Consider the following 57671-nt stretch of genomic DNA (forward strand, 5'->3'; position numbering starts at 1 on the left):
GATAGCTCGTTGACATACTCCAAAAATCATATCATCTCGAACGCCAAAAGGAAGTGATATGGAGTGTATCAGCGAGTTGAAAGAGAGTTTAATCGTGGAACATAATAATCTCCACTGGCTCTTTGGTATCGGTTTATTTTGATGAATGGTTGCCTGCCTGTGCGGGCAAGACCGTTTTTTTTGTCATGTACAGAGAACAAAGCCATGAAAAATGGTTTAATTCGTACAGAACAGTGTATAATTCCAGCACTTTATTTTCAGGTTGTATTATGAATAAGCACGATTTTTATTTTGATTTGCCAGAAGAGCTGATCGCTCAATATCCCTTACCCCAAAGGAGTGATTCAAGGTTATTAACTTACAGTCGTGAGACAGGTGAGTATGGGCATTATCAATTTAGAGATATCGCAGATTTTTTAAATCCAGGCGATTTATTGGTTATGAATAACAGTAAAGTTATCCCTGCGCGACTTTACGGTCATAAATTAACTGGGGGGAAAGTGGAGTTACTCGTTGAGCGAATCACTGGCCCTAATACCTTTCTGGCTCATATTAAAACCAGCAAAGCATTGAAGGCTGGAGGCATCATTCAGCTTGAGCAGGGAAATCAATTGGAAATATTGGACAGAAATGATGATTTATTTATCTGTAAATCCAATTGCGAGACATTGGAACTTTTAAATACGCAGGGACATATTCCGTTACCACCTTACATTTCTCGTAATGATGAATCATTGGACGAAGAACGGTATCAGACCATTTATGCTAAATATGAAGGCTCTGTTGCTGCACCAACTGCAGGGCTGCATTTCGATGATGCAGTCATTTCCAGCTTGCAATCACGAGGAGTGAATATTGCCTATGTCACGTTGCATGTTGGCGCAGGAACATTCAGACCCGTTCGTTGTGATAATATAAAAGAACATAAAATGCATAGTGAGCAATATACTCTAACGCCGGAATTATGTGATGCAGTTAAGGCGACAAAAGCAGCCGGGAACAGAGTGATCGCTGTAGGCACAACCACGCTTCGCAGTTTGGAAAGTGCGGCCAGAGAGGGGGAGTTAACTCCTTGCACCAGAGATACGGATATATTTATATATCCTGGATATGAATTTAAGATCTGTGATGGATTAATGACGAATTTTCACTTACCAGAATCTACATTACTCATGTTGGTGTCTGCATTTATAGGCCATCAACAGGCGATGGATCTTTATCAGGAAGCAATCAATAAAAGGTATCGATTTTTCAGTTACGGCGATACAAGTCTATTAGTCTAGTTGGAGGATAGGGGATGTCAGGCAAAGTGAATCATTATGTACCTGTGGTTACAACAGAAGCGGGTTCCTGCCTGACCTCGGCCAATTGGCAACAGGCAAAGGCAACAGCAGTTGCATGCTATCTGGATGATTTATTATTAAAGCCAGGGGTTAATCTATTAAAAAAAATTGATGGCCTGGCTGGATATCTGGGCTGGCCTAGTACCGTAATTTTAAATGCATCCCGTCTTTCGGCTAATAAGGAGGGTGTATTTGTATTGGTTTCTCCTTTTGATGGAGCCAGAATAAAAATAAATTATGCCGAACTGTTTGAACTCGTGAACGCATTAAAGCCCGATGTATTCCTAATGCCTGAACATGCCTTAAACGATGCTCCTGATTTGTGGGAAACATTGAATGATTCTATTCTTCCGTTCATTCCAGTTACTGATTTGATCAATCAGGGTTGCCAAAAAAGACATGGAGTCTACTTTAAGTATGAACAAGAGGATCACCAATCCCTTACCCAATCGATGTCCAAATGGTCGCATCTGCCACGGTACCTATGCGGTACCCTGGATTTGAATTTAATACACAATCTTTGTGACGCCGGGATTGATTACATAGAGTCTGATGAACCGGCACATGCTGCCTATCAGGGCAGAGTATATTCTGGTGCTGAAACGGTAGACTTAACCAATTCGTCCACTGAGTTGCAGTTTGATGTTATTGATCCTGATTGCCAATGCCCGACATGTTCCCAACGACTAACCAAGGCATATTTGCACCATCTTTATCTTCATACCCCTTTGTTGTGTCAGCGATTCTTAATTCAACATAATGTATTCCAGGCACAATGTTCAACTTGAAAATAAACGGAAATTGATTCCTTTCATTTACCTTAGGTGCAATTCGCTATATGATGTCACGCTGTTGAACAATAGACTTTAATCCAACAGTCAGTAGATATTTTATCGGAGTTTCAACAACTTTGGCGAATAAAGTTTAGGGTCTGTTGACAAGCGCTCTATAATCACTACGAACCTTGGATAATCCAGGGTATGCAGCTGTTTATGGGTAATTGAACAATCGAATGGTCAATAAATCTTATTGCAATAAATTAATGGTAGATTTGAGGAGATTTTATGAGTTTTTTTATTAGTGATGCATTAGCCGCAGCCACAACTACTGCACCCGCTGCACAAAATGATGGAACATTTTCGCTAATTATGATCGCTGCAATCTTTGTATTGTTTTATTTTATGTTAATCAGACCACAAAATAAAAAAGCGAAAGAACACCGTGAATTAATCAGTCGCTTGAAAAAAGGCGATGAGATCATTACTACGGGAGGTATGTTAGCCAAAGTGGTTAGTTTGGATGAGCAGTACATCAAAATCAGCCCTGCTGAAGGTATTGAGATTAACATGCAAAAAGGCGCAGTAAGTACCGTATTGCCAAAAGGCACTTTAAAATCTCTTTAAGTTTGTCATAGGGACACGCAAATGCAAAATAAATACCCTCTATGGAAAAATCTGATGCTGATTCTTATTGTGGTCATCGGATTTATTTATGCCATACCTAATTTATACACTGAGCATCCTGTCGTTCAGATTTCAGCTGAGGACGCTGATGATAAAGAAGCTTTAAAAGCCAAGGTAGAAGAAGCATTGAAGGCAGCCAAGGTTGATTACACTTCTCTTATTATTGAAAATCAGGGCGTTGAAGTGGGGTTTTCTTCAACTGATGCACAATTATTGGCTCAGGATGTCATCAAAAATGCACTGGGAAGTAAGTACACAGTGGCATTAAACCTGGCATCAACGACCCCACAGTGGATGGCAACAATACATGCTGATCCAATGAAACAAGGTCTTGATCTTCGAGGCGGGGTTCATTTTCTTCTTGAAGTCGATGTGGAAAGTGTGATCAGTCGCCGCTATGAAGGTATTATGAAGAATATTGGCCAGGAACTGAGAGAAATTGGTGTTCGGTATTCGGGTATTCGTTATGTCCCTGACAAAGGAATTGATTTGCGCTTCCGTGATTCAGAATCCATGGAAAATGCATTGGCTGAACTCAAACAAAAAATACCGGAAGTGGTCTTCATCAAGAGCAAGGTTAAAAATGGAGTCCTGGCTTCAATTTCTCCTGCCGAGTTAAACAGCATTAGACAGAATACTATAGAACAAACAATGAGTATTCTGCGAAACAGGGTTAATGAGTTAGGTGTGGGTGAAGCGGTTGTTCAACAACAAGGTGCGACCCGCGTTGCTGTTGATTTACCCGGTATTCAGGATGCGGCCAGAGCCAAACAGATTCTGGGCGGCACCGCGACCTTACAATTTTATCTGGTTGATCAAGATAATGATCCTCAGATTGCCAAACAAACAGGAGTAGTGCCTGTTAGTGATAAATTGTATTCGATGGATGGACATCCCATACTCTTGAAACGTCAGGTTGTATTGAGCGGTGACTCGATTACCTCCGCGGTATCCAGTTTCGATCAGCAAACAGCAACTCCTGCGGTTCAAATTCAATTAGGCGGGGGTGGTGAAAGTCTATTTACTAAAGTGACTCGTGAGAATATTGGAAAACGTATGGCAATCGTGTACGTTGAAACCAAAAATACCATACAAAATGTTAATGGTGTTGAAACACGAGTGACACATCGAGAAGAGCGGGTCATCAGTGCTCCTGTGATTCAGAATGCTTTAGGAAGTAATTTCCAGATTACAGGACTTACTGACAGTAAAGAAGCCAGCAATTTGGCTCTGTTACTGAGGGCCGGGGCATTACCTGCTGCTATTTACCCTATTGAAGAGCGTACAGTTGGACCGACTTTAGGTAAAGAAAATATTCGTCGCGGAATCATTTCTTTGGAAGTTGGGATGGGGTTAATTTTAGTGTTGATGCTGGTCTACTACCGCTTCTTCGGATTGATCGCTAACTTCGCTTTATTACTTAACCTGGTACTTCTTAGCGCGTTATTGTCAATCATTGACGCAACGTTGACTCTACCGGGAATTGCAGGGATAGTTTTGACAGTGGGTATGGCCGTAGATGCGAACGTATTGATTTACGAGCGTATTCGCGAGGAGTTGCGTTTAGGATTATCTCCTCAAGCTGCAATTCATGCAGGATATGAGCGTGCTTTTTCTACCATTCTTGATGCGAATGTGACTACCCTGATAGTCGCCATCATTTTGTTTGCGGTAGGTACTGGTCCAGTTCGTGGGTTTGCTGTGACTTTGTCCTTAGGTCTATTAACTTCAATGTTGACAGCCATTACGTATACCCGGGCAATAGTCAATTGGTATTATGGCGGTCGTACCGTTAAAAAATTATCTATAGGCATATAAGGCGAGGCTCAGATGGAATTTTTTAATCCAAATTCAAAAGTGGACTTTATGGGAGCACGCCGCTGGACGGCGCTGTTCTCTATCTTAATTTTCGTTGTTTCTATTGGAGCCCTGTTAGTGAATGGGTTGAAATGGGGACTTGATTTTACCGGTGGAACACAAATAGAAGTCACCTATACCACTGCCGCAGATTTGCCCTTAATCAGGGAGAATCTGGCTAAAATTGGCTTTAAAGAAGCCCAGGTTGTAAGTTATGGTACCTCTAAAGACGTACTAATCAGCATTGCCCCACGTGCCGATAAAGAACCAGCTCGTCTTGTCGATGAGGTCATGTCTGCTTTACCCGGTGCTACCAAGCAGCGAGTTGATTTTGTAGGGCCGCAAGTAGGCCAGGAGCTTGCAACAAAAGGAGCCTTGGCTATTATTGTTTCCTTATTAGCTACCATGATCTACATTGCCATGCGTTTTGAATACCGACTCGCTGTAAGTTCTGCAGTCGCTCTGGTACATGATCCGGTATTAATCCTTGGTATCTTTGCATTGTTTGGTATTGAGTTTGATCTTAAAGCATTGGCTGGATTGCTCGCTGTAATTGGCTACTCTTTGAATGATACCATCGTTGTTTTTGACAGGGTTCGCGAGAATTTTGTTAAAATTCGTCGTACCAGTCCTGTTGATATCATGAACATCTCGATAAATCAGACTTTATCCAGAACCATTATGACGTCCATGTTAACTTTATTTGTTGTCGTGGCGTTGTTTGTTTATGGTGGTGAGACTATTCATGGTTTCTCTTTAGCCCTAATCATTGGAATTGTTATTGGTACTTATTCATCAATTTATGTAGCTGGAGCTCTGGCTGTCGCTATGGGATTGGATAGAAAAGACTTTTTACCCAGTCAGCGTAAAGATCTGGATGATCGTCCTTAAGTGATGAGTAGAGTAGATTGTCTTGTTTGAGTACTTAAACAAGACAATCTACTGTTTATAAAAATCAAGGTGGGCTAATGGATATAATCCAGACTACTTTGGTGAAGAAAGGTTATTCCTCAAGTAATTTGTCAATTTTAGCAGCGCATATAAAATCATTATGAGTTAACCCATTGAGTGCATGCGTCATAAAACTCACTCGGCAGTAATTGTACCCAACTTCAAGATCTGGATGGTGATTTTCAACATTGGCTGTCCATGCTATTGCGTTCACGAAGGCCATAGTTTCATAAAAATTATTGAATGAAAATGAGCGCTTGATTATTTTGTTGTCTGATGTGACTTGCCATTGTTTATTAAGCTGTGGCATTAAGTTTTTAATTTGCTCTGCTGTTAATGCTGCACCTATGCCTTCACAGGACTCACAATGTTTGCTGCTTAAATCACTTGTCATATTATTTCCTTTAATTATCGATAATAGTTATTCAGGGCAGTTAGAAATCGAGAATTTTGCTCTTTGGTTCCTATAGTGACCCTTATGTAATTGTTCATTTTATAGGCATGAAGCGGTCTTACAATAATACCACTATTCAGTAAATAATTATAAAGCCCTATGCCATCTTCTTTGCAATCAAAGGAAAGAAAATTACATAAAGAAGGTAAATAACTGAGGTGCAACCGTTCAAAACCATCTTGCATCTGAATCATTCCCTCGTTATTGGTTTGGATGCTTCTTTGAATAAACTCCTCATCATCCAAAGCTGCTTGGGCGGCTGTAAGTGCTGCCTGGTTTACAGTAAAAGGCAATTGAACTCGGCGTAAGATGGAAATAATATCGGGATTTGCAATGGCATAACCCAAACGTAATCCAGCCATTCCGTAGATTTTTGAAAATGTGCGGGTAATTACTAAATTTGGATGTTTTTTCAACCAATCAATACTGTTGCAACTCATCGCCCGAGCAGCGTATTCATAATAGGCTTCATCAAGAACCAACAAGGTAGAAGCGGGGATCTGCTCTAGTAAATAGTTGATTTCTTCCTGGCTGGTTAATAACCCCGTTGGATTATTGGGGTTGGCTAAAAAAATCAAAGCCGTTTGATCGGTGCAGGCATTGATAAGATTCTCGCAATTGATTTGCCAATTGTCTTTGATAGGAACACTATGGACAGGAATGTTTAAGGTATTGGCCTGAATGGCATAGGTACTGAACGCGTAATCATGAGTCAGAATATGTTTGTTTGTGTGCAATGCAAAACTATTCAATAAGATACTGACTATGAAATCAGAGCCATTACTAAGAAATAATTGATCAGTACTTATACCCAGTTGAGTTGCCAGCCTTGGCATTAATGGGTGATTGATTGGTGAGGGATAGGTTGCAATGATCTGAGAGGGCATAGTTCGTAATGCAATTAATGCGTGAGGACTGCAACCTAGTGGATTTTCATTCGAGGCTAACTTGATTATATCGCTAATCCCTTTTTCGCGAGCTAACTCCTCTATTGATTTTCCTGGTTTATAGGGAACCAGGGAGCGTATTCCTGGATGGGGTAGTTGTTGAAAATCAATGGCCATAAAGAGTTCCTTTCCAAAAAATTGAATTTCATCTTACCTAAGCCAGCCCTTGCTGTCACGAATGAAATTACTTTGGCTAAGTCTTGAACGAGGCTCTCAGTTTTAAGCGTAGGTAGTGCCATTGGGCCAGGGCCGGACCTACTCGTAATTTTTAACACACGCCTTCATGTATTAATCCGCGCTTTTGCGTGTATGTAGATCCATTATTGTTGCATTTTAAACAATAGGGCGTTAATCTTGCGCCGGCATCCAACCTCAGGAAGAATTATCATGAAGCATCTTAAGGGCTTTTCCCTTATTGAAGTGCTGGTTTCTTTAATGCTGGTGACTACTATTGCACTGGCCTTATTACAACAGCATTGGAACATTCGTCAATTCATCAACCAATTAATAGCCCATGCAGAGGTATTACAGATTATTGATCGTGTGACGGAATCACTCTACGGTCAAATGAATAAAATACCCTCAGTGCCATCTCCCTATCTTCTCAAAGTTCGAAATGAAACAGACTATTTGATTGTGCGTGTTGAATGGTTCAATCGCTCAGAATCCATAACCCGAAAAATACGAAAAAGAGGTGTGGCCTAATGAACAGACAATCTGGTTTCAGTTTATCTGAGCTGTTAATCAGTCTTTTTTTGGCCAGTATCATTATAACGACCCTGATTCACATGTATTTAATGACTAAAGGTCAGTATCTGGAGTATCAAAAAATTCTTGAGGAGCGTTTTGAGTTGCAGTGGGTCTCTGATTTGTTAACTGACAGCATTAGAAGAGCCGGATTTACTCCATGTCTGGGTATAGAGCAATTAAAGACAGCCGACAGGCGCAAGATAGGTGAAACTCTTTGGGGTATTAAAAGTGAAAATAATTCGAGATCCTTTATCCGCATTAATCGAATGAGTGATGTATTTTCTGAACGTGCTTCATTCCTAAGCCCGACAGAGTTGGTTGTTCATTCCTCTGTCGTATTCAATGAGCGTCGACCATTAGTTATTGCGGATTGTACCCACGCTGAAGTACATCAGATTTTAAAAGTCGAACAGCGGGAAGGAGGGCAGCATATTACTTTAGTCAAACCCAGGAGGTTCAATTACAAACAGCCTCTGTACGCAGGTGAATGGCTCGAAGAACAATGGTTCATTAAATCGAATCCACAACATATTAATACCCTGCATTATCAGTTGGCACAGTCCGAGGAGCTATCCCCGCTTATTCATTCACTTCGGACTACCCAGCAAAAAATCCGTGGCAAAAACGTTCTTAAGGTAACCATGGGGCTAGAACACGATAAGACGCATGAGTTCATCGTTGTGGTTCGCGGAACATGAGGGGGCGTTATGATGGGTTTATTTTTTTGATGACGCTGTGTACGCTCCTGGTTATCAGTTTGTTGATTCTTACCAACATGCAGCATGTACTTTTATACAGTAAAGCCTTAAACCGACAGGAATATCAGCACCAGAACTTTTATCAGATGGAAGATATTCTGATGTGGTTGACGGAAATTCAAACGCAACATATCGATAAGGATTGTTTTATTTCCGAGAAAGGTGCAAATAAGGTGATTGGGCAATTAGTGCGTGATGATGGCTGTTTGGTGGATGGAGACACGTTACGATACAGGTATTTGATTGAAGACCTGGGAGATTTTCCTTGTATGGTTGTAGAGAAAAAAGGGAAGTTGCTTTCAACTCATCATTTTCGAATCACATTATTGCAGCGCTCTGATGAGCACAATCCTGCCTCATCTGTTTTACAGATCAGGGATATAAAGGCCATTGCCTCTGCATCATGTCAGGGCGAGGCGCATCGAGTCTCTGCGGGTATCAGCAGTTGGCGCTATATCCCCGATGTAGAATGGGAGTAGCAGTGGTAATCGTCCTTGGTCATAATGCCTCTGGATTCGCTTGAGTATGTGGTGTCAAGGTTGTATTGTTATAAATATAAATAATAAAAAGGTTTCATGGATGCGTTTATTCAATGTTTCCGAATTTAAATATTGGCCACAAATCAGTGTGGCTTTATTATTGATGGTCGGATACGGCTGCTATCGATATTTTGCCTATTACGATACTCGTTCAAATGATTCATACGTTTCTGCAAATTTAGTCAATATGGCTTCTTTAGTCGCGGGTCCCGTGACTCGATTATACGTCAGAGAAAACCAGACCGTTAAGAAGGGAGATAAGCTCATTGAGATAGATCCTCTTCCTTATATTTATGCCGTCGAGCAAGCAAAAGCGAAATTGAATATAGCCAAATTAAATTATGAGAACGACAAGTTAGCTGTAATCAAGGCAGAACAAAAATTAAAGCAAAGCCGGATCATGTTGAATTTAACTCAGGATCATTATAAACGTTATCGACCATTAGAATCGAAGGGTGATGTCCCTGAAATTACCCTTATCAATCTGATGGATAAAATGAAGGAACAGGAAGCAGCGATTGCCGAAGCAGAACAAGAGTTAAAAATTGCGCAAACGAATTTGGATGATAATCAGATTTTAGCGGCACAGGCAGAGTTGGATCAGGCTATTTACTTAAGAAATCACACCACGCTCATTGCGCCTGAAGACGGATACATTACCAATTTTAATTTGCGTATTGGTCAATACATCACTGTGGGTGAAGGTTTGTTCGCTTTAATTGAAACAAAACAATGGTGGGTAGAAACGCGCTACCGGGAAACTGTAATTCGTATGATTAAACCCGGGGATAAAGCTGAAATCATGATTGATATGTATCCGGGTAAAGTCTTTCATGGTCATGTAAACAGTATCGGTTGGGGGATTAATCGTGTAGCCCAGGGTAATGTTGCCAATTCAACTTTGGTTTATATGAAGGCCACTGAAGATTGGATCCGAATTGCTCAGCGCTTTCCTGTACGTATCTATATCGATGATCTGACCGATGACTATCCCATGCGCATCGGGGCCAGCGCTACAACAATAACCTATAGGTGAACGGGTGTTCTTTTGGCCTCAAAGCGTTGAAAATCGGGCTGCATTAAGAACTGCCATAGCAGCATTGGTTGCTATTTTGATTTCTTTTAAATTTCATTTGGAGACCCCGTATTGGTCAGGAATGACCGTTGTTATTGTATCCAATTTGTATACAGGCAGTATTATCGATAAAGCAACGATGCGTATTCTAGGCACTATTGCCGGTGCATTTCTTGGGTATTTTATTGCAGGGCTTGTTGTAAACAGTTTTCTTTTGTATTTGGTGTGTTGCTTTCTGGTTATTGCAGTCAGTGTCTATTTTTTTAATTACAGCAAACACGGTTATGCTTATTTGTTAGGTGCTTTATGTATTTTTATTGTTATTTCACAGCTTGCATTAAATCCGCAAAATGCTTTTTTTGTTGCAATCTGGCGACCTGTTGAAATAGGAATAGGGGTTTTTGTCGCAGCTGTAAATGCTTATGCTGTTTTTCCCAATCATATCAAAGACAATATGGTGGTACAGGTCCATGATATTTTTGATGAGTTTTTAGCTGAATTTAAAGTATTGCATCAATTGCTAATCCATCCCGATGTCAATTCTTCTGAACTGGCTGAGCGCAATTTAAAAATTAAGAAAAAAATACGCACCGCGATTGAGTTGATCGGCGCATTAAATCAGGAAATTGGTGTTAAAAAAGAGCATGTGGATAGGTTTAGAGCCTATATGGATACACTGTATGCCATTTCGCGGCAGTTTCAGTACCTCATCATACTTCAGCCGCAAGTTACTGAGTTAAATTCACTAAAAAAATTGGATATCGATCCATTATTTACTGCTATTGAGCATGATTTATTAGAATTTCAAACTAAATTTGACCTCCGTCAAACAGAAGTTATAGTGTTGCAAACAAGCGATGTCTTGGCTGATTTTGAACAAAGGGTTAATAGAAAAAAAAATAATTTATCAGTAAAAAGTGAATTTATTTATTCTTTTATCAATTATGTGAAACAGCTCAATCAAAATTTCATTCTCATTAAATCACTATCTTCACCAGAACCTGTAGCAATTACTCCAAAATACAAAGTTATTAGTAAGCAACAGCGCTTACGTTCGGATTATGACTTGATTAAACATTGCATTAAAGCAGGATTATCCGTTCTATTGGCTTTGGGATTTTGGTTTGTCAGCAATTGGCCTGGTGGATTAAATGGAATCATCTCCAGTTTGGTTATATCAATAAAAGGTAAAAATCTTTTTGATATGAAACACGTGAGTATTCATCGGTTTATGGGCTGTTTTTTAGGTGGAGGAGTAGGGTTAATTTCATTAGCTGTATTTGAGATGAATTTGTATGAGTTGATTATCATCTTATTGTTTTTTGTCTGGGCGTTTAGCTATTTCATGTTCAAGATGACTGAATATTCATACATTGGTTTACAGGCCAATATTGCGTTAATCATTACACTAGCCCAACAGGGCGGTCCACCCATAGGACTTGATCCACCGTTACAAAGACTTGCTGGAATTATTATCGGAATTACGGCAACCATTATTGTCGCCAATGTGGTGTGGCGTTCTGATGTTTGGACTATATTAAAACGTTATATAGACAAATTGTATCGTTTTATTGCCTTCAATTTAGAACAAGTTATTCTGGTTGCAGAGGATCAACGCTCACTTCATGATTTGGCCAATCTTTTTTGGCTGTCCAGGGGGTTAATCACGTCATTGGGCAATGAGCAATTAAGTCTTAAGAAACAAAATCTTTTAAGTGCTTTAACTCAGCGCTTTGAGTCTCTGGTTATTGTTCAGGCAACTATCAGTCATATACTGGTTACCATAGATTTGAAAAAGGCTCACGAAACCGCCTTATTGTTCCAGTTTGATCTGCTTTCTCATGAAAAAAAACTGATTGAGTCCTTTAATCTCCAGAACAGTACAGCTGGTTTGAATTTAAGCCAGACTTTTGGTGACTTTGTAACTAACATTGATCATCACGCTGCTTTTGCAAGTGCAAATGATGAATCCATTCGTAACTTATTAGCCTATGTGAATGCTTTGAAACTGATATCATTACAGATTAATTGACGGCTCTTTTTCAAGAAAATGACTTTGAAAAAAATTGAATAAAAACAATAAGGCCGAAGGTTATATTAAGGTGCTTTCTGCCATCTTCCATAAAATTTAGTTGCAATTTCCTCCATCACGTGTAAAATTTGAACTCTTATGAAATCAAAAATTATCTATTTTACAGCAGCCCTGGTACTCATGGGCATTGGTGTTTCGGTATGGTGGCTTGAGTCACCTAAACCCGCTTTTCGTCAGGTTAATTTTAATCAATTACCGGGTTGGGAAGCTGCCGAATTCAAAAAATCCTTGATGGCATTTCAAACGTCCTGTCGTGCGTTTATCAAACAGGATCCGGAACGCGTTGTTGGAACCAATCAAATTGATTTGCAAGCTAAGGATTGGCAACCAGCTTGTCATGCCGCGCTTAAACTCAATCCGGTTAGCGAAAAATCGGCAAAATTGTTTTTTCAGAAATGGTTTTCTCCAGTTGAGTTCTATGATGGAGAACCGGTAAAGGGTTTATTCACTGGTTATTATATGCCGTTGTTAAAAGGCAGTTACAAGAAATCTGATGAATTCAGTGTTCCTCTTTATGAATTGCCCTCTAATTTAATGACTATCGATTTGGGACTTTTTATCCCTCATATGAAAAACCGCAAACTGGTTGGACGTATCTCAGGGAATAAAATGGTGCCGTTCTATACTCGCGAGGAAATCAACAAGGGAGCGATTAAAGACACTGCAAAAGTACTGCTTTGGATTCACAGTCCTATCGACCGATTATTCCTGGAAATTCAAGGTTCAGGGATAGTAGAGCTTGAAGACGGATCACGCGTTTTTGTTGGTTATGATGGGCAAAATGGCGCACCTTATACCGCCATCGCTGGTGTTTTAATTAAAAAAGGCATCATGACCAAACACAATGCGTCGATGCAGGCAATCAAGCGCTATTTGGAAGCTCATCCCAAAGAGATGGATAAGATCCTCAATAAAAATAAATCCTTTGTATTCTTTCGTAAGTTATCTTTGGAAGGTGCCTTAGGCTCTCAAGGTGTTGCACTGACCCCGGGATATTCGCTTGCTATCGATAGAGAGTGGATACCTATGGGAGCTCCTCTTTGGCTTAGTACTACAAGGCCGGACAGCAAGGATCCCAATGTGAATAAGCCCATGCAGCGATTAATGATTGCTCAGGATACCGGGGGTGCTATTCGCGGTAAGGTTCGAGGTGATGTATTTTGGGGTGGCGGTGAGAAAGCGACTTTAATTGCCGGTCACATGAAAAATGAAGGTCATTATTGGCTGCTCTTGCCACGTCATGCAGTTTCTCGAATAGAAAAACTGGCCTGAGAGCTTCATACTTTTTACTCTTTTCCAGATTATCAATATGTTCAGGAAACCGCGCCAAAGGCGCGGCCTTGAGAATTTATGGGGAATAATACTCGGACTCGATTATTGTGATTTAGTCTCTTCATTGTTCTCCGTCTCAGCGGCAGGAATAGCTGTTGGAGCATCATTAATCACTGGAGCAGTATTGCCTTTTAAAGCTTCTGCCAGCGTTATAAATTTATAACCATTACTTCGATACATTTCGATTATGTCTGCCAGGCACAAACTATTCAGCAAGTTTGCATGAATAAGTAGAATATGTTTTATCGGTTGGCCTTCTACTTTTTTTGCTTTCTTGTCCGCTCTTAACGTTTGGCTCCAGATATAAGCCAGATATCGTTTTTTAAAAGAATTGATACTTTGCGGTCTTTTTCTGTAGGGAATTCTATAGAATTGTGCGTTAAATTCATAATCCTTGCTGTCTACAGTCACCGGAGCTATGGTGTATTGATGCTCAGCCAGCCACTCCTGAACTTTTTGTTTCTTTTCACCGCTTCCTTCAGCAAGGTAGGGGTAACGGAAGTATTTAGGCTCTGTCATCACCTGTGCAAGCTTGGTGTCTGCTCGTTCAATATCTGCTATATATTTTTCTGCAGACATACCATTTAAACTTTTATGAGTATAGGTATGATTGCCTATGGTTAGGCCTTGATTACGAAACGTTTCTAATAATTCCCATTCATTTTTGGCCACAGCACCGCCTATGGCAAAACCTGTGGCGGGTACCTGATTTTCCACCAATGTATTAACAATGGCCATAAATCGTTCTTGTGTTCTTTTTAAGTTTGCGGGGGTACTGGTGCCAGAGCCTACGAAGGGCAAGTCATCAATTGTTATCGCAATTTCATGTTCTTCAGCAAAACAGGAAGTATTGAGCAAAATAAAAAATGAAGCTATCCCTAGCCAGCGCATGTACATGGTTCCCCCCCACTCGGAATTTCATATTCCATTGTTATTTTTATAAGTTATTTTAACTATAGCTCAGGTTTTTGATTTGATCCTCTAATTAGAAAAAATAGTGTCTATTCAATGAACTTTAAGTAAAATGAGCACCAGTTCCTGATTAGGGAAATGAAACGAAGCAGGGGTTCTAAAATAAAGGAGTAAGATATGACTCAGGAAAAATACGAGCAAGAACTATCGGATAGTAATTTACAAGGCAACAATCAATTAGGCGCTGATGTATATGAAAGTGCCAGAAAACTGAATGTTCAGCTTGCTACCAGGGGGCCGGCTATTCTTTATGCGCTGGGTAAAGCAACTGATCATTTAACCAATAATAATATTGTGACCGCAGTAGGTGGAATGGTTGTTGGAGCTATAGGATTTTTTGGTAATCGATACTATAGAAATAAAGGGGATGATTCAGCTTATTCCTATATGGGACAGATAGTGGGAGGAGTACAGTTTACTGTCGGTTTTTTGCTGTTGGCCGCAGAAGCATATGAAACCTACGCCAGCAGCGGTGATGTGAGTCCCTTTTTGGATGTTATTAAAATGTCCGGGGTCGCTTTGTCTTTAACTGAGGGTGCTTTGGTTCTGGTTAATTCTTATCTTTATGGGGATAGTGCCCCCAAAACTGCAGTGACCAAGCCAAAGTTGGGTTAGAGCATATTCAATAAATAAAAATTTTCAGGACTAACTGAATAAGGGATTGATCATGGCATATGTTTTACCCAAACCAGCATCGAAAGTGTTTTTAGGTTTCGCAGCGCTTTATCTCATATTAGTATCATTCATTGGGTTTCCTCTCAATACGTTATTAAAACCGATTCCTATCGCGTGTTTAATCGTTGCGGTGTTACAACGCGACATGGTGTCATGGACCAAAATAGTGTTAATCGCTGCGCTTGGGTTTTCGATGGCGGGTGATATTATATTGACCGTCCCTGTTGCAGTGCAGTTAGAGTTGGGTATTGGTTGTTTTTTATTGGCACATTGCTGTTATATCGCTCTTTTTTTAAAGTCTTTTAAATTCAATGCAGTTCATTTGGCGTACTTTGCTCCTGTTTTGTTGATCATGGGGATTATTGCCTGTCTGATGATTCCCTACCTGGGAGCCTTGTTAATCCCAGTGATGATTTATTTTTGTGTGTTAATGTGCATGGCTTTTAGTGCTTTTCAAGTCCAGAGCGATTGTTTAACCATAGGAAGCGGGGCATTATTTTTTTTGATATCCGATTTAAGTCTTGCCCTTAATTTGTTTCTTTATCCGCAGGCAGATACACGGATATTTGTGATGTTTACCTATTACGTTGCTCAATTTTTGTTGACCTGGGGGATTGTAAGCAGTTACAGGCGAATATAGAGTTGCTTCAGTTGCCCCTCTTGCGTCAATCAAGCTACACTTGTAGTACCAGGGATAATAGGAATTGGATGGAATCATGGGAAAATTGAAAGGTGGTCAGCTTGTTGTGAAGTGTTTGGAAGCACAGGGCGTTGAATTTGTATTTGGTATTCCCGGGGCGAAAATTGATACCGTTTTTGATGCGCTGGAAGATTCCTCCATTCAATTGGTTTTGTGCCGACACGAGCAAAATGCAGCTTTTATGGCGCAGGCATATGGCCGTTTGACCGGAAAACCCGGAGTGGTTCTAGTTACTTCCGGCCCCGGTGTTTCTAACCTGGCTACTGGATTATTGACTGCTACTACTGAAGGCGATCCTATAGTTGCTATTGGAGGTAATGTTCCGCGTAGCATGGCTTTAAAAGAATCCCATCAAAATACGAATAACGTTGCGTTAATGGCTCCCGTCACTAAAACCAGCGTTGAGGTATTAGTGCCACAAATGATTCCCGAGGTTTTTGCTAATGCATTTCGTTGTGCTACTGCACCCAAAAGAGGCGCATGTTTTATCAGTTTACCCCAGGATGTCTTAACCGAAATGGTTAATGCGCCAGTAATTAAACCCTTGGCCGATATTCGTTATGGCATTGCGCATCAGCAGTCTTTACAAGCCGTAGCCGATACAGTAAATGCGGCACAATTCCCTGTTTTATTATTAGGACAAGAGGCAAGCCGACCAGAAAATACCCAAGCTATCCGTGCTTTATTAGATAAGACCCATCTACCCACAGTGGGAACTTTTCAGGCTGCTGGTGTGGTTTCAAGGAGTTTGGTTTCCTGTTTTGCTGGACGGGTCGGTCTGTTTTGCAATCAACCCGGTGATCAACTCTTGAATAAGGCTGATGTTGTCATTACTGTTGGGTTAAATATGGCAGAGTATGACCCTGAAACCTGGAATGTGGGTAAAGAAAGAACCATCATTCATATTGATTATTTACCAGCAAAAATTCATGAAACCTATCAGCCGAAATATGAATTACTGGGTGATGTGGATGCGAATATAGCTGCTTTAACCGATTTACTCAATGCATCTATGGTTTCTCAGAATGACAAACATGTGAAACCTTATCATGATATGCATCAAAAAATTATTCAAAGCGGTGAGCATTTATCAAAAGGGAATTTATTGCATCCCTTGCATTTTATTCACGAATTAAGAAATGCAATTGATGATGATGCCTATGTTGTTTGTGATATTGGTTCTGTTTACATATGGATGGCTCGTTACTTTTTGTCTTATGAACCGCATCATTTATTATTTAGTAATGGGCAACAAACTCTGGGAGTGGGCTTACCTTGGGCAATGGCTGTGAATTTCGTTCATCCAGATAAACAAATCGTTTCATTGTCTGGTGATGGAGGATTTTTATTTTCAGCTATGGAATTGGAAAATGCAGTAAGGCACAAACAAAATTTTGTTCATTTTATCTGGCGTGATAATTGTTACAACATGGTGAAAGAACAGGAACTGATGAAATACAAACGTGGTTCTGGTGTTGATTTTGGTACTGTAGATATCATCAATTTTGCCAAGGCGTTTGGAGCAACGGGTTATGAGTTAAAACATCCTTCTGATTTTAAATCATTGCTCCACGAAACACTGGCACAAAAAGGACCGGTAATCGTCGATATTCCAATAGATTACTCGGATAATCCCAAGTTATTTGAAGCAGTGAGTAGTGGTTCTGGAAATTAGGTGGATTTTTAGAGAGACGTTATAAAAGCAGGCTACGAGCTGGTATCCTGGATTAACTATGTCTTGGTAAGAGGATGGTTATTTCTGTTTTTCAATCGCTTGCGTTGCACTGTGTAACTCTTCTACACCAAGGGTTAATTGGCTAAACGCTTCGGATTCGATTAATGCGAGTTCAAAATTTTTAATCATGCATACTTTAATTGTTGCTGATTTAAATTTAAATCGAAATACATGGCCTCCTTTCATTTCGTCAGGATTTAGAAAATGCATGTGATGCCCAGGTATGTTTAAAGTTGAGAAATATTCAGGAAAGCGAAATCCAGCTAAGATGCCTTTGATGTGGTGATATCTGAAATTGGCTTGAACCATGGGGAATGTATCCACTAATGGTTGATACGGTTTCGGTTGACACGCCTCTGAGCGGCAATCGATTTCATCCAGCATGCATTCAAAGCGATAGGCATATATATAATTCAGAGAGGAGAGCTTTTTATCAAATTCCTCAGTAAAATGTTCAAAGCTTTCGATGTTGTTCAATTCAAAATGATCCGTTTCTTCAAAATCAACGACCCAGGCAAAGGGAGTTTTTTGTTGGGGATCTACGGGGCGAGCTATCCCGTCTTCGACTATTCGATAAAATTGACCATCAAACCCGATTAATTCACCGTGCACTGCATCAAAAGTTCCAATTCCAAAATTTCCTTTTTCGGTCAATGACTTAAGAGTGCAGTCCCCATCATAAACTTTATCAATGAAGCCGCATAATGCACCAGTTTGAAACAGTTTATTATTGGAACACGCCATCGTAGATATCCTTTCAGAGCATATGAGGTCATTTCGTAATTATAGCCCACCAGAGTAAAACTTGATTTTAATAAAAATTAAAGAGAATTTTGGTAATTTGATCGTTACACTATCGCGACTAGAGGTCACCGCGAATTGATAGTGATATGTTTTTACTAAACTGCATCAAATCGAATTACTTGCTCTTAAGCGTCGCTTTGCTATTAACTGCCTTATATAACGGGGCGTTTTATCATCATATTAACGAAGTTTATCCTGCATTTGCTGGTAATTCAGGTTTTCTTATTTCAACTTTTGTTTTAATTTTCGCAGCAAATACGCTCGTATTCAGTTTCCTGTGCATTCGAAGATTGACCAAGCCTGTTTTAGTTGTTTTTGTGCTGTTTGCGGCAATTGCTGCATATTATATGGATACTTTTGACGTCATCATTGACAGGATCATGATACAGAACATAGTCATGACTGATGCCAAAGAAGCGAGTGATTTGATTACCCTTAAGCTGGGCTTGTATGTGTCCTTTTTGGGGCTTGTTCCTGCCGTGTTGATTTATCGATACAAGAGAACAGCAATACCATGGCGTAGAGCCATTGGGGAGCGCCTGGTATTTATTTTTTTGTTGCTTCTTGTGGCAATCAGTCAATTGAGTCTGTTTCCTAAATATTATGCTTCCTTCTCTCGCGAGCATAAAATCGTACGTTATTATATAAATCCATTAAGCCTCATTAATGCGATGTGGGGTTATGCCTCCTCAAAACTTCAGGACCAAGCTCCCAAAATCACTACTCCTTTGGGCAGTGATGCGCATGTTGTCAGATCGGGTAATGAGCGGCGTTTAATTATCCTTGTGGTCGGCGAGACTGCTCGTTGGGATCATTTTTCGTTAAATGGTTACAGCAAACAGACTAACCCATTACTGTCTCAAGAACAGAGTGTGAGTTTTAAACGAGTCACTTCCTGCGGCACCAGCACCGGAGTAGCGGTACCCTGTATGTTTTCCCCCTTTGAGCGAGCAGCTTATTCTGAAAAAAAATTCAATGCTTCTGAAAACCTGCTGGATGTGCTTGCTCACGCAGGGGTTACTGTTTTGTGGCGTGAGAATAATTCAGATTCTAAAGGTGTTGCAGTACGTCCTCACCATGTTGTGTATCAGGACTATAAAGATCCCTCCAGAAATACTGTATGTGATACGGAGTGCCGGGATGAAGGCATGTTGATTGGTTTACAAGAGTTTATTGATCAGCATACGACAGGTGATATTGCCATTATCCTCCATCAAATGGGCAGTCATGGCCCAGCGTACTACAAGCGTTATCCTTCGAGATTTGAGCAATTCAAACCTGCTTGCAAAAAGAACCTTTTGGAACAGTGCAGTCTTGAAGAAATCGCCAATGCTTATGATAATACGATCTTGTACACCGATTATTTTTTGTCCAAAGCGATTGGTCTGCTCAAAGAAAATACAAAGCATTTTGAAACAGCTCTGTTCTATATCAGCGATCATGGTGAATCTTTAGGGGAATTTGGTGTCTACTTGCACGGCATGCCGTATCTTATTGCTCCTGAAGCACAAACCCATGTCGGTGCGATTCTCTGGCTGTCAGATAATTTTTCCCAAGGCAGTATGAAGGAACTGAAAGCCTATGCTGATCATGCATTTTCTCAGGATAATTTATTTCACACCATTTTGGGTATGTTTCAGATACAGACCAAAGAATACAAGGCTGAAATGGATATTTTGAACGTCAGTCATCATTTTAAAGAGATTGTTTGATTGTGCATGATGAATGCGTCAGTCTGTGGTTCATAAAATGAGAATAAAGAGAAGAGGCAATTATTGCCTCTCCTCTATGACTGGGTTAGGAGTTCATCAGTTTATTTAGCCAGGCTTTTGCTTCAGCACTGACCTGTTCATTAGTTAAAGCGAGTTCATAAATTGCTTGTTTCCGTGCATTTTCATTCCCATACAAGTCATCAAGCGCTTCATTCCATAGTGCTAACACTATAGCCTCGGGTTGTTTGCCAACCTGTTCAAGAATGCTAAAAATGCGATCGTGCCAGTACGCATTGGTGGCTTTTTCTATCCAGGCCAATAATTCAGGTGTTAACCCAATGTCCTCAAGTCCTTTACCTTCACCAAAGCCCTTTTCCCATTTCTTGGTTCTTAAATGAGCGTATTTTTTTCCATAGATACCATTGACCCATTCCATGTATTGTTTACCCAATTCAATACCTCGAGCAGATTCAGGATCCTGGTGCATATTCATTTTCAACTCATTCAAAATTTGGTGCCATTGTTGTTCAAAAGCCGCTTTTTGCTCAGGTGTTTTGTTGGCTTTCATTTCCTTTTCGAACGCAACATACTGTTTTAACTCGTCAGGAGTAAATATTTCTTTTACCCAACTGTGTTCAAGATTATCTGTCATTTTATAGACCTCTATAAGTTGTATAATAGTTTCCCATGGTATGGATTTATGACTATCAACAGTATCAATGATGCTTTGCAGTGTTTTAGCTCCCTCTACCAAAGCTCTTCCTTTTTGTTCCAGCACCCGAACCTGGTTATTAAAATGGTCGAGGGCTTTGCTTTCTTCGGTAAGCAGCGTTTTGATTTGGGCTAATTCAAATCCGAAAAACTTCAAAGCAATAATCTGTTGCAGTTGCAATAAATCCTGTTCAGAGTAAACACGATAACCATTGGGCATTCGTAAAGAAGGTTTCAATAAATTAATGCGATCATAATGATGCAACGTTTGCACTGTTATGCCGGTTAGTTTTGCCAAGTCTTTTACGAACCATTGAGTCATTGTATTTCCTCCTTGTTAGCCAAGATAAGGTCTATAGCAACAATAGGGTCAAGTGTTTTTTTAGGATAATGGTAAATATTTTTTATGTACAGGCAACAGGCACAGTAACTCATTAAAAAATCCTGGAGCCTCATTATTAGCCATGAGGCATATCATTTCGGGATTGGATGAACCTATCAGGTCCAGATCGCTGGATCTTTGAAATCGAGTGTACAAAGAATAAAGAGCTGTTAGTTTGACTATAAAATGAAACGGGTGACTGAATGCTTCTTATTTGGTTTTCATGGTGCAATCTAATCTTAATAATTGCTTAAGTATTCTATGTTATTCTTGCGCGGTAAAATTAACCTTACAGGAGTCCATAAAGATGGCTGAGATTATAAAACCGATATTAACTGGTAGACCTTTTGATTCAACAGCACATCGTTTTATTACAATGTTTCGACCTATTCAAGAGACCCCAACTAAACACTCCGACTTTGTTGCTTTTGTTGCAACTCCAGTTCTCGATTTTTTTGTATTAGATACAATTTTTGCTCTTGATGCATCCATTCGTATACTGAATGCTACAGCTTCTTTATTAAAAGCAGTTTATAACTGGACTTTGCATCAACAAGAAACCAGTAAGTTAATTGATAAAGCTACTGACAAGGAGCTCGACGATTTTAGCAGGAATGTCGATGGGATAATCAGCGCATTTGTCGCACAGATTTTTAATATGATTTTTAGTTTAGCGAGCCTTATAACTCGACCGATTGCCAGCATCATTGAAGCCTTGGATGGAGATGTAATCGAAGAGAGCGAATTGGCTCACCGTTTTTAGAAACAGTTAAAATGTTCCCTGCAATGTCTTGGTTTGCAGGGACATTTTGTTATCCCTTTAAAAAATTCAAACTACATATTTTGTTCACCTTTTTTGAAATAATAGTGTTTCAGCTTGCTGTTATTTAACCTGCACGCAAATCTGACTTTTCTCCAAGATTCCATAGTTGTGACCAAGAGACAGATGGGCGCACTGGGGGTAATGTTCGCGCCTGCAGGCAGTTTAGTAAGCATCTCCACAGTATGGTTGTAATCGATTAATACGGTGTCTGACATCTCGATATCCTTTTATAGCGGTAATCATCTGTAGCCCTCAGGACATCCGGGATGATTTTTTTAAGATAAAATGATCAAATAGAATACAGATGAATTATTAAGAGAACCTTAAAACGTGTGTTGAAGCAGGTACTGATTTGTCTTTCTCTAACTTCGATCAACGAGTCAATCGGTGTTTGAGGGAATAAATTTGTTGCACTATTTAATAGAAGGTTTTACTCTGATTTTTATATGAATTTTATTGATTACCTAAGTATCCCTTTAAACTGAGATATTATCTCGATTTTATACATGGAACGTTATGTGGATTGTACGGATTGCACTGACACGACCTTACACTTTTATTGTACTTGCTCTGTTATTGCTTATAATTGGGCCTCTGTCCATAATGCGGACCCCCACAGATATTTTTCCTGACATCAACATCCCTGTAATCAGTGTTATCTGGAGTTATGCAGAATTGCCTCCAGATGATATGGGTAATCGAATAACCAGCGTATTCGAACGGTCATTACCTACTACAGTTAATGATATTGAGCATATTGAATCTGAATCGTTGATAGGGGTCGGCGTAGTTAAGATTTTCTTTCAACCGGGGGTGAATATCGAGTTGGCTCTGAGCCAAGTGACCTCCATAGCACAAACGATATTGCGTTCCTTGCCACCGGGAACGCTGCCTCCTTTAATTTTGAATTATAAGGCATCAACTGTTCCCGTTTTGCAATTGGTTTTATCCAGTGACACCATCCCGGAGCAAGAACTGAATGATTTGGGCAATAATTTCATTCGTCCTCAATTAGCTCCTGTGGCAGGAGCTTCTTTGCCCTATCCTTATGGAGGGAAAGTACGCCAGGTACAAGTAGATTTGGATTTACAAGCCATGCAAACTTATGGGGTGTCACCATCAGAAGTTAATGCGGCTATTGAAGCACAAAATCTGATCATTCCATCGGGAACGCAAAAAATTGGTGATTATGAATACATTGTCAAGCTCAATAACAGTCCTCTCAAGGTAAACGATTTAAATGATATGCCTGTTAAATCGACCCCTGGCCGTGTGGTGTATGTTCGTGATGTTGCCCATGTTCGGGACGGTTTTGCACCACAAACCAACATAGTAAGGGTTGATGGCAAGCGCGCTGTAATGATGTCCGTTCAAAAAACTGGAAATGCTTCTACTTTAGGAATTATCAAGCAGATAAAAGCCTTATTGCCTAAAATTAAAGAGATTATGCCGGCTGGTTTAAAACTAGGGCAGTTTGCGGATCAATCGATATTTGTTACCGCTGCGATCCAGGGAGTTATTACTGAAGGGATTATTGCTGCATCCTTGACTGCTTTGATGATTTTAATTTTTCTTGGCAGTCTACGCAGCACTTTAATCATCAGCATATCCATTCCTCTGTCTATTATTGGTTCATTGACCATTCTTTCCGCATTGGGTGAAACGATTAACATTATGACTTTGGGGGGGCTGGCACTGGCGGTAGGTATTTTGGTTGATGATGCTACCGTTGCCATCGAAAACATAAACTGGAATCTGGAACAAGGTAAAGAGGTTGAAGAGGCTATATTAGATGGGGCGCACCAAATCGCCATTCCGGCATTAGTATCTACTCTGTGTATTAGCATCGTTTTTGTTCCCATGTTTTATCTAGGCGGAGTCGCTCAATACTTATTTGTGCCTCTGGCCGAAGCGGTTATTTTTGCGATGTTGATTTCTTATCTTTTATCACGAACGCTCATACCTACATTGGCAAAATATTTATTGCACAAGCATGATGCTAAAAAGAAAGAACAAGCTCAAAATTTTTTCGCGCGATTTCATCATCGATTTGAAAAGAAATTTGAAATTTTTCGGGAACATTACACTCACTTGCTGAGTAAGGCATTAAACAATGCCGCTGTTTTTGTCGGATCGTTTTTAGCATTTATAATTGCGTCCGTTGTTCTTTTATGGCCGTGGCTAGGTAGTAATTTTTTTCCTAACGTGGATGCTGGTCAGCTTAAGCTTCATATACGAGCTCCGACTGGAACTCGCGTTGAGGTGACCGCTCGTTATGTTGATAACATCGATAAGGTAATTCGAACTGTTATTCCTCCTCAGGAGCTGGATACCATCGTGGATAACATAGGTTTGCCTGTAAGTGGAATCAATTTATCCTACAGTAACTCTGCTCCGGTTGGTCCTGAAGATGCGGATATTTTGATTTCTTTAAAAGCGCAACATAAGTCGGTATTTGATTATCAGCGTCAATTAAGAAAAGTACTTAATGAACAATTCCCTGATGTATCCTTTGCTTTTTTACCTGCTGATATAGTGAACCAAACCATTAATTTCGGGCTTCCTTCTCCCATCGATATTCAAATCATTGGCTTAAAGCAAGATGAAAACAGAGCGTATGCAAAGAAGCTGATGCGACGATTAAAAAAAGTTCCTGGACTTGTGGATATAAGAGAACATCAAGCCATGAATTATCCTGAATTATTTGTTGATATTGATAGAAGTAAGGCAAAGGAGCTGGGAATAACTCAGCGGAATATTGCTACGAATTTATTGATCACTTTAGCAGGTAGTTTTCAAACGACGCCTACATTTTGGTTAAGTCCTCAAAATAATGTGTCTTATCCTATCGTAGTTCAGGCGCCGCAGTATGTGATGAATTCCTTGCAAGCTTTACGTAATATTATGATCGATGGAAACCCGGTCAGTGTGCAATCACCAACGCAACATCAGATTCTGGGAGCTTTGGGTACCATTACCCGTAAATGGACCTCTGTAGTTGAATCTCATTACAATGTCTCACCGGTCATTGATATTTTTGCAGCCACGCAGGATAGAGATTTAGGTTCTATCACACAGGACATTAACCGCATTCTTGCCGAGATGAGTAATGAAGTGCCATTAGGTTCAACCATATCAGTAAGAGGCCAGATTGATACCCAGAAACATGCGTTTGAAGGATTGTATTGGGGAATCGTTTTTTCTATTCTGTTAATTTATTTTCTGATCGTGATTAATTTTCAATCCTGGCTTGATCCCTTCATCATTATAACCGCTTTGCCGGCTGCAATTGCAGGTATAGCCTGGTTTTTATTTATTACCTGTACTACTTTGAGCGTTCCTGCGTTAACAGGAGCGATTATGTGTATGGGCGTAGCCACATCAAACAGTATTTTAATTATCAGCTTTGCCCGCCAACATTTATTAGAAACACATGATCCTTTAAAGGCTGCTCTGGAAGCAGGTCGGAATCGTATTCGTCCTGTTTTGATGACCGCTTCAGCAATGATCATCGGAATGATGCCCATGGCTCTGGGATTAGGGGATGGCGGAGAGCAAAATGCGCCATTAGGTCGTGCGGTCATTGGAGGGCTGTCATTTGCGACATTGGCAACTCTCTTTTTTGTACCTACTGTCTTTTATATGATTCATCATCGTCAATTGAAAGTGAAGCAAGGGAAAAAATAATGTTAAAAGGAATTAAAGTTCAATCACCCATTAACAAAAGAAACCCGCTCTTTGTGTTTTTGGTTTTATTTTTTATTCTTTTTTTTATCGTTATTGTTTACCGAGTGTATTCGGCTGTTATCTTACGCCAACAAACCAGAGCGGATGAGGTGAGTTGTGTAAAAGTACACATCACTTCTCCTCTTAGCGGGACGGAGCAGATTATTTTACCGGGTAATGTTCAGGCCTGGCATGACGCTACAATTTACGCGCGAACTAACGGGTACATTAAAAATTGGTACGTTGATATAGGAAGTCATGTAAAAAAGGGGGATTTACTCGCGGTAATTGAAACACCTGAACTGGATGCTCAACTGCGCCAGGCAGAGGCTGACTTGAATACGGCTATAGCGAATAATAAAATTGCCCAATCTACCGCGAAACGGTGGATGAATCTGGTAAAGTCCAATTCAGTTTCCAAACAGGAACGTGATGAAAAAGTAAGTGATGCTGCATCGAAATATGCTCTGGAGGTGGCAGCACGTGCTAATGTAGATCGCCTAAAAGATCTGGTGAGTTTCGAGAGAGTTACCGCACCTTTTGATGGTGTTATTACTTCCAGAACTACAGATATAGGCTCATTAATCAATGCGGGTAGCAGTGATACGGGCTTACCGTTATTTCAAATTGCGCAAACCAATCCATTACGAGTGTATGTAAAAATTCCACAGAATTACTCTTCGCGAATTACCCCTGATATGAAGGTCACTATGACTTTTGCTGAGCACCCGGGGCAAACGTTTCCTGCACAGTTAATTAAAACGGCACAGGCTATTGATCCTTCAACTCGAACTTTACTGGCTCAATTTAAAGCGGAAAATAACAATGAAGAACTGCTCGCGGGCAGTTATGCCGAGGTCACTTTTACATTCACTATTCCCAAAAATACATTTCGTCTGCCGGTAAACACACTCTTGTTCCAGGCACAAGGATTACAAATCGCTGTTGTTGATAATAATAATCGGGTTGTATTAAAGCCAATTACCATCAGTCGTGATTTTGGCGATGTAGTGGAGGTTGATGAGGGAATTAAGGCTGGAGAACGTATCATAATAAATCCGTCTGATTCCATTATTAATGGCGAACACGTTAGGGTTGTTTCATGAGCAAGATCATCGTTTGGGGTATTGTCATCTTCAGTCTGACCGGTTGTTCTTTTGCACCTAAAAATGAACGCCCATTTATGCCAGTTCCTGCACATTTCAAAGAAACAGGGACATGGGTTCCCGCCAAAACAGTGATGCCCTCTCCTAAGATCATGCCTTGGTGGGAGGTATATAATGATCCTGTACTGAATCAATTAGAACGATCAATTGATGTTTCGAATCAGGAATTGAAAAAGATTTATTTTCGCTACCAAGAGGCTGTTGCATTAGGGCAAGTAGCACGATCCGGATTGTTTCCCAGCATCAAGGGAACGCTCAATGCAAACAGACAACAGACTTCTATCACTATGGCGGATCCATCGGTAGTCCCTTTGTATAATAATTACATCATCGGTTCTCAGGTTAATTACGAACTCGATGTATGGGGGCGTATACGTAATGCAGTGGCTGCACAGAACAATACAATAAATGCAACAGAAGCTGAATTGGCAGCTGTTTCTTTAAGTTTACATGCTGAACTGGCCAGTGATTATTTTTCTCTAAGAGGTTGTGATGAATCACAACGGATTTTAGATGCTACTGTTGCAGCGTATCAAAAAGCACTGTATTTAAATAAAAAGCGATATGACGGTGGCGCCTCTCCAATCGAGGATGTCGATAATGCCGAAACTCAACTTGAAAATGCAAAGACCGCTGCTGCAGACATGCGTTTGAAACGAGCCCAGTTTGAACATGCAATAGCCATACTAATTGGTCGATTTCCAGCCGATTTTTCATTGGCTCCGGCTCAACTATCCCGCAAAATTGTTCAAGTCACTCCCGACCTTCCTTCCACTTTATTGGAACGAAGACCGGATATTGCTGCCGCTGAATTTCGCGTCTACGCTGCTAATGCCAAAATTGGTGTTGCACGAGCGGCATTTTTCCCTGTGCTGGATCTGACCGGGATCATTGGTTTTCAAAGTCAGAGCTTATCCAATCTTATTTCAAAGCCCAGTTTGATCTGGTCTTTAGGGCCAGTCAGCACGCTGGCTTTGGCTAAACCTCTTGTGGCTCAAACACTTTTTGAGGGAGGTAAGTTAGTAGGGTTGTTACAACATGCCAAGGCCAGCTATTTTGAAACGGTAGCAGATTACAGACAAACTGTATTAACGGCATTTCAGGAAGTAGAAGACAATCTGGTTGCCGTTAAACAGCTGGATCAGGAAATTCGGAGCCAAAAAGCGGCTGCTCAGGCAGCGAAACGTGCGTTAGTACAAGCAAACAATCGCTATTATGGCGGGATTACGACGTTTCTGGATGTAGTGGTAGTCGAAAATACTGCCTTACAAACCGAACTCGCTGCCGTTAACGTGCTGACCCGACGCCATATTGCCAGTGTTCAATTGATCAAGGCATTAGGCGGAGGGTGGGTGCATTTGAATAAAGTGAACTAGAAGCTGTCTCTTCTCCATTGTTGAGGCTGATCTTTTGTATCATTGGTACCATCGATGGTGTGTTCCGAAGCAGACGTAGAGGCTATTGCAAAAAATGTCGGGCTTTTGGGGACTGCTGTACGCTGTAATTGAGGTTTTGGGACAGACTCTTTGAGTTCATCTTGCTCCGCTTCTATTTGCTCAAATTCATGCATCACGAGTTCCCACTGAAGTAGCGCATCGGAGGGCACCTTTCGTTTATCGGGATCAAATTCAGTTAAGTCATCAAAAATCCTGGTTATTTTTTCTTTTAGTGATGGATTGAGTGGTATATGTTCGAATAAATAGGTCCATGTTCGGGTCAAATGAAACTCATAGAGCTCAGCAAAACTTGTAGAGGGCGTAGTATCTAAATCGAATAAATAGCCCCATATTTGCGCAATGGTAAGCCCTAATGCAAAGGAGTCTGCTTTGATTGTTCGGAAGTTATTATACAGAATTTCGGGAGCAAGGTATTGCAGAGAGCCGTGAACATCATCAGCCTCTTTGGGGTGATTCATCTCTTCTGCGAAAGAGTAATCAATGATGGTTGCATTCATCGTTTCAAGATTTATTATAATGTTTTCAGGTTTCAAGTCAGTGTGAATAATGTTCAAATCATGGATTTGCTCTTTAACCGCTTTTATAATAGTGTAAGTTAAATGTAACTTGTCCCTGACAGTGAGTGTTATCGTTCCCGCGTCTAGAGCTTCTAACAAATCAAACAAATCCACCTTTCCAGCATTTTTCATTACCAGGTAGCCCTGTTGGCTGTCCAAAACAGGCGTTTTACAGCGCAGAACCGGATTCATTTTGGTATAAGATCCTTCTCGTAAAATCAGTTCAGGAGTAAAAAGTTGTGTAATGGGGATGATTTTACATATTCTGGCTCTCTCGTTTTTTCTCCTTTTAAATGAATAATGATCTTCCGGAGCGAGTATACCTAAACATTTATAAAGATAACTAAATCCTCCTTTGATAGGGCTCATGTTTTTAAGAACCTCAATTCGAGACTCTGCATGATTGTTTTCTCGATGACGAAGCAATAATGAGTGGGTTAGATAGATTGAAACGGGTTTTTCGTTTAGTGTTACCTGATAGTAGCCACGAGGGAAGAATGGCGAATCAGATGTTTTTATTAAATTTGCAAGCAACTGTTCTGAAACGGGATCAGAATCTGTGGCGTTTAATAAAGTAGGATTAATCGTATAACCGGGCATTAACAACTCCTTTTGTTTTATAAATTAAGGGGGGAATTCATTTTAGCGCCCCCGCATCCTGGATTGGATCCTTTCGGCTCTCTTTTGGTTTTTGCGTTATAATGCTTAATTGCCAACAGACCCTGATAAAATCACTCTGTACATGACAAAAAATCTGTCTTGCCCGCACAGGCTGGCAACCATTCATCAAAATAAGCCGATGCCAAAGAGCCAGTGGGGATTATTGTTTTCCACATTTAAACCCTCTTTCAACTCGCTGACACACTCCATATCACCTTCTTTTGGTGTTCGAGATGATATGATTTTTAGTGTATGACAATGAGTTATCTCAACTTACTGCAGTGCCAATTGCCTAATGGTTGCCCGCTTGCGCGGGCAAGATAGGTTTTTTGTCATGTACAGAGATAAAATCAATTTTTTAGTAACTCTTTGGTGTCCTTTCAGGGTGAACAAGTTAATAAGGCATCGTGAACCATGCTATCTTTCTGTTCTTTAAAAAATAATAAATCAGGATTTTTTTCAAGTGGTAGTGAGGGAATAAACGTATTTATAGCTCCAAAATATTGTTCAGGGACATCCGATTCCATTGAATGATCTGATTGTTCAAAAATGATTAGTTTGGAGTTGGGTATTCCTTCAGCCATTTGTTTTGAATAGATTGGAGAGGTAATCCAATCTTCTTCACCTACCAAAATAAGCGTTGGGCATTGGACTGTGGATAATTGATCTTGAAAATCAAATCTCCAAACCTGAGTACGAAATCCTTGATTAAGCGCATCAAAACTATAAGGATATAATGGGGCAGGGCGATCTACTGGTTCATTGTGTCTTACTTTCCAGGAATAAAAAGGCTTCATGACCGCAAAATAATGGTCAGCTTCTTCCAGATTTTTAAAAGATCCACTCCATAAGGTCTCGCATACCTTAATTTGTTCTTCTGTGCCTTTTTCTAAAACATTCGCTTTCCCTGTTTCCAGAAAAGCATAGCTTGGTGCACCAGCTGCTAAAATTAAACGACTTACTTGATCTGGGTAGCGTATAGTAAAGCCAAGGGCATGCATTGCTCCACAGGATTTACCCAATACTATGACTTGATCCAGGTTTAATTCACGAATGATGTGGTGGATGTCGTCAATATTATTATCCATGGTGTAGGTCGAGGGATCACCTTTGGCACTTAAACCACATCCACGAGGATCGTAGTAAATGATATTGGCTTTCTCTTGCAGGCAATCGTAATCACTGTAGTTGGAGTGATTGGCTCCGGGGCCGCCTGGAATCATCAATAAATACGGTTTTGTTTTTAGTGATTCTTCATTTTCGTAGGTAATGTGGATGTAAATCGTTGTTTCAGGGACCGTACCTCGACTGGGTACCATAATGTGAGCTATTTTTTTCACAACAAACTCCTTGTTAAAACCTTTTTCTAATTGCTTGATGCTCAAGCTTTTGAATTGAGTAAATCATGAGGGCTAAGTTAAACGTTATGATTCTTCAAACAGCTTCAGCTCATTTTGTGACTTTCTCTAACCTGCTAACGTATATTAGAGCAGTTCGTTAGTTTCCGTAGGTGAGGTATAGGCAAAATGATTTTACAGATTTAAGAGCTGTTTATAACGTGATTTTGAAAATCTATCAAGCCATTATCATGGGCGAACCTCACATAGAGTTGTTGTATATGGGAAGTCATTCCAATTGGTGAGTTGACTCTTGATGTTGACACTAATCTCGGACATTGGCTCAAATAATCAGGGCGGAGCGGTGTTAAGAACACATCATTTATTCACACCGCCCGGGTATTTCAGTTTTTGTCATCCCATTCTATCTGCTTATCCTGAGATAATCGGAACTGATGTTTCTTGCGCAAGGTCTTGTTCTATTGTCTCAGGCTGTTCCTTTTGCTGTACTCGATCAAAAAAACCTATTCTCAGATTTAGGTTGTAATTGGTGTATGCCTGGTTAATGTAGCCGGCGAGAAGATCAAGTCTGATGGTTAATTTTTTCAGTAAGTCGTTTTCACTTTGGCTTAATTTGTAGTGTAATGAATCAATATGAAGAGCACACCTTGCTTTGTATGAATCAAATAGCTCTTTAGAACAGGATCCCTCCTGGAATAATTGTTCAAGTGCTGTTGTTTCTGTTGCAAGTGCAAGATATACAAAAGTGAGTAAATCTGCGACATCAGGGTTTTGTGATTCAGCAACAGTATGGATTTTTCTTTTCAATCCAGATAATTGTTCATGAATGGCGATTAGACTTTTAGGAGCTTGTATTGGTATTTCCTTTGCTGTTTCGTCTGGTACACTACTTGATGCTGCGCTTGCTGGTCCATGCGATGAGCGGCGAGATATCATCTGATTAAATACCTCCAAAGCATCAGTAACGACCATGCGATCACTGGGTTTTAAAGCAGACATTTTGGTAAGCGTTGTTCTGATTTGAGTCTTTTCTTCTTCAGTCAGACCCGGAAGGGTACCATTATGGAATAATCTGGAATAAGTGAAATAACCCGAATGTAATTTAAAAAACGCGTTTACCTCGCGCTCATTGCCAGGGGCGCAATAATGTCCTACATAATCACCCCAGATTAATGCCAAAACACGAGCAAGGGAATACACATCGCTCGCAGTTGATGCTTCATCCCCTTTAAATATTTCGGGAGCAACATACGCCGCTGTGCCGCAGTCCATGCCATCATAAAGGCCTATTGGTTTGGCATAACCGTAATCAATAAAATATGCTCTCGGTGGCTGAGTCATTGAGATGATAATATTTTCCGGTTTAATGTCTCTATGAACCCAACCCGGTTTTAACACTTGATCGACATATGCCTCTAAAACAGCATAACTGAAGTCAAATCGTTGCTCTAAAGTCAGGATGGTCTTTTTACTGGCATCACCCTCAATAGAATAGTACAATTCCTTGCCGGGTACTTGGCGCATGGTTGTGTAGGTGTAGGGTGATTTCATAACCAACGGTTTTCCACTTAGGTGTGGAAGAGTTTCCAGTATGATGGCTTCTTGTTCGATGAATGCAGACGCACGATGTGACGATTTAGACATGAGAATAAAATCTTGAATTTTGACCAGGCGCTTTTTGCCAGGTTGTTTGATTTTTAGTTCTGTTTGATGATTATTATCGACGGCCAGGGTAGCATAAGAGGGATAAATTTGTGTCGACCGACTTTTTACAAGGGCTGTGTTGTCCAAAATCTCATAGCGATATCCCGTTCTTCTGATTCCCGAACTCTCTTTTTTGCGGTCTCTTTGTACGATGTGGTGGGTTAGTTTAAGAGAATAATTTTGTCCCAGATCGTGTTCTGTCTCTTTTTCCCATACCTGTTTTTGGGGAAAACGCTGAAGCAAAGCAATAAAAACATCCATTTGTTCGGGCGACAATAGAGTTGGATTCACAGTCAAAATTGGCATAATAGCTTACCATCTGGTTAAAACGGCTTATATCATAACACAAAATGGTTGTTTGTGACTCAAAAGTGGTCACTTGGTTTTTTTATGAGTCTTTTTTGGGGGGGAGGGTGTTGAAGCAGAGATTAAGGTATGCTCTTTATTCGACGGTATCTCTTTGGACATTATGTTGTAATCATCGTTCTACTTCAACGGAGGGGCAGTGGCTTGCTGAAATAAACCACCAGGGTTTCATCACGCCCATTTTCTGAAAATCCATCCAGCCATTATCATGGGCGAACTTCATGTATAGTAGTGATGTATGGGAAGCAGTTCCAATTGGTGAGTTGACCTTTGATATTGATACTAATCTCGGACATTTGCTCCAATAAGCCAGGAGGAGCTGTATTCAAGAAGCATAACTTGTTGATCCCATCAATCGTAATAAACAAGTTTTTGCCATTGGGGCTTGCTGCAAGGTTGAGAGGCCAATAATAAATATCATTTTTGTATTCTAATGGAAGTGGTTGACCTCTGATAATAAGCGTTGCAGCGAACGCATTAAGATACAGGCACATAAAAATAAGAAATAGAGTCTTTTTCATCATCATAGATCCATATAATGGAGATATCTGTTCAGGAACCTGGTTAAAATCTGTCTGATTTTCGTTATTATTATTTATGATAGACCATTATCAGCCATTATATTTTCGTGAGCTATGAGCTCAGGAAGGTAATGGGGCTTCAAAATCAATTGAATCTGTTCTTAATCGAGTTCTACAAATATCAGTGAAATAAATGCATTGAAATCGACCCAAAAAAACTCTTTTTGACATTAATGCACATTTACTGTCTATAATTTAATCATGCATTGATTAAACTGAAAGGCATTATGGTCAGAAAAAAATTGATGATTCAGGAAAAAGCGGTAATCGCCACTATGAATCGAGACAATCCTGTTGGAGAAGCACTTACTGCCAATGATCCCATACCAGCTGCGCCAATGCCCGATAATGAGCGCAAAAATATGGTTGAACGGTTAGAACGGAGTATTCATGAGTTAATGGATGATGCTGAAAGTTCATATCAAGATAATTGCCGGATTTCGGGAACTTCGGATGTAGATCCTGATTATGTGATGCGTCTTAGTACTAACGAGTTCTTTTTTTATACGAAAGAACCGCTGACTTTAACTGAATTTGAAGCGTTGCAAAATAAAATAAGTGAAAAAGCAAAAACATGTTCACCAGGTGTACAGTTGATACTGGGATCTTTTGCTGTCCAAACAGATGACGGCAAAGTAATGAACGTGATTCCTCATATTACTTGTGGCAATACACCAAATGTTCAGTTAATTGTCAAAAGTAATACTTCAACTCTGGATGTTCGGTATAAAATTCCGGATGGACGTGGTGACACGAACACTCTACCGGTACTGGATAAAACTCAACCCGATGTTACTATGCCTCAAATTATGATTAATGGTGTGGCAACGGAATTCAGTTTTAATAATATAGTACGCTGCAAAACTCCAGGTGGTTCCCCATTTCTAACAGCAGTTGATGTGTGTCTGGATCATGTTCGTGGAGTTGCGAGGAGCAATTACTTTGATCTGGTAAAGAAAAATCCTGAACTAACAAAGCAGCCTGTCTCACACGTTGTTGTGTCTAATTGTGTTCGCATTAATGCCAAACAAAGTATTGGGCCTAACATGATGCATGTTGATCCGCGTTGTTCACCAGTAGAATGTAAAAAAAATGTGTCACAGCAAGCAGGCTCATTCAGGTTGCTTCCCTTTGGAAATGATTCGTGTAAAGTGTTTGATGTGGCACGTACACCCCTTGAATACCTTCTGGATTTTGTAAAGAACCGCTATGCCTACAAAACTACAGATCCCTCAAGCGGACGAGATCATCAATCCTATACAGTCTCTCTTGATAAGGTTAAGTTTCAAAAATCTGATACCAGCATGGAGTATGAAAATTTTAAATCCAAATATCAGGCTTATAAGGGAGATCATTTAAAAACACAAATTTTAGAAGATCTGAAAATTCGAATTCAGGAGGCATCTACTAAAGAAGAATTAAACGATTTAAAAAAGGAGTTAAAAACATCCTTTGAGACCGATGTGCTTAATACAGCTCAAGGTTGGTTTACTCAAAATTTTGGATTAAAAACATCCTCAATAAAAGCTTTAGAAAGCATGATTGAACAACAAGAAACATATTTGAACGCTAGTGATGCCAAGCCATCAACGTAAACTAGCGACACATAAATGTATAGGCTATGCTGGGGTCTGTTGACCATTAATCGGGGTAAAGCTCGGGAAGTAGGAACAAATAGATGAAATGTCAACAGGCCCTGGTATTATGATGAGAACTATTGCAAGAGTTTAACTGGATTGGAGGGGTTATGAGGCCAGAGATATTAAAAAAGATTACTGGAAATACACATCATACTAAAGTGAATCTGGCAAATTTAGACATTAATGATGAGGAACTTTTAGAAGTACTCAATACATTAAAACAGCTCAATCCTGATGTTTCTGTGATTGATTTGGATAATAATCATCTTGGCGACAAAGGTGCTCAAATTTTGTATGAGCAGTTGCGTCAATTCAATAATATCAAGGAGATCGGCCTACAGTATAATGAGATTGGCAAGGAAGGTGCTCTTGTGTTATTTCGGTTAAAACAGATATTTTCTTCACTTGATATTTTGTTCCACGGAAATAAAATTTCAGATGTTGGCGAAATGGATGAAATTGAACAATTAGCTATGACCGAATCGCTGCGGCCATAAGATACTGCATACATTTGAATATTGAGTGATTTTGGGCTGTATTAAGTATCAATGGGATTAAGCCATGAGATTTTTTTGCAGTGGTAAGCTGAATAAGGAAGTATCAATTGACTGTCTCCCATATCATTTTCAGTGAACATATATCCTAAAATAAGAAGTCTCCTATCCTTAGCCAACAGAGCGAGGAAATTCCTCCAAAACTGAAGAGTATTGTGCATTGCGTTGTAATAATTTTTCTACTTCATCAGGGGGTAGTGGCTTGCTGAAATAAAACCCTTGAGTTTCATCACACCCATTTTCTTTTAAAAACTCAAACTCTTCCTGAGTTTCTACTCCCTCAGCGATGGTTTTTATGTTTAATGTACGAGCCATTTGAAGAATGGCTTTGCAAACAGCTGCTTTTCTTTTATTTTTATTTACGTCCTTAATAAATGAGATGTCCAGTTTAAGATTTGATATTTTAAATTTATTTAAGTAAGTAAATGACGAGTAGCCGGTACCAAAATCATCAATAGAGATACTTACACCCATCTCGGTCAGGATTTTATTAAATCGAAGCATCACATCTGTTTGTTGCATCAATACGGTTTCAGTAATTTCAAATATAAGACCACCCGGAGGTAGCTCTAATTGTTTCATAATTTTTTTGGTCAGATCTAATAACCTATCGCTTAATTGATGGACTGAAATATTTATATCCATGCTTTGCAGGCCGTATTTTTGCCACTCTTTGAATTGTTTGCTGGCTGTTTCTAAAACCCATTCACCCATTGTTACGATTAAATCAGAACGTTCCGCTATGGGAATAAACTCTTCTGGATTAATAATTTCCCCTTTATCATTTTTCCAGCGAATTAACGCCTCCATTCCATTAATTGCCTGGGTTTTGGTATCTACGATGGGTTGATAGTACAAAATAAATTGATTATTCTGGATTCCATGGTGCATTTCCGCTTCCATTTCTCCTTTTTTCTTTTCTAAATCTCTTAATTCTTGTAGTGCAAATTGAATGTTGTTTCTGCCTATGTTTTTGGCTTGATACATAGCAAAATCAGCTTGCTCAACCAGAGTGTTAACTTCTGTGCCATCAAATGGATATAGACTGATGCCTATGCTTGCCGTAAGGTAAAATTCTTTTTTATCGATACTAAATGGTTTTGTAATCGCCTTTTGAATTTTTTTCGTAGCAGCAGTAATCTCATGTCTCGATTTAATCAATGGGACGATAATATAAAATTCATTTGCGCCAAATCGCGCGACTAGGTCAATATTGTTGCGTGTTATTTTTAGCAGCCGTTTCCCCACTTCTTTGATTAATAAATTGGCTTTTAAATGGCCTATGGTGTTATTGATGCGTTTAAAATTATCCAGATCGAGATCAATGACCGCAACAATTGTGTTTGTATTACGTGCATTTTCAATGGCATTATTTAAGAAAAGTTTCGCTAAGACTGCGTTTGGAAGATTCGTTAGTGAATCATGTCGAGCGATATAAACATTGGCTCGGTTTGATTTCTCCAGTTTGTTGCGTATCTGTTCTTGTTCAATGGTTCTATCGTTCAGTTTATGTGCCATTTCATTAAACGATTTAATCAGTTGACCCATTTCGTCATTTCGATGAGCATTGATTTTAAAATCCAAATCCCCCATTCCAATACTTTTAATTCCTTCATTGAGCATTAAAAGGGGGGTATAAATTTTTCTTTTTAAGATAAATAAAACTAAAAAGCAAAGAACAACCAGAGTTAAAACGGAGCACATTACAATCAAATAAACCAGTTCCAGGGTATTTTTGATGTTCTTTTGATTGATTTCGTTTAATCGATAAGCATCTGACATGATTGATTCGCTAAGTCTCGTTAGCGGTAATTTAAATTTATTGAGTACTATTTGACTAGAGGCATTACCTTTGATTTGCGCTGTATTGCTCTGCTCAAAAACAATTAACTCAGAAAGTAATTTATTTTTAGCGACATTATCTTCACGCATACTCGCAAGAATCTCTTGTTCTTCTTGTGTGTCAAATGCATCTGACTGAAGTAGTTTGACTGTTATCTCATACATGAGTTGCCACAGGATAATATTTTCGGGCTGATGGTCATTGATGTAATTACTGATAATTTTTTCCCGTTGGCTGATCACTTTGACGATTTCGTTTGCTAAATTGCCTTTTGTTATCATCCGATCCAGGTCGTTTTTTTGGAACATTATAAGACTAATAAGACTAGTAGATATCAATACCGACAATAAAAAAAATAGGTGTAACAACGTTTTGATTTTCATTTATTTACCTGGTATTTTTGATACGGTATAAAAGTATGATTTTTTATTATCTTGAATATAGTGGGTTTATTCGTCGCGCCACTTGGATTAATCGTAATCGTTCCACTTACACCTTGATAATTGCTGATTTGGTGCAAATAGTTTGCCATACAATCCCGGTCGTTTTTACATGCCAGATAGCTATCGACAGACAGTACTACATCATCGTATACATTAGTAACCAACACATTAGGTTCTGCACCAAATTTTCGAATATAACGCCTTTCAAAATCGTTCATAATGGGTGTTTTTTCATTCAATTCTGAAGAGGAGAACATCACTCCTTCGGCTGCATCACCAGCATAATTTATCACGGTAGGATCTTCAGTTTCGTAGTTCCCTAAAATGGGGACGTTAATGTTGGCTTGCCTTACTTCTTTAATAAACATTGCTAGAGGCAGTCCAAAGTGAGCGGTGATGATGATGTCAGGTTTCAATAATTTGATTTGGCTAATCATCGACTTAAATTGCTTGCCATCAGGAGCGTTAGGAAAACTTCCCACGACATCTCCTCCGCAATGATTAAAATCAAAAGTAAAATATTTATCATAATCATGCCCAAAAGGGGTATCCAGGAACATAGTAACCGCTCGTCTGGCTCCCAACTCTTTGAAGGCGAACTGTGAAAGGCGTTGGGCTTCATTCTTTACCTCAACATTGGTAGAAAAAGCATATTGCAGATTTAAAGCCTGATCAGGATTAGCTGCTGTATTAAAGGTAATGATTTTATTCCCTTCAGTTACGGGCAAAATAGGCAGATGTCCAAACAGGCAAAACGATGCTGCGATAATTGGAACTTGATCATGGGAAAACTTTTGAACCGCTGGAATAGACTCTTTAGCAAAGCAACCATTTTGATAATCAAAATCGAGAACTACCTGCCCTTTGTATTTGGCATCGATGTCTTCTTTTGCAAGCTCCATGCCTCGTATCATCATTTTGCGATTTTCAGCCAGATCACCGTTTTCAGCAGGCAACAATGCCCCGATTTTAATTACTATGGTAGGGGATTGGCTGGTATAATAGCACCAAATCCATAGAACTCCCGCACAAGCGGCAGAACAAATTAATAAGACAGCCATCTTTCTTGATGCTGGCATATTTTGTCTCCAAAAAATGCATCCTATTTGACACAATACCACTGTATCTGGCCATCACCAATATCACTCAACTTTGAAACTGCAGTTTATGATGGGTATTCTATTTTTAAGTATAGTAAATTGTTTCAATATTTATTGAAGTTCTCTGATTAAATCATGAGATTTATCTGTCTAGCCAAGCCACGTTGAGTTGTGGTCATTAACAAATTATTCGAGCTAATAACCAGGAGTGTATGCCTTGGATAGAATATCGAAGAAAATAATGGACAGCATGAAAAGAATCGCAGCATGGAGAAGGGGGGCAGCAAATAAGCACGAGACATGGCTAAAAAACGTTCCTTATTATTTCATTTATGGCAGTGATTATGACCTAACACCCTCCAGGCTTGTTATGTATTTTTAACAGATAAGTACTATACTCCCTAGTAAAGAGCCGCAAACTGAAGGATCTGAAATGCCATGTGAAAAATGTGACTCATTGAGTAGTTATGAACTATCTGGTCAATACAAGTTGCTTATTTCTGCGCCGAGGGGCCATAGTGCAACGAAGCTTCTTAATCAGTTGTTGGATAATAAGTACAATCTCCATAAAGATGATAATGTAATTTCTTTATTTTTTTCTGCCAATGAAGCCTCACAACTGGGTCAAATTATTAATACCAGTTTTTCACAAGTTGAGCTAGAAGACTCTAAGGCATTGCTGATTCCTGCTCTAGAGGCGAATTCCGGGGTAGATATAGTCTTAAATCACAGCTATTCTTTGGCTAAATTAGTCGGATTGCTTTTGTCGCAATGGTTGGTCGATCTCATCAAAAAGGGGTCCTTGACCACCTTTTGTCAGCCTATTGTTCAGAAAGACACACTGGAACCCTATGGATTCGAATGTTTATTAAGAGGCAGCATAAACGGCAGCATCATTCCACCGTCCGATATTTTTAATGCTGCTAAAACCAGTGATATGCTTTTTTTGTTGGATAAAAGAGCGCGAATTACTCATATTGAAAATATGAATAAAGTGAATATTGGAAAAAAGATATTCATTAACTTTAATCCAACTGCAATTTATGATCCCTTTTATTGCTTGACTACAACCAATCATGCTTTAAAAAAGACGTCTTTAGATCCATCCCAAATTGTTTTTGAAGTAATCGAAAGTGAACAAGTTAATGATAAAAAGCATTTATTAAGCATCATGGAATTCTATCGAAAACAAGGATATGGTGTTGCATTAGATGATTTAGGTTCAGGCTATAGCTCATTAAACCTTTTATCCGATCTTAAGCCAGATTATGTTAAGTTGGACCAGGAACTTGTAAGAAACATTCACACAAACCAATTTAAGCAAGTGATTTTGGAAAATATATGTTCAATGGCCAATAAACTGCGCATTAAAATTATTTGTGAGGGCATTGAATCGGAAGAGGAATACGCTGTCATCAAAAAATACGACGTTGATTTTTACCAGGGGTTTTTATTTGCCAAGCCTATGCCTTATGAACAATTAGCTCAATATCTAAAAGATAGAAATCGTTAAAATAAGGATAGTGATGGATATTGAAGCGGCAAAAATCAAATTGATTAATAAAACCAATGACATAGTAATTATAACCCGCTCTGATCCTATCGATGCGCCTTATGGGCCAGAAATAGTCTGGGTGAATGAGGCGTTTTTGAAGGTCACTAAATACACTATTAATGAGGTTGTCGGCAAAACTCCCCGTATCCTGCAAGGAAAGGAAACCAGCAAAGATACCCTTTTGCAAATCAAAAACGCCATAAAGAAGCAAAATAATATCAATGTCGAATTATTAAATTATGACAAATATGGGGTTCCTTACTGGATAAATTTTTCTATTATTTACATTCATGATGATCAGGGTAAACTTTGTTATCTGGGAGCAATAGAACGAGATATCACGGATATTAAAAATTTAAATCTGAAATTGTCAGAAAAAGTGATTACCGATCCATTAACACAGGTCTTTAACAGAGAAAGTTTTTATGTGTCTGGCAGTGAGGCTCTCAAGCACTTCAAGCAGTATAATGAGGCTGTCGGATTATTGTTTTTTGATATTGATAATTTTAAGTCATTTAATGATACCTATGGTCATATTGCTGGGGATAAACTATTACAATCCGTTGCACAAGCAGCTCAAAAATTAGTACGCCAAACGGATAAAGTATACCGATATGGCGGTGATGAGTTCGCAATTATTTTTTCAGGTATCAATAAACAATCCCTCCAAATCAAAGCTGAAGAATTAATAACTGCTTTGGCTAAACAAAAGATATCTATTAGTGTAGGGGGATCACTCTCAAAACTCAGTGATACAACTATTGAAGAAATAGTTGAACGTGCAGACTTCGGCTTGTATAAAATTAAAAGAGCACGTAAAGGCAGCATTTGTATCGTTTAATTAGTGTCTGCTGAACATTCTTCTCCTAACCTACATTCCGCACCATATTTGGCCTTGATAGCAGATTTCCAGATCCCGTGGATAATTCACATAGCAGTCTGGTTGATTGCGACTGTCTCTTGATCACATCTTTGTCCACACTCAGCGGCTCTGATCGCGGATTCAAGATCTAAGTGCTAACACATCGGATCCCCCTGTCACAGCGGCGGGAATTCGCTGAGATGTGAGCTCATGCTGTATTTCGAATTTCAGCGGTTGTGAGCACGGAATCAGCATATTGGCAAATGAAATTCGCTATGGATTTCTAAAGACTTAACAAAATTGATGTCGTGACTGACCAGAATTATGGAACCCTGATATTGTTTTAAGGCGTTGATGAGTAATTCTTTAGATGCCAGATCAAGATGGTTATCCGGCTCATCAAGAAGAAGCAGGGAAGGGGAATTACGACCGCTGAATAATACTGCAAGCGCCAGTTTTAGGGTTTCTCCTCCACTCAAGGTAGATACAGGCTGCAGCGCCGATTCTCTTCGTAAGCGTAATTGAGCCAGTACCGTTCTGTATTCTGCTTCACTCAAACCAGGAGATAAACGTGAAAAATTATTCAATACACTGTCTTCCTGATTGAGAAAAGTAAAGTGCTGATCGAGAAAAGCTGCATCTTTAGGTCTCATGACCGAGCCTGATTTGGGCTGGACAGTACCCTGTATGATTTTTAATAAAGTAGATTTTCCAGCTCCGTTATCGCCAGATAACCATAAATGTTCGCCGCAAGCGAGTTGTAAACTAATGGGCTTGTTATAGCCGTGAGGCAAAATAAGCTCATCCAGAATTACATGTTGTTTGCTGTGTGACTCAACCGGGGAGACCCTGAATGCTTGAGGTTTTAGTTCAATTAACTCCTGTTTTGCAGCTGCATAGGCTTTACTTGCGTCGTTGACCCGTTTTTCATTCAAGCCTGCAATTCTTGCGCCTGTTGCTTCGCTGGTGGCTTTCTTCTTATCTAAAATCAATTTGGCTTGATTCGTATTTTGCCTATCCTTATGTGCTTTATTTTGTTTTGCCTGGAGCGTTTCCTGATTTTTTTGTTTTGCTTTTAAACTTTCTGCTAAAACATGCTGAGTTTGGGCTACTTTTCTTTCTACTTCTAACTCCAATTGTTTTTTGGAGGCAAGATAATCTTCCCATCCTCCCTGATAACGATGGAGCCCTTTAGCATTCAATTCCAGAATGATGTCGCTTTGCTTCAACAGAGTTAAATCATGGCTAATAATTAGGCAGGCAGGGTTTAATTTTATCCATTGCAATAACCAGTCTCTGCTCGCTCTGTCGAGATGGTTGGATGGTTCGTCAAGGATATAAAAGTCACAATTCTGCCGTTCCAGATGCAATAAATTGAGACGGGTTCGCATCCCACCACTTAATGAGACATAAGGCTCGCTAATTATTGTATCTGGTAAGCCATACGCATTAAATTGTTTTTCAAGAACGGCCTTGATATCCCAATTGTTTTCCAGAAGTTCATAATCTGTTTCAGACAGACTCCCTTCTTCACAACGTTGCAAGGCTCGCAGGATTGAGTCTATATTTAATTTTTCCGCAACGGTACCTGAGAAAGGAGTCAATTCTTGATTTAGATAGCCCACGATACCAAAATGAGTTACCTGACTTGATTGGTGCGCCAGTGTGTTAGCCAAAGTGGATTTGCCACAGCCATTTTCACCCACCAGAAAATGGGTAGTATCAGTTAAGAAAACGTCCAAATCTGCATAGAGCGGATTGGGTTTATGTGCTGGATGAAAACCAAGCCCTTTTGCTTCAATCATTAATTTCGACATTTATGTCGCCTTGAGAGTATGCACAGTTGATACAATGCGATAACCGGCTTTAACGAATTCAATATATTTAACCTGAAATATGATGAATAATAAAGTTATCGCTTGGCTGGTATAGAATCGGGAATTCCTTGTGTTCTTTCTAAAGCTGCCATCTAACCTAAAGGTTATCTAATCACAAGCCAAATAGGAGTAGTATCTTGGTAAGAACCAACCTAGTTTTTGGAGTAGAGCCTGTAATGTTTTGGATGGAAATTGATTGGTATTAATGGAGAAGGCTATTTCGTGCTGATCCGTTTCCGGGAGATAGAGGAGTTTGATTTGGGGATCGTTAATACCAAAGTGCTGCATAATTGCTTCAAGTAAGTTTATTGAGGCAGTCGGCAAGATCTGCTTCGGCACGTTGCTGATGTGAATATCAGTGCCTTCAGGAAGCATAGTGGCATGAGGTTTATCTGTTTTGAAGAGATGCTCCTCTGGTTCAGCAAACGTTCGGTAAAGATGAAAACCCAGGACGTCTCCGTAGCTGAGATCAATCGCTTGATTTGGTTTACGTGCCTCAATGCTTATGCCAACTCCTTCGTTAATTAAAAAGCTATCGATGAGCTCAGGAATGGTATAGCAGTGTTTACTAAAGAGGTCCTCAGAGATGTTTTCGCTAAACTCTAGATTATAGTAAGTGAGGCCTGCTGGATTGAAGATGATTTCTGGTTCTCCACATATGAAAATAGCATGAGGCAGGCATGTTATAAGGCGATTATGCCAGGCAGCTTGTCTGTTATTTTTGTCGATTTCAAAAAGTGCTTTTAGTTCTTGGGTAGCTGAAATGGCAGCAGACTTGTTTTTGAGTGCATCCATAAGTTCAATATTCTTTTTAAAAAAATACATTGTATCAAAATAATACAATAAATAAAATTCACCGTCTCTAAAAAAGTAAATCTTGGCAATGGCTAATTTAATAGTTCGAAACAATCCTTGATCTTTTAGGTCCGTGATTAACGCTTATTCTTCTGTAACAGCATTTGGTGGAGTCATTCATGTCTCAATTACGATAACAGGGCTAGAACCAATGATTACACATAGTACCTTGAAATATGGGAAATGATTTCGTTTCTTTCTTGCCATCTTGATTCTCTATCATATAGAGAATCAAGCAGTTGTCTGAAATTAGAGACCCATTTATTAAAAATATCAATTAGGCATAATCAAAATGATAAGCCATTGAAGCAACGAGTTCATTTAAATAGAAATGTTTTGTTTCAAAAGGTGAGATTGTACTAACAGTTGCTCTCACTGGATCATAAAATGCATTTGAGGTACGTAATTTACCGGCATCAACCAAGCGGTACCCTAGCCCTATATTAACATTACTATTGAAAAAGTAATCAACTCCTACCCCTGCATCCCATGCAAAACTGGTTACAGAATCTCCAGCTAAACGTATGTCGTAGGCCACAGAATTCGAGTTAAATGCCATCTGTACGTTTCTTAAAGTACCCATTTGATTATAGGAAAGACCAACTCCTCCTTTAACGTAAGGAACAAAGCCCCCCCAATTGACCTCTGGTTTTAAAATCAGATCGAACAGGAACGTTTGTATTTTAATATCCCCAAGTGTCTGAAAACGATCCTGAGCGAAATAATTTGGATCATTTGCATCAATACCATAGGTAGCCTGTAAATTATAATCGTAGCCACTGCGGTAATCCCAGCTCAACTGAAGGGCTACGTTAGGATTAATTATATAACCCGCAAATAATCCTCCAAAACCCGTGGTGCCCAGATCACGTGACCAATCAGAATTATTTGGGGCAATAAAGACGTTTCTGTTACCTTGACCTAATTGGGGTTCAAAATGTGTCTCTGCTGAAATAGACGCACCACCTTCAATACCAACGTAATACTTGGGTACGGAAGGAGAAACATCTCCAACAGGACCTGCGGTACCCGCGAAGGACAAATGAGTGCTGCACAGGAGAACTGCAGAAGAAATGCCTTTTAAATTCATTTGAATTAAACTCCAAAAAGATGGTTGTACACTGTAAAAATCGTGTGAATAGTACATCTTAATTGAATTCAGTTCAATTAAGTGATTGAATATTAACTATTTATACTAGAGCCAATTATGCTATTGGCATAAGACCGGTGATGGTGTTTCTTCAAATCAAAATCATTTTGGGTTGAACGGGTTCATTCAAAGTAGCGTGGTTGCAGCAATTGTCTCTTGAGCACATCTTTGCCTACGCCTCGCAGCTTTGATTGCGGAACGGCAGTGCTAAAATATTGGATCAACCATGTCTAGACATTAGGTAGCTGCCGTTAAATAAATCTAAGCCGAATTCCCGCGGCGAAGACCGCGGGAATTCGTTTGAGATGCGAGTATATGCTAAATTGCCGCAGAAAAACTGGATGATGAACTGGCAATATTTTGTTGTGACGCCTGTTCTTGTAATGAAGCAAATGCTTTATCACGTGTTGAAAACATTAAAATATCAGGAGTTCGTAAATTTAGATCGGGGTTGTTCTCAATCAGACTCAGGCGAGCATCATGATATCGTTCGGCCATCAGAGAACCCAGTTCTGAATTCACTCTCGTTAATAAAGCGACATCACTAAGTTCGCTTGGCTGAATTCCTTCTCCAACCCCTTCCACAATGAAATTAATCGTCGAACTTAGACCATGTCGCTTCAATTCAGTGTCAAAAGCACGCTGTACCTGTCGCGCCATTCGTCCAGAATAAGGTTGCTCAGCGATGATCATAAAACGATAAACACCATCTAAATCCGGACTCAGCTCTGAATTGATTATCTTTTTCACCATAATTGCTGCGATGTCTTTAGCTGCCTGAGCAGTCGTTGCGCGCCAGTGGCCGTCTTGTACGCCGCTGTCAAGTATGGCAATTGGTTTTCCTGGACACATTTTCTCCAACAGGCAATTAACCATCATTGTTTCAGTAATACCTTCAAGAAAGGTTCTTCGTGCGGCTCCGCTGCCTTTTTCAACAAATTCAGCGCTCTTTCCGGCGGCTTCTGCGACGGTCAGCATGACCTCCTCGCTATCCAGACCTTTGGATAATTCCCTATTGCCGCTAAGGGCCCAAACCGGCCCGCAGTCTATTGACAGTCGGTTAAAATATTCAATTCGTGGTATGACTCGCACAGAGGCGGCACCCATAATCGCTGTACCACAATAAGAATTTTTCATCGGTGGAAGAGGAGTAACAACCCCCATTTTTGTCACTAAATCACAGAACTTGTCTGTATGCTGCTCAAGCCAGCTCCTGGTTTGTAGCTTGTCTCTTTCTACGCCAAAGTTCCTGTCAAAAGCTGTTTGCTGCAGAAATACTATCAAATCAATAATATCTTCAACCTTAAAGCGGGGATCATTACAAAAATATTCAAAAAAAACGTCCGTATCAAAATCGCCATTAGCACGTGCACGTAAACAAGCTTTATTCAACTGGCTTACTAGCTCGTCACTTGAACAGCCAAACGACTTGGCGGCCGCCAGGTAGTCTATGGCTTTTTCCAAGAGTTCCGTACTCAAATAACCAGCAAGTTCCAAACAAGTAAAAAGTGCTGCGGCATGTTCTTTGGGCTCAATCTTGCCAATAACATTTCCTTGGGTATCTCTTAGGGAGATCGTGCTGATGTTGAGATAGTGTAAAGCTCTCGCGAGATTTGGATGCATGATGTAATCCTGTTGTAAAATGATGACAAATTGTATTGTATGTATATTTTATTTTCAATAGTGGCTTGTTTTTTTAAATACAATTTTTTGAAAGAAGGGCGGACACTGGTGAGTAAGTTTCTGCATACCCTAATCAAGATTTAATAATTACCTCGGAAAAACTCCAAGGTAACTTTTACGATTTGGATCAAATTTATCATTCGTCAAACCAAAATCATTATCATTTACGACGAAGAAATAGTCATCCGTAACAACAAGTCCTTCGAGTTTATCAGCAAAATCAAAACCTGATTTTGTCAGATCCAGCTCAAGTTTTTTCTGAAGAAGGCGAGTATTACCTAATTTGAAACTGAAAATTTTATGAAAACTGTTAGGTCCAGTAAGACTGTTTTGTTCAATGACATAAAATGTTCCGTCTCGTGTCACTGATAAATCCCCAATTTTATCCGCTTCTGGAGAATCTAACGGATATAGGAATTCACGTGTTACTTGTTCCGTTGCCGGATCAAACTCGACGAGACGAACGAGATTTTTTTCATTCGAGAGTGGGCTTTGCAATATGGCATAAACTTTGTTGCCATAGCAGGTCAGTCCTTCAAACCCACGATTGAGTTTTCTTTGGGCGAGAATTTCAGGCAAGCCTTTGCCTGGTGAATAACGCTTAAGGAGTATTCCTTCAGCAGAAAATTTTGCTATAGATGGCCTGTATTCCTCTCCGATCCAGACTATTGTCGATGTTTTGCACATCGATTCAGGATCCAATCCATTGGGATCAAACTTTAGAACCGTTCCTTGGGTGTTAACAGGAACTTCATCTCCTTTCTGATTTGGCAGCCCCGTCACATTAGTTGGGATGTTTTTCAGAACGTTTACCTTTTTTGATTTCAGGTTTACTGAAAACTGAGTCCAATAGGGGTGGAAGGCAGGATTGAGAAAAGGTCTCATGATTTCATTTTTTGAAGAAAGAAACTCTGTTGCGTTCGGTCCACGATCCGTCAGCGACCAGAAGGTAAAATCATTGCCTTGATTTGATTCAAGTACCAGGCCGGAATTGCCCATAAACTGTGGAAGTTCGATGAATGTCGCATTTGGTTGTTCTTTATCAGGAGTTGAACAGGAAGCCAGGAGCAACAGAATTAAAAGGAATTTCATCGATCACTCTCCATGAGATTATAAATCAACAGGTTTATAAGCAAATGATGGTATGCTTGATTATGGATATTAATTGCATTTAAGCATACTCAAAAAATTGAGGTTACTTATTAGTTTAGAATAAATATTTTAAAGTGAGATCATGGAGTAAGGTCATATGCAGATGTAGGCAGCTATTGTCTATGAATTTGTTCTTCATTGATCTTGAATTGCTTATTATTGATCACTATGATTGATGTTGATACAATGCTGGCCTGTTTACAAAGAGGAATTAAATAATGAGTGCATCACAGTCCGATCTCAAAGACAAACTTATCGAAGATCGCATCTTGGAACTGGTCAGAAAGGGTTTAAGAGATAGTTTCATTTTTGATATTACTGCAAATCCTCCTGTTACGAGCGACCAATGGTTCATAAGAAAAAGCAGCATGCCTTACCATGTGACTCTGGGTATTCAGCAGGATGGAAAGCCTTTATGGGTACGGATCACTGAGCAAGAGCTGAATAACCTATTGGATGGTAGCTCGAAATGGTTAAAAAATAATCATGGGATACTTGAACTATCCAAACTTATCTTCCCTCCAGAGGCAAACAATTTAATGTTCCCCGAGAATAAAACGAAACCTGCCTCTGCAGAGCCTTATGATGAAAGTTTTACAGTTGATGAAAAAGACCTACTCAAAGTGATTAGAGAGGAGTACACCAGTTTTCTCATATTTGAATGCAATGCCAATCCTATGATTAATTCTGATCAATGGTTTTTGCGCAAGAGCAAGAATTTGGATCATATTACTTTGGGTTTGCAAACGAATGGAGAGATTAAAACGATTGAACTTACAACGGCTCAACTGGACGAACTTTTGGCAGGTACTACATTACCAGTAGTTGGTTACAAACTGGAATTGTCCAAAATGGTTGTTCCTAAAGAGGCAAAAGATTGCATCTATCAATTGCAACGATCTTGTCCACGCTTTTTTGCATTCGTTGGGGTTAATGACAACAAACACCCGGCATTTCAAAGTTTTGTGCTCAGATAAGCCTATCGACGAAACCGCTTAAATTTTAACTCTCATCTTGAAGGGCAGCACCCAACGTAGCCCGGTTGCCCGCAACCGGGTTTTTTGATTTTGAATTTAATCAGAACGCAACTGGCTACCTGGTTGCAAGAAAATAGCTAGTAATACTACGCAATTTGCGCAGTATTTTAATTTTTTTATTTCAGTTCTTAGATCGATAGAAATCAAATAAAGAAGTGCGTGTATCTATTAATTAAATAGAAACTCCTCTTGGACGTGTTTGGTAAACATCTTCCCAATGTTTGTTCGGTGAAGCCCTTTCGCGGTTAAAGAAGCTTGGGAGGATTTTTTCAGAGTATAATGTTGAGGTTTTTTCTCTCTTATGGCCTCTCGGTGAAGGGGGTTCAGAGGTAGAAAGAGCCATAACAATATCTTCAGCATCGTCTTCACTTTTAAAGTTTTTACGGATTTTATTGTAGGTTTTTTCTAAATGTTCTGGCAACGTAACTACAGGTTGAGACTTTTCGTTTGCAATAGATACTAAAACAACCATTTTAGCACTCTCAAAGGTTTTTATTGCTTTATCAGCTCTTTTTATGATGCGCTTACATCGTGTAAGTTTAGCTGTTTTTTCTGCCAGGAGTGTTTTTAACGATTCAGAATCTTTGTCGTTCTCTAGTTTGCTCGTTAATCTGCAAATCGAACGATTTAGAATTTTAACTTGTCTGGCAAAACGATCTTTTTTGTCTTGAGTTTGCTCTATGTTTTCGTTAAACGTATTGATGTCCCTAAAACGTAATAGCAAGGGAGTGAAACTCTTTGCATGCTGTTGATCCTGGATGTGGTGGCGTAATGCGGCGGTGTTTTGATAAGGCGTATTAAGTTGACACATGCGGTTGTATGCTCTAAGCACTGCCAGAGGTAATCCATGCTCTAGTTGGGGAGTAGCCAGGGCCTGCAGGTTAGTAAAGACAAGTTGAAATCCTTCATAGGAACCGATTTGAAGCAACTGGCTAGCCACGCTTACCCAGCGTCTGAATGCACTCAATTGTGCGTCAGGCAATCCTTTATGCTGATTAATATCCTGTTTGACGAAGAAGGACAGGTGGGCATGCACTTCATAATATTCCTTTACTGCCTGCTTTGAGTATGCCCAAAACCAGAAGCAGTTCTAAAATCGTTCATAGGAATGTTCAAAAAAGCCATGCGCAGTTTATTGTCTACCAACTGTGCATAATCTTCCACTATATTCTTTTCAATAATTTCATATTTTTTATGGATTTTTTTGGAACCAGCTATTTCTCGTTGGATATCACGGTTAGCAATGGCCAGATCCAATTTTTTTGATGCCATAGGTTGTTCCCAAAGGTTGGGTTTGGTAGTTAATAACGCAGTGAGCGCATTTTTACTCATTAGCTCTCTCACTTAGAATTTAATACAATTCTGGTTTTCATTAATAGGCTTAATGTACTATTTTGGGGCAAAATCATCCAGGGATTATTTGCAAATAATGCAACAAAATGTCCTCTATTGGCTGCAGTATGTCTTATAATAGCTTGTCTACAGAAAGCGGTTTTTTAAATTTAGATCATAAAAATTCCGCCTACTGACGTGCGCGGCTCTATTATAGGACCACCACAGAATATGCACCAGTCTACTGCAATTCAACTCATGGAACCAATTAGTTGGAAATGCTGCCATTGAAGGAAGTACAATTGCTGGGCTACAAGCCCATTGTTGCACTATCTCCTGTACTTTTTATAAAATCCTATTCCATTAGGATTTTAATCGGTTGTCATTGTATTTTTAAATTTAATCCTACTATAATGGGATTAATGAATAATTAAATCGAAATTCTTATATTAAGTCTACTCTAGTAGGATTATATGGCCAAGCAAATTAAAAAATTAAAGACTCCTAATCTACAACAGCCGTTAACCGTAGAATTGTTAGGGGAAGTCATTAAAGCACGCCGAACTCAAAGTGATTTACGGCTAGAGGATGCGGCTGCTTTGTGTGGTGTAGCCAAAGAAACCTTTATGAAAATCGAACATGGGCAATCGAACTGTCAATTGGCAAGTGTATTACAGATTTGTTCCGGTTTAGGAATAAATCTGTACATAAAGCCATGGATGGAACATGGTGAGGATGAAAATGATTGGAGATAAGCAGGACTTGGATGTCTATCAGGGAGAATATCAAATAGCCCATATCACGCTTATCGAGGATCAATTGTATTGGAGTTATAATGCCAATTGGCAAAAGACAGGATATGCTGTTTCTCTACACTTACCTTTAGATGAAGATATTCCATCATCAAATGTGCAGCGATTTCTGCGAAATTTATTACCCGAAGGAAATCCTTTAGAAGTATTAGTTAATATTTTTCATTTAAGTAAATACAATACATTTGGACTTATTCAAGCTTTAGGATTGGATACACCCGGATCATTAGTGATCTTGCCATCACATCAAGAACTTCCTAAACATGGGAATTTTCGACTGATAACTCAGGAGGAGTTAGAAGAACGTTTAAATCATCGTGATCTCTATAGTTTAATAGTTTGGGATGGAAAACCACGTCTTTCAGTTGCTGGAGTACAAGATAAAATTAACGTGGTGTTAAATAAAGAAGAGCAACTTGGTTTTGGAGAAGGCAGCTTGTGTTCTACCCATATTCTTAAATTTGAAAAACAAAAATTATCTTATTTAGTTTTAAATGAATATCTAAGTATGCAGCTCGCTAAACGCTGTTCATTGAATGTTGCTAATGTTCAGATGAAACGCTTTGGTCAGCATCCTGCTTTATTGGTGGAGCGTTTTGATAGGAAAATGATTACCACTAATATAGTGCAAAGACGCCACTTAATAGACGGTTGTCAGGCATTGAATTTACCTCCGGAATATAAGTATGAGCAGAATTTTGGAAATAGCCGAGATGTGGCCAATATAAGAGATGGGGTAAGTTTGCCCAAGCTATTTGATTTTGCAAATCAATGCATCAATCCTGCAAAAACCAAGCAACAAATACTCGACTGGGTTTTATTTAATATCTTGATATTTAATTGCGATGCTCACGGTAAAAATCTCAGTTTTTTTGTTGGGGCTAACGGCATTTCTCTCGCACCATTTTATGATTTAGTTAATATAAAAATGTATCCTGAATTTGAGCATGGCTTGGCGATGGCACTAGGGGATGAATTTGAAGAGAATAATATTAATGCTTATCAGTTAGCTGATTTTGCAGATACATGCCAGTTGCCAAGATTATTAGTAGCTAAACGTTTAAAATATTTGATTAGAAAACTAACTGTTGCTTTGCAAGAAGAAATCAGCCTTATTTTGATTAATGATAAAGAAGCAAAATATTTAAAAAAATATCAGGAAATTGTCATTAAGCGATGTAAGCATTTATTAGAGCAGAGTGAACTTATTCATTCAATGGAACTCTAGTGCTTCTTATAACTTTAAGATCTTGTAAAACCTTTGGAAAATAGCCAACAATAACCCGAGAAATCCAGATGAGAATTTTTTGTTGAGTCAAATATTAGTCTAATGGACGGGACATTGGGGATAAGTGGGACAATCACATAAACGCTCGGTTTAGATGTCCCAAGAGAGAAAAATTCTATAGGGACACATGGGACAATTGCCGCAATAAAAATTTTTTCACTATCATTTAATATCAATCAGATCTCAGGCCTTGAAAGCGCTTGACACCCTTTTAAATTACACGCAATATTTCTCACGAGCTCTACGCTTTTACAGGTTAACGGTACTGTGAAAGTAAAGGAAAATGAAATATCCAAATTGATATCAATCTGTAATTCCACAGAACCAGATGGTAGATACATCCTTTTGCAATTGGAAATACCGCCATTAGAAATAGTGCTAAACAATTATTGAAACAAAAATATTTGGAAGAGTTTAAAAAGAGCCGTAAACCTAATACCGATGATTACCATGAGTTTAATAAGCTAACAAAAATAATTAATAGTGCTTTAGATTGTTAATATGTTGTCTACATCGCGTTTACATGAAATTGATGAGATTGTAGTTTTGAGTCTACATGAGATTTTAGATATTTGGGTAACCACCACGTAAGTCCTTGATTTACATGGTGGCCAGAGGCGGAATCGAACCACCGACACGAGGATTTTCAATCCTCTGCTCTACCGACTGAGCTATCTGGCCCCAATGGGGTGGTATTAAACTCCGATAAGCGTTTGGAGTCAAGCATTGTTTACATTTTTTTTGAAAATAATTGTTCTTGATAGGCTACAGCGATGTGTGCGCCTAATAATGCGTTGCTTTTAATTAGCTCAATATTGGCTTGTAAACTTTTGCCGGCAGTTAATTCAGCAATCCGTTTTAATAGGAATGGGGTGACTGCTTGTCCTTTAATGTGCTTTGCTTCTTGATGCGCTTGTTGAATAAAAGGGGTCATTTCTTCGTCTGATATTTCGGCCTCTGCGGGAATGGGATTGGCAATAACGATGCCGTTATTCATATTCAAATGACGTTGAAACATCATCAGTTGTGCTACTTCCTCGGCGCTGTCCAAGCGATGAAGAACGGGTATGCCGCTGGATCTGCTGTAAAAGGCTGGGAATTCATTGGTCCCAAAACCGATAACGGCTACTCCATGCGTTTCGAGCACTTCAAGGGTTTTGGGCAGATCAAGAATGGATTTTGCGCCAGAACAAATTACGGTGACTGGTGTAGAAGATAATTCGATAAGATCAGCAGAGATATCAAAACTGTTTCCTGCTTCCTGATGAACGCCTCCTATACCTCCGGTAACAAATAAGGGTAATCGTGCCAAATGCGCGCAGAACATAGTCGCGGCAACCGTTGTACTGGCGGATATTTTTTTGCTTAGAACATAAGCAATGTCCCTGCGGGAGGCTTTCATTACATCTGTAGATTCAGCCAGATGTTCCATAATCTTTTTGGTCAAACCAATGTGAATTTTACCCTTGTAGAGAGCAATAGTTGCTGGAATCGCACCATGATTACGAATAATGTCCTCAACTTCATAAGCTGTATTTAAATTTTCGGGGTGAGGCATGCCATGAGAGATAATCGTTGATTCAAGAGCAACTACTGGTTTGCGATGTTCTATTGCTTCTAAAACTTCTTCATTAATTTCGAGCAGATCATGGAACATAAAGGGATCCTTTATTCTTTAGCTACATAGCCAGAAGGCTTTTCCGAACCTTCACCAAAAAAATACTTTTGCATTTCTTCTTTCAAAAACTCACGGGATTTGGCTTCAATCAGGTTTAAACGGTATTCATTGATTAACATGGTTTGATGTGAGAGCCACATAGTCCATGCTTGCTTTGATACTTCATTAAAAATCCGCTCACCCAGCACGCCGGGGAATGGAGCTTTTTCTAATCCCTCCGCTTCCTGTTGTAATTTACAACAAAAAATTATTCTACTCATCTTGTGCCTCTTTAGTTCATTAGGGAAGCACATTATGCGTGAATCTTTCATCCAGTCCAAGTCCTATTCCTTAGCAGTGAATACAGAAGTCAAACGGAATGATTTTTAACCTGAGCTTGCAGAATGTGTTGCGAGAGTAACTGTTCCTGTTCGGCCGTTAATTGAGTAAAGGCAACCGCAGTACGGTAGTGCGCTTCATTTTGAAACTGACTGTAAACGACTACTGCGTCCACAATAACCGGAACCATTTTGGGTTTGGTGTAGATTACGATTTTTAAATGGGTTTTTTCTTTGATCAACTCGGTTGTTTTAAATGCCATACCACCCAAACTGATGTTCACTTTTCTCATCTGCAGTGTTCCTGTCATCAGAATGTGGCGGGACAGATAATCGATTTTGGCATTGAGCAGGTTGAGATAATGAGCCATGGCGGGTTCTCTTACGGCTAATGCCTGCGTTAATTCCGCCAGTTCATAATCAATATTTTGAAAATATTGAGTGGCTTCCATATATTTTTGTCCGTTTTCACCCAGCAGCTGATTGGATATGGATAAATCGGAACAAAATTCACCGGGTGAAATTATTCGATAATCAAAATAGATGTGATCATCGATGCGAAAATGTTGGCGTCTTTCATGTACTGGCATAATTGCTCCATCAAGTCCACTTTATGTTGCATTAATTTCAATGTACCTAATTACTAGATTCGAACCGTCACTTCATGCGCTCTATCCTCAACCACCCCGTGAACTATTTCTGGCACAGGTATAGGGATTAGCGGTTGCGCCGTTATAAGTTCAAACTCAGCTTCCAAGTCATCTTCAAGAGCTGCTAGTGGATTTATCTGTGCGAATCCATCCACTACAGGCCCATGCGCTGCTAATTGAATGTGAATGGGTGCTGCGGGCAATTGTAAATGGTCGATCACGCGTTGTGCATCCAGAGATAAAGCCTGGCTTTCCCTTATGGCATCAGAATGATTTGTTGCCAGGGCTTCCTTTTGGATGCAGGCGGTAAGAAATCCCGTAAATTGTGCATCAGCAAGTTTGTTGTTTGCAATTGCCTCTCGGACAACTGCATTGAATTCAGATACTCTATCCAGTTTTAATGCAGCCGAAAATGCTTCATTAAGTTGTGCTGGCAATAGTAAGGGATTTATCAGTTTTTGCAGCTGTTGTTGCGCGTCAAAATAGAATTTCTTTAATACATGCATGCCCATACCTTTGTCTTTGGCTGTCCTGATCCATTCTTTTAAATTGGCTTCAGTGCTCATTATCGAGTCGAGCTTGTCAGCAGGGTTACGTTCGGGAGCATTCATTACGGTTTTATAGGCTGTTATCTCATCAATAATTTGGGCTCTGTTCCCTTTACCATAAGCCTCTTTAATAGAGGCTAAATCCGCATTTGCCAGATAATCGGTATCTGGATCCAAAGCCACGTTGAGTTCTGGATGCAACATCCCTTCCTGAAGTGCGTTGAGATGCTCTGTGCTGATGGTGATCACTTTCGGGGAAACAAGGGTCAATGAATCACCACCACCATGGCGCTTAATGAATTGAATCATCTCTGGTGCAATTTTGGAGTTAAAATTAATTTGTACGCTGCCATTAGTTAAATCGTTAATGGATTCGATTTTATTGCTTTGACGAGTAGTCCAGGGATTTTTAAAGGGTCGCCCATCGTCGCTAAAGAGTACAGGATTATGAATCAGTTTTTCCAGGATCAGCGCTTGTCGAACTTCATCCGAACTAACATGGCCTGTTGTTTTGGGTAGTACCTCATCTATATTTTTAATACGACTTTCAATTTTTGTTTTAATGGTGAGGGCATCATTCTCAAGTGCTACAACCTCTTTTAATTCATCGGTCAGTTTATCTCGTGTTGGTTTATCCAAGGCACCGCTCAATTGTTCTCTCAGAAAATCGGCTTGATTGCGATGTTGCCAGGCAATATGATTGGCATATTGAATTATTGTTCCACCCAACTCTTTAAGATGCATGATGCTTGCAAATTTCGTAGTCATGGATGAATCTTCAATAAGTGTCCGATTGCGTCCCTGCCCATGGCGTGTGTGCTTCATGATGAATTGATCGGGTTGAAGGCTCAAACGGGAATCAAGAATGAATTTGTCGCTGTCCATCACTACCTGATCAAATATGAATAAGCTTCTGCTGTCTCTCAGAGCTTTGTTCTGGCAATATCCTCCTACTGCATCAGTATCACTACACAAATAGAAAAGAGCCAATGAATTGCCAAAATCGTCAACAAATTGATCGGCCTGCATTCCTTCCCCTACGGGTTTAATTGTTGAGTAATGGGTGTAGGTTTGACCGCTGATACCTAGTCCGGCAGTAAAGGTTTTTCCAGATGAAAATTCACTGAGTAAACGAATGTTATCAAAAGGAACAAACAGGGCTGGATGTCCATTATGTGCAATGGTTGTAGACGAGCTAGTGTCCAATCCCATCAGCCGGGAAATATTAAGAGCCATCGCTTCGCGTTGCACTTCTTTTATATTGCCATGTTTTGGGAGTTTTATTATGGCTTCTGTGCTTAATTTGAATTGTGCTCTGTCATTATTGTAGCTGTCGACCGTTAAATCATCCCTTGCATTGAGATGGCCTAACTGGGCTTTGACACTGGCTAGTGAAATCAGGGCAATTTTTTCTGTAACGCCACCAGCAGCCTCAGCCAGAGTGCAATAAATTGATGTGGCACCATTGTCCAGTGGAATGTTGATTCGCTCCAGTTGATTAATTTTATTTAAATCCAACAGGATATTCAGTCTTTTTTGCAGAATGGCTTTTTGAGGATTCGCGTTATCCAGAGGTTTTATTTGCTCGTTTAGTGCTTTGATTCGTGAACTGACCTGCTCACTATTTGCTGGGTCAAACACAGTC

General features: G+C 39.6%; 47 protein-coding genes and 1 tRNA gene (1 of these 48 only partly in view). 26 read left to right on the plus strand and 22 right to left on the minus strand.

The genetic code is table 11. The features are described from left to right. Nucleotides 1–269: 269 nt before the first annotated feature. The 5 genes from queA (at nt 270) to secF (ending at nt 5554) form a co-directional block, all read left to right on the plus strand. A complete protein-coding gene (gene queA / locus G543_RS0115305; RefSeq protein ID WP_028385300.1) occupies nt 270–1283 on the plus strand; it encodes a tRNA preQ1(34) S-adenosylmethionine ribosyltransferase-isomerase QueA in 1014 nt (337 codons plus the stop codon). Between the two features lie 14 nt (nt 1284–1297). Then, nucleotides 1298–2131: a tRNA guanosine transglycosylase family protein gene (locus G543_RS0115310; protein ID WP_028385301.1), complete on the plus strand. Its 834-nt coding sequence runs from the start codon at nt 1298–1300 to the stop codon at nt 2129–2131. A gap of 276 nt (nt 2132–2407) precedes the next feature. Next, on the plus strand, nt 2408–2746 hold the full coding sequence (gene yajC / locus G543_RS0115315; RefSeq protein ID WP_028385302.1) for a preprotein translocase subunit YajC: 339 nt from the start codon (nt 2408–2410) through the stop codon (nt 2744–2746). Nucleotides 2747–2767: 21 nt separating this feature from the next. Next, entirely contained in the window at nt 2768–4624 is a 1857-nt protein-coding gene (gene secD / locus G543_RS0115320) for a protein translocase subunit SecD (RefSeq protein WP_028385303.1), read from the plus strand. 12 nt (nt 4625–4636) lie between these two features. Beyond that, complete coding sequence (gene secF, locus G543_RS0115325) at nt 4637–5554, plus strand: protein translocase subunit SecF (RefSeq protein WP_028385304.1); 918 nt, start codon at nt 4637–4639, stop codon at nt 5552–5554. Nucleotides 5555–5666: 112 nt separating this feature from the next. Here secF and G543_RS0115330 read toward each other — a convergent pair whose 3' ends face one another. Further along, nucleotides 5667–6008 (minus strand): 4a-hydroxytetrahydrobiopterin dehydratase, encoded by a 342-nt coding sequence (locus G543_RS0115330; RefSeq protein ID WP_028385305.1) that lies wholly within the window; start codon nt 6006–6008, stop codon nt 5667–5669. Between the two features lie 14 nt (nt 6009–6022). Further along, nucleotides 6023–7132 (minus strand): histidinol-phosphate transaminase, encoded by a 1110-nt coding sequence (gene hisC / locus G543_RS0115335; RefSeq protein ID WP_028385306.1) that lies wholly within the window; start codon nt 7130–7132, stop codon nt 6023–6025. Between the two features lie 270 nt (nt 7133–7402). Between hisC and G543_RS0115340 the strand changes: the two genes are divergently transcribed. The 6 genes from G543_RS0115340 (at nt 7403) to mltA (ending at nt 13501) form a co-directional block, all read left to right on the plus strand. Next, nucleotides 7403–7720 carry a type IV pilus modification PilV family protein gene (locus tag G543_RS0115340; RefSeq protein WP_035922533.1) on the plus strand — a complete coding sequence of 106 codons (318 nt, stop codon included), beginning with the start codon at nt 7403–7405 and terminating at the stop codon, nt 7718–7720. Next, nucleotides 7720–8463, plus strand: coding sequence for a PilW family protein (locus tag G543_RS0115345; protein WP_028385308.1), 744 nt, complete (start codon nt 7720–7722; stop codon nt 8461–8463). The genes G543_RS0115340 and G543_RS0115345 overlap by 1 nt, the downstream gene beginning before the upstream one ends. Beyond that, nucleotides 8460–9002 carry a hypothetical protein gene (locus G543_RS0115350; protein ID WP_028385309.1) on the plus strand — a complete coding sequence of 181 codons (543 nt, stop codon included), beginning with the start codon at nt 8460–8462 and terminating at the stop codon, nt 9000–9002. The genes G543_RS0115345 and G543_RS0115350 overlap by 4 nt, the downstream gene beginning before the upstream one ends. A 100-nt stretch (nt 9003–9102) precedes the next feature. Continuing rightward, nucleotides 9103–10098: an HlyD family secretion protein gene (locus G543_RS0115355; protein WP_028385310.1), complete on the plus strand. Its 996-nt coding sequence runs from the start codon at nt 9103–9105 to the stop codon at nt 10096–10098. Nucleotides 10099–10102: 4 nt separating this feature from the next. Continuing rightward, nucleotides 10103–12169, plus strand: a complete 2067-nt coding sequence (locus tag G543_RS0115360; protein ID WP_035922536.1) for an FUSC family protein — start codon at nt 10103–10105, stop codon at nt 12167–12169. 138 nt (nt 12170–12307) lie between these two features. Then, nucleotides 12308–13501 (plus strand): murein transglycosylase A, encoded by a 1194-nt coding sequence (gene mltA / locus G543_RS0115365; RefSeq protein WP_028385312.1) that lies wholly within the window; start codon nt 12308–12310, stop codon nt 13499–13501. Between the two features lie 102 nt (nt 13502–13603). Here mltA and G543_RS0115370 read toward each other — a convergent pair whose 3' ends face one another. Further along, nucleotides 13604–14458 (minus strand): polysaccharide deacetylase family protein, encoded by an 855-nt coding sequence (locus tag G543_RS0115370; RefSeq protein ID WP_028385313.1) that lies wholly within the window; start codon nt 14456–14458, stop codon nt 13604–13606. Nucleotides 14459–14650: 192 nt separating this feature from the next. Between G543_RS0115370 and G543_RS0115375 the strand changes: the two genes are divergently transcribed. From G543_RS0115375 to alsS, 3 genes are all read left to right on the plus strand, one after another. Beyond that, nucleotides 14651–15148 carry a hypothetical protein gene (locus G543_RS0115375; RefSeq protein WP_028385314.1) on the plus strand — a complete coding sequence of 166 codons (498 nt, stop codon included), beginning with the start codon at nt 14651–14653 and terminating at the stop codon, nt 15146–15148. Nucleotides 15149–15200: 52 nt separating this feature from the next. Then, nucleotides 15201–15848: a lysoplasmalogenase gene (locus G543_RS0115380; protein WP_028385315.1), complete on the plus strand. Its 648-nt coding sequence runs from the start codon at nt 15201–15203 to the stop codon at nt 15846–15848. Between the two features lie 76 nt (nt 15849–15924). Continuing rightward, nucleotides 15925–17583, plus strand: a complete 1659-nt coding sequence (gene alsS / locus G543_RS0115385) for an acetolactate synthase AlsS (protein WP_035922538.1) — start codon at nt 15925–15927, stop codon at nt 17581–17583. Nucleotides 17584–17661: 78 nt separating this feature from the next. Here the strand turns inward: alsS and budA are convergent, their stop codons facing one another. Beyond that, the gene (gene budA, locus G543_RS0115390; RefSeq protein ID WP_028385317.1) at nt 17662–18387 is read right to left on the minus strand and encodes an acetolactate decarboxylase; all 726 of its coding nucleotides are present in this window, start codon (nt 18385–18387) and stop codon (nt 17662–17664) included. A gap of 146 nt (nt 18388–18533) precedes the next feature. Between budA and G543_RS0115395 the strand changes: the two genes are divergently transcribed. Next, nucleotides 18534–20159 (plus strand): phosphoethanolamine transferase, encoded by a 1626-nt coding sequence (locus tag G543_RS0115395; protein ID WP_028385318.1) that lies wholly within the window; start codon nt 18534–18536, stop codon nt 20157–20159. Between the two features lie 85 nt (nt 20160–20244). Here the strand turns inward: G543_RS0115395 and G543_RS0115400 are convergent, their stop codons facing one another. Next, nucleotides 20245–21192 carry a MerR family transcriptional regulator gene (locus G543_RS0115400; RefSeq protein ID WP_028385319.1) on the minus strand — a complete coding sequence of 316 codons (948 nt, stop codon included), beginning with the start codon at nt 21190–21192 and terminating at the stop codon, nt 20245–20247. Nucleotides 21193–21559: 367 nt separating this feature from the next. On the opposite strand from G543_RS0115400, the gene G543_RS0115410 reads away from it, so the two are divergent. The 4 genes from G543_RS0115410 (at nt 21560) to G543_RS0115430 (ending at nt 28343) form a co-directional block, all read left to right on the plus strand. Next, the gene (locus G543_RS0115410; protein ID WP_028385320.1) at nt 21560–22015 is read left to right on the plus strand and encodes a hypothetical protein; all 456 of its coding nucleotides are present in this window, start codon (nt 21560–21562) and stop codon (nt 22013–22015) included. 576 nt (nt 22016–22591) lie between these two features. Continuing rightward, nucleotides 22592–25762, plus strand: coding sequence for an efflux RND transporter permease subunit (locus G543_RS0115420; RefSeq protein ID WP_028385322.1), 3171 nt, complete (start codon nt 22592–22594; stop codon nt 25760–25762). Further along, on the plus strand, nt 25762–26907 hold the full coding sequence (locus G543_RS0115425) for an efflux RND transporter periplasmic adaptor subunit (protein ID WP_028385323.1): 1146 nt from the start codon (nt 25762–25764) through the stop codon (nt 26905–26907). Before G543_RS0115420 ends, G543_RS0115425 begins: the two co-directional genes overlap by 1 nt. Then, nucleotides 26904–28343, plus strand: a complete 1440-nt coding sequence (locus G543_RS0115430) for an efflux transporter outer membrane subunit (RefSeq protein WP_028385324.1) — start codon at nt 26904–26906, stop codon at nt 28341–28343. Before G543_RS0115425 ends, G543_RS0115430 begins: the two co-directional genes overlap by 4 nt. Here the strand turns inward: G543_RS0115430 and G543_RS0115435 are convergent. The 3 genes from G543_RS0115435 to G543_RS0115445 all read right to left on the minus strand — a co-directional run bounded on the left by G543_RS0115435 (nt 28340) and on the right by G543_RS0115445 (nt 33009). Further along, nucleotides 28340–29581 (minus strand): protein kinase domain-containing protein, encoded by a 1242-nt coding sequence (locus G543_RS0115435; RefSeq protein ID WP_028385325.1) that lies wholly within the window; start codon nt 29579–29581, stop codon nt 28340–28342. The genes G543_RS0115430 and G543_RS0115435 overlap by 4 nt on opposite strands. 440 nt (nt 29582–30021) lie before the next feature. Then, the gene (locus G543_RS18125; RefSeq protein WP_051190741.1) at nt 30022–30981 is read right to left on the minus strand and encodes an alpha/beta fold hydrolase; all 960 of its coding nucleotides are present in this window, start codon (nt 30979–30981) and stop codon (nt 30022–30024) included. Nucleotides 30982–31410: 429 nt separating this feature from the next. Then, nucleotides 31411–33009, minus strand: a complete 1599-nt coding sequence (locus tag G543_RS0115445) for a protein kinase domain-containing protein (RefSeq protein WP_028385326.1) — start codon at nt 33007–33009, stop codon at nt 31411–31413. An 868-nt stretch (nt 33010–33877) separates the two neighbouring features. Between G543_RS0115445 and G543_RS0115455 the strand changes: the two genes are divergently transcribed. Both G543_RS0115455 and G543_RS0115460 read left to right on the plus strand, forming a co-directional pair. Beyond that, a complete protein-coding gene (locus G543_RS0115455) occupies nt 33878–35245 on the plus strand; it encodes a hypothetical protein (protein ID WP_028385328.1) in 1368 nt (455 codons plus the stop codon). A 152-nt stretch (nt 35246–35397) separates the two neighbouring features. After that, entirely contained in the window at nt 35398–35787 is a 390-nt protein-coding gene (locus G543_RS0115460; RefSeq protein WP_028385329.1) for a leucine-rich repeat domain-containing protein, read from the plus strand. 168 nt (nt 35788–35955) lie between these two features. Here the strand turns inward: G543_RS0115460 and G543_RS18520 are convergent, their stop codons facing one another. Both G543_RS18520 and G543_RS0115470 read right to left on the minus strand, forming a co-directional pair. Then, nucleotides 35956–37968: a GGDEF domain-containing phosphodiesterase gene (locus G543_RS18520; RefSeq protein ID WP_162145899.1), complete on the minus strand. Its 2013-nt coding sequence runs from the start codon at nt 37966–37968 to the stop codon at nt 35956–35958. A 98-nt stretch (nt 37969–38066) separates the two neighbouring features. Next, complete coding sequence (locus tag G543_RS0115470) at nt 38067–39209, minus strand: ABC transporter substrate-binding protein (protein WP_028385330.1); 1143 nt, start codon at nt 39207–39209, stop codon at nt 38067–38069. 454 nt (nt 39210–39663) lie between these two features. On the opposite strand from G543_RS0115470, the gene G543_RS0115480 reads away from it, so the two are divergent. Together G543_RS0115480 and G543_RS0115485 are read left to right on the plus strand one after the other, a co-directional pair. Further along, nucleotides 39664–40743, plus strand: a complete 1080-nt coding sequence (locus G543_RS0115480; RefSeq protein ID WP_028385331.1) for an EAL domain-containing protein — start codon at nt 39664–39666, stop codon at nt 40741–40743. Nucleotides 40744–40783: 40 nt separating this feature from the next. Continuing rightward, a complete protein-coding gene (locus tag G543_RS0115485) occupies nt 40784–41626 on the plus strand; it encodes a diguanylate cyclase (protein WP_242602586.1) in 843 nt (280 codons plus the stop codon). Nucleotides 41627–41895: 269 nt separating this feature from the next. On the opposite strand, the gene G543_RS18135 is transcribed toward G543_RS0115485, so the two are convergent. The 5 genes from G543_RS18135 to G543_RS0115510 all read right to left on the minus strand — a co-directional run bounded on the left by G543_RS18135 (nt 41896) and on the right by G543_RS0115510 (nt 48304). Further along, nucleotides 41896–43464, minus strand: coding sequence for an ATP-binding cassette domain-containing protein (locus G543_RS18135; RefSeq protein WP_051190743.1), 1569 nt, complete (start codon nt 43462–43464; stop codon nt 41896–41898). 168 nt (nt 43465–43632) lie between these two features. Then, nucleotides 43633–44319 (minus strand): hypothetical protein, encoded by a 687-nt coding sequence (locus G543_RS0115495; RefSeq protein ID WP_028385333.1) that lies wholly within the window; start codon nt 44317–44319, stop codon nt 43633–43635. Between the two features lie 337 nt (nt 44320–44656). Beyond that, entirely contained in the window at nt 44657–45469 is an 813-nt protein-coding gene (locus tag G543_RS0115500; RefSeq protein ID WP_028385334.1) for an outer membrane protein, read from the minus strand. A 378-nt stretch (nt 45470–45847) separates the two neighbouring features. After that, nucleotides 45848–47152, minus strand: a complete 1305-nt coding sequence (locus tag G543_RS0115505) for a hypothetical protein (protein ID WP_028385335.1) — start codon at nt 47150–47152, stop codon at nt 45848–45850. Between the two features lie 147 nt (nt 47153–47299). Further along, complete coding sequence (locus G543_RS0115510) at nt 47300–48304, minus strand: esterase-like activity of phytase family protein (RefSeq protein WP_028385336.1); 1005 nt, start codon at nt 48302–48304, stop codon at nt 47300–47302. A 278-nt stretch (nt 48305–48582) separates the two neighbouring features. On the opposite strand from G543_RS0115510, the gene G543_RS0115515 reads away from it, so the two are divergent. Beyond that, nucleotides 48583–49341, plus strand: coding sequence for a hypothetical protein (locus G543_RS0115515; RefSeq protein ID WP_028385337.1), 759 nt, complete (start codon nt 48583–48585; stop codon nt 49339–49341). 232 nt (nt 49342–49573) lie between these two features. On the opposite strand, the gene G543_RS0115520 is transcribed toward G543_RS0115515, so the two are convergent. Together G543_RS0115520 and G543_RS0115525 are read right to left on the minus strand one after the other, a co-directional pair. Then, nucleotides 49574–50437, minus strand: coding sequence for a hypothetical protein (locus tag G543_RS0115520; protein ID WP_028385338.1), 864 nt, complete (start codon nt 50435–50437; stop codon nt 49574–49576). A gap of 14 nt (nt 50438–50451) precedes the next feature. Next, a complete protein-coding gene (locus G543_RS0115525; RefSeq protein WP_028385339.1) occupies nt 50452–50733 on the minus strand; it encodes a hypothetical protein in 282 nt (93 codons plus the stop codon). A 473-nt stretch (nt 50734–51206) separates the two neighbouring features. Between G543_RS0115525 and G543_RS0115530 the strand changes: the two genes are divergently transcribed. Together G543_RS0115530 and G543_RS0115535 are read left to right on the plus strand one after the other, a co-directional pair. Further along, complete coding sequence (locus tag G543_RS0115530) at nt 51207–51488, plus strand: helix-turn-helix domain-containing protein (protein WP_028385340.1); 282 nt, start codon at nt 51207–51209, stop codon at nt 51486–51488. Continuing rightward, nucleotides 51469–52773 (plus strand): HipA domain-containing protein, encoded by a 1305-nt coding sequence (locus G543_RS0115535; protein ID WP_028385341.1) that lies wholly within the window; start codon nt 51469–51471, stop codon nt 52771–52773. The genes G543_RS0115530 and G543_RS0115535 overlap by 20 nt, the downstream gene beginning before the upstream one ends. 665 nt (nt 52774–53438) lie before the next feature. Here G543_RS0115535 and G543_RS0115540 read toward each other — a convergent pair. The 5 genes from G543_RS0115540 to G543_RS0115560 all read right to left on the minus strand — a co-directional run. After that, nucleotides 53439–53514: transfer RNA gene (locus G543_RS0115540), tRNA-Phe, on the minus strand. Nucleotides 53515–53563: 49 nt separating this feature from the next. Next, the gene (locus G543_RS0115545; protein WP_028385342.1) at nt 53564–54490 is read right to left on the minus strand and encodes a pseudouridine-5'-phosphate glycosidase; all 927 of its coding nucleotides are present in this window, start codon (nt 54488–54490) and stop codon (nt 53564–53566) included. A gap of 11 nt (nt 54491–54501) precedes the next feature. Then, nucleotides 54502–54771 (minus strand): oxidative damage protection protein, encoded by a 270-nt coding sequence (locus G543_RS0115550; RefSeq protein ID WP_028385343.1) that lies wholly within the window; start codon nt 54769–54771, stop codon nt 54502–54504. An 89-nt stretch (nt 54772–54860) separates the two neighbouring features. Further along, nucleotides 54861–55418: a PilZ domain-containing protein gene (locus tag G543_RS0115555; protein WP_028385344.1), complete on the minus strand. Its 558-nt coding sequence runs from the start codon at nt 55416–55418 to the stop codon at nt 54861–54863. A 53-nt stretch (nt 55419–55471) separates the two neighbouring features. Further along, nucleotides 55472–57671: the 3' portion of a hypothetical protein gene (locus tag G543_RS0115560; protein ID WP_028385345.1), read on the minus strand. Its footprint extends 449 nt past the window's final position; the window shows 2200 of its 2649 coding nt (coding positions 450–2649); its start codon lies beyond the right edge, outside the window; its stop codon occupies nt 55472–55474.

It is taken from the genome of Legionella moravica DSM 19234 (assembly GCF_000423305.1).
In the GTDB taxonomy this organism is placed as follows: domain Bacteria; phylum Pseudomonadota; class Gammaproteobacteria; order Legionellales; family Legionellaceae; genus Legionella; species Legionella moravica.

Excerpts from the sequence above, each read along its gene's own strand:
- queA (WP_028385300.1), top strand. The coding sequence starts at position 270 with ATGAATAAGCACGATTTTTATTTTGATTTGCCAGAAGAGCTGATCGCT.
- G543_RS0115310 (WP_028385301.1), top strand. The coding sequence starts at position 1,298 with ATGTCAGGCAAAGTGAATCATTATGTACCTGTGGTTACAACAGAAGCG.
- yajC (WP_028385302.1), top strand. The coding sequence starts at position 2,408 with ATGAGTTTTTTTATTAGTGATGCATTAGCCGCAGCCACAACTACTGCA.
- secD (WP_028385303.1), top strand. The coding sequence starts at position 2,768 with ATGCAAAATAAATACCCTCTATGGAAAAATCTGATGCTGATTCTTATT.
- secF (WP_028385304.1), top strand. The coding sequence starts at position 4,637 with ATGGAATTTTTTAATCCAAATTCAAAAGTGGACTTTATGGGAGCACGC.
- G543_RS0115330 (WP_028385305.1), bottom strand. The coding sequence starts at position 6,008 with ATGACAAGTGATTTAAGCAGCAAACATTGTGAGTCCTGTGAAGGCATA.
- hisC (WP_028385306.1), bottom strand. The coding sequence starts at position 7,132 with ATGGCCATTGATTTTCAACAACTACCCCATCCAGGAATACGCTCCCTG.
- G543_RS0115340 (WP_035922533.1), top strand. The coding sequence starts at position 7,403 with ATGAAGCATCTTAAGGGCTTTTCCCTTATTGAAGTGCTGGTTTCTTTA.
- G543_RS0115345 (WP_028385308.1), top strand. The coding sequence starts at position 7,720 with ATGAACAGACAATCTGGTTTCAGTTTATCTGAGCTGTTAATCAGTCTT.
- G543_RS0115350 (WP_028385309.1), top strand. The coding sequence starts at position 8,460 with ATGAGGGGGCGTTATGATGGGTTTATTTTTTTGATGACGCTGTGTACG.
- G543_RS0115355 (WP_028385310.1), top strand. The coding sequence starts at position 9,103 with ATGCGTTTATTCAATGTTTCCGAATTTAAATATTGGCCACAAATCAGT.
- mltA (WP_028385312.1), top strand. The coding sequence starts at position 12,308 with ATGAAATCAAAAATTATCTATTTTACAGCAGCCCTGGTACTCATGGGC.
- G543_RS0115370 (WP_028385313.1), bottom strand. The coding sequence starts at position 14,458 with ATGTACATGCGCTGGCTAGGGATAGCTTCATTTTTTATTTTGCTCAAT.
- G543_RS0115375 (WP_028385314.1), top strand. The coding sequence starts at position 14,651 with ATGACTCAGGAAAAATACGAGCAAGAACTATCGGATAGTAATTTACAA.
- G543_RS0115380 (WP_028385315.1), top strand. The coding sequence starts at position 15,201 with ATGGCATATGTTTTACCCAAACCAGCATCGAAAGTGTTTTTAGGTTTC.
- alsS (WP_035922538.1), top strand. The coding sequence starts at position 15,925 with ATGGGAAAATTGAAAGGTGGTCAGCTTGTTGTGAAGTGTTTGGAAGCA.
- budA (WP_028385317.1), bottom strand. The coding sequence starts at position 18,387 with ATGGCGTGTTCCAATAATAAACTGTTTCAAACTGGTGCATTATGCGGC.
- G543_RS0115395 (WP_028385318.1), top strand. The coding sequence starts at position 18,534 with ATGTTTTTACTAAACTGCATCAAATCGAATTACTTGCTCTTAAGCGTC.
- G543_RS0115400 (WP_028385319.1), bottom strand. The coding sequence starts at position 21,192 with ATGACTCAATGGTTCGTAAAAGACTTGGCAAAACTAACCGGCATAACA.
- G543_RS0115410 (WP_028385320.1), top strand. The coding sequence starts at position 21,560 with ATGGCTGAGATTATAAAACCGATATTAACTGGTAGACCTTTTGATTCA.
- G543_RS0115420 (WP_028385322.1), top strand. The coding sequence starts at position 22,592 with ATGTGGATTGTACGGATTGCACTGACACGACCTTACACTTTTATTGTA.
- G543_RS0115425 (WP_028385323.1), top strand. The coding sequence starts at position 25,762 with ATGTTAAAAGGAATTAAAGTTCAATCACCCATTAACAAAAGAAACCCG.
- G543_RS0115430 (WP_028385324.1), top strand. The coding sequence starts at position 26,904 with ATGAGCAAGATCATCGTTTGGGGTATTGTCATCTTCAGTCTGACCGGT.
- G543_RS0115435 (WP_028385325.1), bottom strand. The coding sequence starts at position 29,581 with ATGCCCGGTTATACGATTAATCCTACTTTATTAAACGCCACAGATTCT.
- G543_RS0115445 (WP_028385326.1), bottom strand. The coding sequence starts at position 33,009 with ATGCCAATTTTGACTGTGAATCCAACTCTATTGTCGCCCGAACAAATG.
- G543_RS0115455 (WP_028385328.1), top strand. The coding sequence starts at position 33,878 with ATGGTCAGAAAAAAATTGATGATTCAGGAAAAAGCGGTAATCGCCACT.
- G543_RS0115460 (WP_028385329.1), top strand. The coding sequence starts at position 35,398 with ATGAGGCCAGAGATATTAAAAAAGATTACTGGAAATACACATCATACT.
- G543_RS18520 (WP_162145899.1), bottom strand. The coding sequence starts at position 37,968 with ATGATAACAAAAGGCAATTTAGCAAACGAAATCGTCAAAGTGATCAGC.
- G543_RS0115470 (WP_028385330.1), bottom strand. The coding sequence starts at position 39,209 with ATGCCAGCATCAAGAAAGATGGCTGTCTTATTAATTTGTTCTGCCGCT.
- G543_RS0115480 (WP_028385331.1), top strand. The coding sequence starts at position 39,664 with ATGCCATGTGAAAAATGTGACTCATTGAGTAGTTATGAACTATCTGGT.
- G543_RS18135 (WP_051190743.1), bottom strand. The coding sequence starts at position 43,464 with ATGTCGAAATTAATGATTGAAGCAAAAGGGCTTGGTTTTCATCCAGCA.
- G543_RS0115495 (WP_028385333.1), bottom strand. The coding sequence starts at position 44,319 with ATGGATGCACTCAAAAACAAGTCTGCTGCCATTTCAGCTACCCAAGAA.
- G543_RS0115500 (WP_028385334.1), bottom strand. The coding sequence starts at position 45,469 with ATGAATTTAAAAGGCATTTCTTCTGCAGTTCTCCTGTGCAGCACTCAT.
- G543_RS0115505 (WP_028385335.1), bottom strand. The coding sequence starts at position 47,152 with ATGCATCCAAATCTCGCGAGAGCTTTACACTATCTCAACATCAGCACG.
- G543_RS0115510 (WP_028385336.1), bottom strand. The coding sequence starts at position 48,304 with ATGAAATTCCTTTTAATTCTGTTGCTCCTGGCTTCCTGTTCAACTCCT.
- G543_RS0115515 (WP_028385337.1), top strand. The coding sequence starts at position 48,583 with ATGAGTGCATCACAGTCCGATCTCAAAGACAAACTTATCGAAGATCGC.
- G543_RS0115525 (WP_028385339.1), bottom strand. The coding sequence starts at position 50,733 with ATGAGTAAAAATGCGCTCACTGCGTTATTAACTACCAAACCCAACCTT.
- G543_RS0115530 (WP_028385340.1), top strand. The coding sequence starts at position 51,207 with ATGGCCAAGCAAATTAAAAAATTAAAGACTCCTAATCTACAACAGCCG.
- G543_RS0115535 (WP_028385341.1), top strand. The coding sequence starts at position 51,469 with ATGAAAATGATTGGAGATAAGCAGGACTTGGATGTCTATCAGGGAGAA.
- G543_RS0115545 (WP_028385342.1), bottom strand. The coding sequence starts at position 54,490 with ATGTTCCATGATCTGCTCGAAATTAATGAAGAAGTTTTAGAAGCAATA.
- G543_RS0115550 (WP_028385343.1), bottom strand. The coding sequence starts at position 54,771 with ATGAGTAGAATAATTTTTTGTTGTAAATTACAACAGGAAGCGGAGGGA.
- G543_RS0115555 (WP_028385344.1), bottom strand. The coding sequence starts at position 55,418 with ATGCCAGTACATGAAAGACGCCAACATTTTCGCATCGATGATCACATC.